Here is a 51,983-nt window from a genome sequence, read left to right as displayed (position 1 = left end):
GCAATCTCTATCGACCAAGCAATAATTCGAAATTTTGATTTTCGAAATTAACCCCCGCCGATAGAAAATATTTTCATCATTGCAACTCCACTTATCCCGAATCGAAATCAACAATCACCGACCTGGATAAATTTTATACCATTTCCATTCCCTGATTTAAATATATTTAAAATTGACTCATGACAAACAATAAATGGATCAAGACTCCCCCCCATCTTGAAGAGCAGCCGCTGAGATTCAGGAATAGACTTCAATAAGTCATCATTAAAAGCATAGTGGTAGATTTGATGCAGTTCAAACCCACCTAAATTTATTGCCTCGCCATCCTTGTCATAATCCGACCTCAACCTACTCCAGCAATCAAAACCCTCAACAAAACTCATATACCAGTAATTTTCATACCATTTCCCATCATCATGTATGTAAACTGATGGATGCATATAAAGACCCGAAATATTTAATTCAAGAAGCGCTTCCCGCATAGCACTCGGAATTAACAAATCAAGCCCATCAAATAAAACATCCGGGATTTTTTTCAGAGATGGCACGCCTCTTTTTTTATTATAATCCAACGCGCCATTAACAAAAATAAACGGCGACTCACCTAATGAAAACTGCCTTATATCATACTTCCTTTCCGACGTATTCCGATCCGGAGATAAAGAAGGAATTCTTTCATCATCTACTGATCTCATCATAAAATAATATTGCTCCTCATATTTTTTCATCTAAGTTATTTTTTCCTGGACTTTTCTTTCACACTGCCGCCCAAAATTATTCCGTTGAACTGATCAATCTCACTTCGCTTGATACCCTCTTCGAAAATACATTCTTATGAGGGCATCCACCACAGCCTTCGCGCGCTTGATTTTCTTGCCTGCCATTGAGATTTTCGCGCTGCTTGCGTCAATCCGCGCAGCCAGTGTGGTGATGCGTGCAGCTGCACGCTTGCCGCTCAGGCTGGCGTTACCACGACACCAGCACACTGTCCGCCGGCAGTACCGAGCGCCAGTGCCGGTTTTTCACTGGCCAGTTCTACCGCCAGCGCAAGATGGACCAGATCCGCTGCGATGCCGAAACTGCCTGCCGATTCCATGGGGCTCAGCCGCTGTTCCAACGGGTCGAGACCGTCCAGCACCTCCAGCATGGCGGCCACCACTGCCATGCTCGCCTGCTGGCGATGATCGCTGTCGCTGACGACATGGGCGATATCGGCGGCGTCCATGCCCGACGCCGTGATTGCGGTGGACATCACGCTGCGCAAGGCGGCGTGCGTCGCGGTGCCCTGCAGAGTGCTGACCGGCCCCAGAATTGCGGCATTTGCCCACACCTGCTCCGGCGCCCTGTCCGGGTTCCACAGCACGATGCCGCCCGCGCCTTCGGCCGGAATGTAGCCCTGCGGCGCACTGCTGGAGAACACCTGTCCCAGCGCCAGCGCAGGCGCGAGTTCTTCGGGATCCAGCAAGCTGTCGGCGCCGACGATGATGGTGCAGGCAACGCCAGGCTGGCTGGCGCCGTTCTGCAGGGCCGACAGCACGCTGAAAAGATGGGCCTCGCCGGCCCGCATCGCCTGCAAGACATAGGCAATGTCACGCCAGGCCGACTGCTGCCAGGCCCGTGCAAAGACGGCGCCCTGCGCCTCGCCGCCGGATATCGCATCGGGTGCCAGCCAGTACACGCTCACCGGGCCATCTTCGCGGCGAACCAGGCCGCCTTGCTGCGCATGCAGATCGTCAAGGATGGCGGCGAGCATGGCCATGACGCGCGGCGCACGCAGGCGCGTACCGGCGGCATGTCCCGTCGCAGCAAGATCGAGCGGATCGACGATGCCCGCATGGGCCGGGTAGCCGGACGGGTGCAGAATGGCCTTGTCGGGCTTGAAGACCTGCTTGCGCGCCTTGCTGCCTTCGGCCGTTTCGGTCACGGCGCCATAAGGCGTCAGCGCGCTCCAGGCGCCGATCCGCAAGCGCACGAGGGGCACGGGAAGCGCCGGCGCGACCTCTGGCGCCGGCACGCAGGCAGGCGCGCTTTCAGGCAAAGACGGCACGGATTTTGGAGCAGAAAAAAATTGCAGGCTGATCCAGCCCAGCAAGGCCAGCAGCAAGGGCGGCGCGCAGAGCATCAGTATCGCGCCCCCGCCTGACAGATCCAGGCGCGATGGCGCCACGCTTGCCAGCAAGACAATCCAGGCAAGGCCGACAATTGCCAGCACAAGTATCCACAAAACGATCCTGAGCGCCAGCCGGCGGCCCGAGCGCGGTACAGGTGGCAACTGCTGCAATGGAATATCGCTCATGATGCGCCTACCCTATCGTGGCCACGGGCAGGCTGGCGATCAGCGCGCAGCCGCAAGCGCTTTTATGCCCATGCAGCGCCACCTTGCGCCCGCCGATACTGAAGACGGCGCTGCCTTCGATGATGGGATTGCTGCCATGGCCCGCCAACGGGCACGCGACCATGTCGCCCAGCCTGGCGATGCCGATGCCGTGGAGGGTGTGCACAGGAGAAGCGCTTGCCACGACGCCGCCGTGGGTGGTCTTGTCGCCGAGCCGGATGATTGCGAGTGCCATGTCAGAATCCCAGCTGATTGCGGCGGAAGGAACTCCAGCCATCTTCAACCGATTTGACGTGCGCATCGATGCCGTCGCTGATCGCCTTGCCCGCCTTGCTGGCACTGCTCTGTACCTTGCGTGCGGCCTCCGTGGCCATGTCCTGGGCCTGGCTGGCGCCACGCTGCACCTTGCCCGCGGCTTCGGTGGCCATGTCCTTGGCCTGCTTGACGCCGCTTTGCACCTTGCGTCCGGCCTCGGCCGCCAGCTCCTGGGTCGCGTCCACCACCTCGCCGGCCTTTTTCTGCACGGCCGTGGCGGCGTCGCTGACTTCTTTCTTGACGACATTAATCGACGTAATGACCATCTGCTGGCCACGCTTTGCGGCAGCGATGACGACCTGCTTGCCGCTCTGATACACCTCTACCGTATAGGTGACGCCAGCACGCACGGTCTCGACGACAAATTTTTCACCCACCTTGTACGTATGCGTGGCCACCCGCTTGCCGCCTTCCCAGGTTTCCATCACCACTCCCTCGGCCCGGTGATACACCTTGATCACGCCCTTCTTGATGGCAGTGACGGTATCGTCCAGCCAGTCCAAGCCTTGCGCCAGCACATTGCGCGACGACTCGGCCATGCCGCGCGGACGGAAATAGCTGAATGGTTCGATGCCCCCCATGAAGCCGGCCTTGGAATCATGCACCGCGGATTTGATGAAATTGAGTACGGGATCGGACGCCGTCGCTTGCCAGGCATCGAGCCGCCACTTTTCCGGGCGTACGACCATGCTGTACTTCATGCCGATGACCTGCAGCGTTGCTGCCGATACCGTGGGCAGAATATGCGACTCGACAAAATCTTTTGCTTTGGCGTAATCCAGTAACAGTTCAGCTTCCCGCGCAATGCCGGGATGACCTTTTTTGCTGTCGCCCTTCCTGCCTTCCGCTTCGATCAAGTCAGGCGTCCTGATTTTTCGCTTGGTCATCGTTCCCCAGGTAGAGTACAGGGCTTTCATGTGAGCCGTGACAGCTTGTTCCACGGTGGCGGGAGCACCAATTGCTGCCATGTATTTCTTATAAGACGCTTCGATTTCAGGCTTGAGCTCAAAATGATCTTCAAATAACTTTATTCCATGCTTAGGAATATCGTCATAATCAACCAGACGAACACCGCTTTTGAAAGCTTCGCGCATCATGTCGCGCATGGGAAGACGCGCATAGTTATTCAAGATGTTTTGGTTTTTCGGTTCGTACCCTCCCCCGACATCGGAATGTGCACCCGGGTAGACAGTTTCGGTCCAACCGGACCTGAGTACGCCGTTCTTTCGGATCAGATCGACGGGAAATGAAAAGCGCAATTCATGGGCCGCCACATAATGCACGCAACGCTCGATCGCATGCGGCACCACCAGGTTCTTTTCCTTAAAGGGCGTATCGACGTTCAGCGTTGGCAAGCCAAACGAGGCGACCGTATCGAACAATCCCATGAAGTGCAAGCGTATGGGCATCCCTTTATAACGCAGTACGCCATCTTTTCCAGTAGTGCACTCTTTCATCATGTCATTGCTGAATGCCCGGGCAAGCGCTGCACCGCGCGAAAAACCGAAAATAGAGAGATTGATTATGGTAATCAATCCATGCGCCTCGATCGCTGCGGCAAGACCATTGATATTCTCCGGCTTTCCTTTTTTTGCGTAAGCCGTTAACGGAATATTCAGTTTCTTGGCATTTTGCATAAGTACCGCACGTAAACTATCATCAACGCTAGCTTGTCCGAACTCGGTTCGACGTGTTCCGCCAGCACCGAGACCGCCTCCAGCGGCGCCTGTATCCTGCAGTTTCATTAATTTACTATCTATCCAATCCGTCGCTTCATTGTTAAAGCGCGTTCCCACGCCGGAAACATAAATGGCGTAATTTGAGCCACCGATGGGAGCGATAAACTGTGCCGAGCGCCACATTCTAGCAGGGTTGGCCCAACTAGCAGTCTTAGCATCCTCATCCCTATTATTGCCAGTGCCATCAAAGAATATACTTATATTCAAGATGTCAGAACAAATTTGTTCCGCATTAGGCTTACCGACGCGCGCATCACGATTGCAGGCGCGGGCCGCAACCAGCTTGTCGACCTCGGCCATGTTATCTCCTCTCTGCAAGAAGTTGTTTACCGCGTGCACTAATGTCAGGTATAGACACCGAGAAGGTGATCTCGGCTGTGTCATCAGGGTAAAGATGCAAACCAAGATACCGGGTTCCAGGCGGTATTTGCTCCGATAGAATAACCAACTGGTTCCTCACAGTAACAACCTCTCCAATACGTGGCGTCCCCTTAGGCCCATCCAACTCCCATCGCAATGTCTGAGCCCCAAACGGAATACGAACCCCCACAATGGTCCCGGTAGTTCCAAATTTGGTTGTCACACCCAAATTAGTATTATTAAAAACAATGTTGGTATGAATCTGATTAACGTAGGAGTTCATCACTACATTCAAAACTATTTCATTCCTCATCTTTCTTTCTCCTTGACCACATACCGCCAGCGGCATTAAAAGAACTAATCCAAAAAAACCAAGCACACTTCTCCGCGTTGCACGTGAAGAATTTTTTTCATTCCAAAAACCATAACCTTTATCGTATTTCATGACGCATCCTTATTTTTACTTATTAATTACCTGTCTTAGCACTTCCGCTCTATCACTGCGTCCCATCAGCATTGAAATACGCGTCCAAGCTCAAGCATCCCATTATTCTCATTCATTTTTATTTCTCTTCAAACGATCTTCTTTTCCACGCCGAATTCTCTGCGGGAGAAATTTATCGAATGTAACTTCAGCGGTATCATCCGGATAAAGATGCAAGCCAAGATATCGAGTTCCCTCGGGTATCTGCTGCCGCGATATTGTCAATTGTTTATTGATGGTAACAACCTCGCCATTGCGTGGTGTACCTTTTGGGCCACCCAAGGTCCATTGTAATGTCTGGATTCCGAACGGAATACCGACGCCGACAATGGTTCCAGTACTACCAAATCTGTTCATCACACCCAAGTCAGTATCGTTAAAAATAATATCGGTAATGACTCTGTCCACATTGGAGTACATGACCACGTCCAATACTATATATTTCCGTACCGTCCGGCCGCACGCTACCAGCGGTATTGCCAGCCCTAGCGCAATCACCCTGATGACGTGACGCCTGCTTGGCGGCGAAGGTGCCAATTTTTAAGTTGCCGAGTTTTTTCCATCCTTGTCACGCATGTTATTTCTTTCTCGCCGCCAGAATTTTCTTGCCTCGAACTGTTCGTTCAGGTATAGACTCCGCAAAGGTGAACTCAACCGTATCATCGGGATAAACATGTATGCCGAGATAACGCGTTCCCGGCGGTATCTGCTCCGGTGAAATGACAAGTTGATTCTTTGGGGTCATACGCTCGCCATTGCGCGGTGTTCCCTCCGGCCCGCCCAAAGTCCATTTCAATGTCTGAATCCCGAATGGAATATAAACGTCAGTAATGGTCCCAGTACCACCATACCTGTTCATTACGCCCAGGCCAGTACCGTTAAAAGAAATCTCGGTAATGACCCGGTCAACGTAGGAGAACACTTCCACATGCAATGCTGTTTCTTTTTGCACTCTCTGCCCGCACGCCGCCAGCGGCAGTATCAGACCGCACGCGATCAATCCGAGCACCAGCCGACGGCCTGGCTTCCTTGCTTCTTGTTTCCAGATACTCATGGAAACTGGTCCATGGCGGCTTCAAAGCTGATTTCGCCGGCCTTGACCTGCGCCAGCAGTGACGCAATGGCCGGGTTGGTCTGGAGCTTGTCGCCGTAGATCAGGGCGGCGCAGATGTAGTTCAGAATGTCGCGCATGCCGAACAGCTTCAGTTTGCGCGCGGCTAACAGGTGTTTTTGCACGAGGCGGTAGTGCTGCGCGCGTGGAATATCCATCAGCAGCTGCGGCTGGTTCTCCTGCAGCATCGACAAAAGCTGGTCCGGCATGCCCGCTTCGACCAACATGTCGACCTGCACCTGGGCCAGCTTGAGCGGCAAGGTCACCTGATGGGGCGGCAGACCGTTGTCGTTTTCGCCTGGCAGTATCTGCTGCGGATGGCCTTCGCGGTCCCAGTACCACCATGCCTGTATGCCCTGCAGCAGGCGCTCGCGCTGGGAAACGGTCAGCGCCGGCACGCCTACGTGCAAAGTCAGATCGCTTTTCTGTCCCATCAGGGTACCCAGGATGGCCGGATCCCAGAAGGCAAAAATCATGTCGGTGCCGTCCGGCAGCAGTATCTCGGTAAACGCCGCCAGGCTTTCCCACAGCGTGTCGAAATCATCAGTACTTGCCAGCAGCGTAAGGCTGGCGGGGTGGCTGGCGGCGCCTTGCGCGATTTCCGGCCACGCTTCGGTATCGGCGGCCAGTGGCGACAACGCCACCAGATGGGGCGCGTACGCTTCCGTGTCGGATCCGAGCGCCGCTGGCAGCAGGCACTTGCTGCGCATGCTGATCTGCTCTTTTTCAAAGCGCGCCAGCAGCGTGCCGTCCTGCGCCTGGTCGACAATGGCATAACAGCTCAGTTCACGATTGTCGAGCGCACTTGCTAGGTTTGCTTCAAACGAAGCCTTATCCAGAGGTAAAAATTTCATCGTTGAGGTCCTTTGTTGACGAAGGCGGAGCGCTGTTTTGCGCGCTTTTGCAGGCATTCCTTGCAGACTCCCTGCGACCGTACTGCCCCACGCGCCGCGGCCGCCTTTTTCGTGGTTTTATTTTTTTGTCCGAAAGCCGCAAGCGGCATCATCACGCCCAGTCCTATCAAGCCCAGCACACTGCGCCGGCCTGACAGCAGTGGCTGCAATGAATTGCCGGACATATCTCGTTTGTCGTGCCTCATGATGTTCTATCCTTTATGTATTCCAGCGATGAAAATGTCATCGTTGCGATCCTTTGTTGACGAAGGCGGTACGCTGTTTTGCGCGCTTTTTCAGGCATTCCATGCAGACTTCCATGGGCAGTACCGGCAGCGCATACGGCATGGTCTTCGGGCCGGGCATCGAGAAGTCGGCGTTATGGCTGATGCGCTGGCCGCTCGTCATGTCGGTGATGCCCGCGCCGTTGATCCTGATGGCCGAGCCATCGGCGCCGAGAATGATCTCCTTCTTGGCGAAAATTTCGATGCGGTCGGTGGCTGACAGCAGGCGCAATACTTTTTGGGCGATGATGTCGATGTCGCCGCCGTGGGCCTGGATCTCGACCTTTCCTTTCGCGGCGAACAGCTTGATGCCCGCGTTGTAGGCAAACAGGCTGATCTTCTCCTTGACGCTGGCGATCAGGCTTTTACCGACAGCCAAATTGGTATCCTCGCCCGACGACATGGTGACCTGTTCGCCGCTGTGCAGGTGCGTGCTCTTCGGCGTGGCGAGGCCGATGCCGGCCGGCGACGCCGCCAGCAGCACGGGCTCGGCGAAGCGGTTGGCGCCCTGCTGGCCCGCGCCGTCGTATTGCGCCTGGGTCGCGTCGATGAATTGCTGGAACGCCTGCTGCCCCGGCAGTGCCTCGGCACTGGACTTTTCCGCCACGTCCGACAGGTTTTGCGCCAGCTCGTGCGCCTGCGTCAGCTGATCGTATGCCTCGCGCACGTCGAGCTGGGAGCCGCGCCCGCCGGGCCGGCCATAGGTGCTGATGTACAGTCCCTTTTGCGTGGTGATGGCGCCATACGCATCCGAATTGAGGGCGAAGCCGGAACCGAAAAAGCCGTCGCGCTGATTGCCCTGCTGCCCTACCAGGTAGCCCAGGTTGAGCTGCGCATGGGTATTGCTGCTGTATAGTTGCACCCGGTTCTGCTCGGTGTTGTCGTCCATTACCAGCTGGTTGAAGCCGGCGCCCTTGTATTCCTTCGATTTGTAGCCCGACACGCGTCCATCGGTATGCCATTGCGGCGCTTGTTCGCCGTTGTAGATGCGGCCCGTGATGATGGGCCGGTCCACGTCGCCGTCCAGGAAGGTGATGATCACTTCCTGGCCGACGCGCGGCACATGCACGGCGCCGTATCCCTCGCCGGCGTTCGGATAGCTGACGCGCACCCAGCACGAGGCCTTTTCGTCGCCGGGATTGAGGCGGTCCCAATGGAAGCGCACCTTCACGCGGTTCAGCGCATCGGTATGGATTTCCTCGCCGGCCGGACCGACCACGGTGGCCGTCTGCGGATGCATGGCCGGCTTGGCGTGCACGCAGGCGCTGCGGTATTCCACGCTGCGGCGCTGCACTTCGAAGCGGTTGAAGCAGTGGCCGGTGCGCTCATCGCCGGCGCCGGGCTGGGCCAGGCCGGCGCGGTTCAGGCCCGCCTCTTCCTTGAACTGCAGCAGCCGGCCTTTCAGGCTGCCCGAAAAATCCTGTTGCATGCCTGACAGCGGCAAGTTGTTTTCGATCGCCCATTCCACGCCCAGCACGATGAATTGGCGCTCCTCGGCCGCCTCTTCGGCGTGGGCCGGATGGTCGAGCAAGGTAAACCAGCAGCCCACCGGCAGCCGGCGCACGCCCGAGGTGCCAAAAAACCGCTTGATGCGCGATTCCCACTCCTGCACCCGGATGCGCGATTGTTCCGCGCCGTGCTCGGTGTCGGCGCTGCTGTAGGCGCCCGTATATTCATAGACCTCGAGCTGCGACGGAATACTGCCGTGCCCTGGCAAGATCTGCACGGCGTTCTGCTGACTGCTGCGGGGCGCCTTGTAGTCGTAGGTGCGGGTCGCCAGCAGGCTGTTCGACAGCGTGCGGGCGCCGCCCCACTGGACGATCTTGTCCAGTTCCTCGGTGGCATCGGCACGGTGAAAGGCGATCTGCCCGGGCTGCAGCGGCTTGAGCGATTGCACCGAATCGGTGATGATCCACTGATGGCCGCTGCCATCGGCCGCCTGTTCGACATAGCCGTACCAGCCTTCGCTTTCCAGCATGCGCATGACAAATTGCCAGTCCGTCTCGTACTGCGTGCAATACGAGCGCTGGCGCACCGCCTGGTTCAGGTCGAACCTGAACTTGCCCTGGCATTGCGGATGGCCGCCCAGCACGTCGGCGATGATGTCGTCGGCGCCCTTGTTCTGCCAGATGCGCGCATCCTTGCGGAACTTGAGGAAATGCAGGCAGCTGGCAAAAGCGATCTGGTAGGCCGACAGCTGCCCGTCGCTGCCCAGCTTCCTGGCCGTGTGTACGTAACCGTGGACGGGCTGGTAGCTGGCGTCCGGCTGCAGTACCCACAAGGTCACTTCCTGGGCGATCAACTGCTTGAGTTCCAGCGCGCCGTCGAGCGACAGCAGATCGACGATATAGTCGTATCCCTGGCTCACGCGGTCGACCGCATGGACGCGCTGCGCCAGCAGGACGTCGGCGCCAAGCGGCGTGTCGAGCTTGAGCAGCCTGGCGTGCTGGCCCACTCCCGCGAACATGTTTTCCAGTTCCTGTTGCAACTCAGCCATGAAATACGGCTCCTTCTACTTGATGGTGTACTTGAACTGCCCCTGCTTGCTGGCGCTGACCTTGATTTTCGTGATCGCGGCGCCTTCGGCCATTTTGGCCAGCACCGACTCGGCGATCTCGGGCAGCACGGTGCCGTTGAGGATATTGTCGACATTGCGCGCGCCCGAATCGACTTCGGTGCAGCGCGCCAGCACGGCCTCGACCAGCGCTTCGTCGTGGCTGAATTCGGCCTTGTGATTGACCGCGATGCGCCGGGCGATCTTGCCCAGTTTCAGGCCAATGATATTGACCAGCACATCGTCCGAGATCGGATAGAACGGGATCACTTTCAAGCGCCCCAGGAAGGCCGGCTTGAAGTTCTTGACCAGTTGCGGGCGGAGCTTTTCCTCCAGCTGTTCCGGCGTCGGCAGGTCTGGCGCCGCCACGTTCAGGCAGGCCTGCATCAGGATGCTCGAACCGACGTTCGAGGTCAGGATGATGATGGTATTTTTAAAGTCGATCTCGCGCCCTTCGGCATCCTCCATCACGCCCTTGTCGAAGACCTGGAAGAACAGTTCGAGCACGTCCGGGTGGGCTTTTTCCACTTCGTCGAGCAGCACCACGCTGTACGGGTTGCGCCGCACGGCTTCGGTCAGCACCCCGCCTTCGCCATAGCCGACGTAGCCGGGCGGCGAGCCTTTCAGGCCCGACACGCTGTGCGCTTCCTGGTATTCGCTCATGTTGATGGTAATGAGCTTGCGTTCGCCGCCATACAGCACGTCGGCCAGCGCCAGCGCCGTTTCCGTCTTGCCCACGCCGGACGGGCCGACGAACAGGAACACGCCCTTCGGCTTGTTCGGGTCATCGAGGTTGGCGCGCGAGGTGCGCACGCGCTGCGCCACCGCCTCGATCGCATGCGACTGGCCCAGCACGCGCTCTTCCAGCATGTCCTTCAGCTTCAACACCGTGCGGATTTCATCCTTGACCATTTTGCCCAGCGGGATGCCGGTCCAGCCGGCGACGATTTCCGCCACCACGTGGCCGTCGACCTGCACCGGCACCATCGGCGTTTCGCCCTGCAGCGCGCGCAAGTCCTTGAGCAAGGCCTGCAGGTCGCCCGCCTGGCTGGCATCCGGTTTCGTGCCGGACTGGCCGGCGCCGGCGCGTTCCAGCTCCTGGCGCGCCGCCTTGATTTTCTCCGTCAGCGCCTTTTCGCTTTCCCAGCGCGCGGCCAGGGCCGCATGCTCGCCGGCGGCGCCGCTGCGCTGCGCGCGCAAGTCTGTCAGGCGCGCCGGGTGCTTCCCTCCGCTCTTTTCCTCGCGCTCGAGCGTCGCGACTTCGGCGTCGATGCGGTCCAGCCTTTTAACCAGGTTTTCCAGCAAGGCCGGCGTGGCGTTCTGGCCCAGCGCCACCTTGGCGCAGGCGGTATCGAGCACGCTGATGGCCTTGTCGGGCAGCTGGCGGCCCGAGATGTACCGGTGCGACAGGCGCACCGCTTCGGTGATGGCTTCATCGTAGACGCGCACATTGAAATGCTTTTCCATCAGCGGCGCCATGCCGCGCAACATGGCACAGGCCAGTTCTTCGCTGGGTTCTTCGATCTTGACGACCTGGAAGCGGCGCGCCAGCGCGGCGTCCTTTTCAAAATATTTCTTGTATTCGCCCCAGGTGGTGGCGGCAATCGTGCGCAGCTCGCCGCGCGCCAAGGCCGGCTTGAGCAGGTTGGCCGCGTCGTTCTGGCCGGCCGTGCCGCCGGCGCCGATCATGGTGTGCGCTTCGTCAATGAACAGGATGATGGCGTGCGGGCTTTTCTTGACTTCGTCGATGACGTTCTTCAGGCGGTTCTCGAACTCGCCCTTGACGCTGGCGCCGGCCTGCAGCAGGCCCATGTCCAGCGTATGGATCTCGACGCCCTTCAGCACGTCGGGCACGTCGTTCAGCGCGATGCGCAGAGCCAGCCCTTCCACCACGGCAGTCTTGCCCACGCCCGCCTCGCCCGTCAGGATGGGATTGTTCTGGCGGCGGCGCATCAGGATATCGATCGCCTGGCGGATCTCGGCGTCGCGCCCGATCACCGGATCGACCTTGCCGTCGCGCGCGCGCGCCGTCAGGTTGGTGGTGAACTGGTCCAGCGCCGGGGTTTTCGATGCGGCCGCGCGTCCTTCGAGTTCGCCGACGGGGTCTCCTCCTCCCTCGCCGCCCTCCCCCGCCTCGCCATCGGCCGCCGGGGCGCCGGCCGCCTCCTGCGAGCCTTGCGTGATCTTGTCGAGATTGTGTTTCAGGTCGTCGAGCTTGAATTTGTTGAACAGTTTCGAACCGCGGTACGCCAGCTGGGCCAGTTCAGGGTCGGTCAGCAGCGCCTGCAGCAGATGGGCGCTGCGGATGCTGGCCTGGCGGCCGGCCTGCACGTCGAGCGAGGCGATCAGCCAGGCGTTCTCAAACAGCTTCGGCAGCCTGGGTGAAAACACGGGGGTGCGCGCATTGCCGGTCTGCAGCCGCGCCACTTCGGCCTGCAGATCCGCTTCGAGCATGCTGACGCTGATGCCGCTGTGGCGGGCGATCAGCGCGAAGTCGCTGGCCGGCTGCTCCAGCAGGGCCAGGAACAGATGTTCCAGGTCGACCTCGTATTGCCCGAGGCCGACGCAGATGCCGGCGGCGCGGGTGGCGGCGGTGCGGCTGGTGTCATTGAGCTTGCTGATCAGCGTCTTGAGGTTGATGCTCATGGGGCGAAGGTCCTTGTATGGAAACGGATAAAAAAAGAAGATGGTTCATGCCAGCGCATGCAGTTCGTAGCGCACGTCGCCGCGGTCCTGCGCGGCACCGGCGGTGATCAGGAAACTGTCCCAGCCCAGCCGCCCGACACTGCGTGGCTGCTCCAGCGTGACGCCATGCACGTCGTCGGCGCGCAGCACCAGCTGCACTTCGTATTCGAGGCACAGGCCGGTAAACATGGTGAGCATTTTTTCCAGCGCGCGCGCCGCCGCCCCGCCCGGCAGGAAGGCGTCGAAATGGGCACGCGCCAAGGGACCGACAACCAGCCGCATGCGCAGATCGCGCTGCCAGACGCGCGCGCCGACCAGCGCGGTCGAACCGAGCATGGCGTTTATGCCGCCCAGGCTGCTTTGCTGGTCGCGCGGCACGTCGTACCAGCAGCCGACGAACTGGATCACCTTGATCGGCTGGCCGAAATACGCGGACAATACCTGGCCCATCGCCACCGCCGATGGCGGCCGGTGCCGCATGGCGGCGACAAAAAATCCCACCGACTCGTCGAGCACGCCGTCGCCATCGTCGTACAGGCGCCGGCGCAGCGACTCATGGCCCAGGCCCGCCAGCGACAGCAGCAGCGGCAGGAACTTGTCCTTGCCATCGAGCTGATACTTGAGCTCCAGGCGGTACTTGCGCCACGCTTCGTAGAACAGCGCCAGCGCGCGGTTGGAAAAGGTGTCGAGAAAGGCGCGCGGCCCCGCATCTTTCTCGTACAGCTGGTGCGCGGCGATGCGTTCCGTGTAATGGGCCGGCAGCGCCCCGGCCACGCCAAGAAAACCCATGAAGGCCGGCGTGATGCGGATGTATTTCAGCTCGGCGCGCCGCACGGCCTCGCCCAGTGCGCGCATGTCAACCGCCAGGGCGCCCAGCTCGCGCGGTTCGGCCTGCACCGCTTCAAGCTGGCTGGGCGCGAAACTGAGCGACACCGAATTTTGAAAGCGCAGGAAGTTGGCCACCGCGCCCTCGCGCGCCATGCCGTTGCGCACCAGCCAGAGTTCGAGCATGCGCACCGCCTGGAAGTACTGGAAGCGGTAAGGCTCGGCGAACAGGCGCTCGATTACACTAGGCTCAAATCGCCGCTGCGTGGTTTGCATCGCAACAACTCCTCTCCCGATTTTTTCGACAGCACCACCAGTTGCGTGAAACTGTTGGCATGCACGTACAGGCCGAGAAAACACTCGACGATATGGGCAAACGCATGAATGCCGCTGCCGACAAACGCTTCTTCGTCCAGCGTCAGGCGCACCTCGATTCCACGCACCAGGCAGGCGAAGGGATTGCCGGGCAGCCAGGCATTGGCCGCCTTGTGGTCGATCGCCGCGATACCGCTGATCTGCCGCTGCGAGGTCGCCGAACGGGGCAAGTCATACAGGGTCAACATCTCCTGGAACGCTTCCAGGCCGCTGCCCGACAGCGACAGATGGTTCAGCGACAGGTGCGAGATCAGCCGCCAGTGCGCGCCGCGGCCCCGCTCGAAGCGGTGCGACTCGGTCGGCTTGCGCAGGAAGTGGATGCTGCGCACGCTGGATCCGCCTTCCAGGAACAGGTCGCCGCCGCGCAGGCCGTAGGTGAGTTGCGCCGGCAGGTCGCGGTTGGTGCAGCTCAGCTCCAGGCTCAGGGTATCCGTTTCAATCGCGGCCGGATCGAAATCGATATCGACGATGGAAATCTCGGTCTCGTAGCCGGGACTTTTTTCACTGATGGTGTCATCGCGCCGCATCACCCAGTAATGGCCATCCCTGGCCGGTGTCTGGCCATGGCGCAGCGAATAGAAAGGACGAAATTCGGTGACCGACTCCCCTTGCGGCGTCTGGCGCACCAGCTTGACCGACTCGATTGCGTGCACCTCGAAGGCGTAGGCGCGGCGCGCATCGGCCAGCACCGGATAGCTGGCGGCCGTATGCGTCAGCCGGATCGGCTCGCCGCGCAGGCGGAACAGGTTGACCACCGGCGTGCAGCCCAGCAGCAGGTTGTTGGTCGACATGGTGCCCAGCATGCGCGCCGTATTCGAATCGGTGCGCAGGCCGGCCAAGGCCAGGTGCAGCGTGATGCGCCGGCAGCCGGACGGCAGCGGCGCGCACAGCGCGGCCAGGTCAATGTCGAAGAAATTGAATTTTTCCGGAAAACAGAAGTATTCGGTCAGCAGCCGGTAGGCCGGATGGGATCGGGCCGAAAACGGGATCAGCGCATCGTCCTCGGCATAACCGGCGATGCTGACAGGCACCTGCGCCAGCGCGCTCCAGCGGCCGCTGTCATCGGCTTCCACATAGGCCTTGACCGTGCGCATGAACAGCGCGTCGCGCAGCGCCGCGCAAAACGAGGGTTCGCCATCGATGAACACGCGCAGCTTCGCCACGCCCAGCTGCGCCAGCGAGATCTGCTCGGCGGTCGCTTCGATGACGATGCTGACGCTGGAAGTGGCGTTGGGCGGCAGTTGCATTTGCTCGGGCGCGTCGATGATGGCGGAAAATGCCGCATGCGTCAGCGCCAGCGGCGCCACGGTGACGGGATAGGCGGTGCGGAAAGTGCACGCGACGCCCTTGACGGGACGCGTCGCCAGTTCGGTGCCGCGCGCGATCTCGGTGGCGGCCGTCAGCTGCGCCGCCGCACCGCTGTAGTCGAGGCGCGCGATCGAGCACGAAGGAAACGGCCGCAGGTAGTGCGGATACAGCACCTCGAACAACGCCTCGGTAAATTCGGGGTAATCGTCATCGAGGCGTTTCGAGATGCGCGAATTGAGCAGCGCGAAGGACTGGATCATGCGCTCGATATGCGGGTCTTCGCAGACTTCGCCGCCGATCAGCAGGCGCCCGGCGATCTTCGGGTAGCGCTCGGAAAACTCGCGCGAATAGCGGCGCAGGAAACCCAGCTCGCGTTCGTAATACGGTAACAATTCTTCCAAGTTCAGGCTCCTTGCGCAGCACGGCGCGCCTTGCTGATCGTGTAATGCAGGCTCGATGGCTGCAGGATGGCGTCGAAGTTGACGGGTTCCTGCGCCGAGTGCACCACCAGTAACGCGGTGATGGCGAAATTGAGGCGGTTGATCGAGCCTTCCTGGATTTCCAGCGAAGCGCGCACGCTGCGCAGGCGCGGCTCATGCCGCGCGATGGCTTTTTCCAGGCACTGGCAGATATATGCGCGGTCGTCGGAACTCGACAAGCTCAGGCCGGCGAAGTCATTGAGGCCGTAGGTGACGATCGAGCGGCCGCATTCGGGAAATTTTTTCAGCAGCGCTTCCGGTATCACGGTGCGCGTGTTGAGCAGCGCCTCCAGGTCGCGCGCCACGGTGTCTTTCAAGTCTTCCAGCGACAGGCGCGAGACGGTGCTGCTGGAAGCGCCCTGGACAGGTGTGTCCATCAGGCGGTCGAACAATCCCGGCGTAAAACCCTTCATCGGTATCCTGTGCTTGGCAATAGTATGAAAAAAAGGGCGGCCTGCGGCGGCCCTTTGATGTAGGAAAATCAATCGCGCAGGCACAAGCCGGAGTCAGCGCCGGCAGCTGGCCGGAACGGCTTCATCCGGCAAGGGCCGTTGTCGATCAAATCGTCTTGTTGGCCGACAGATCCCAACCGCCGGAGGTATTGCCGCCGGAGCCACCGCCCACTTTTTGCTGCGTGTATTTCCACTTGACCTTGGAATACTTGATCGACAGGTTTTCGCCGAGGATGTCGCCAGGTGCGACGGACGGCGCCACGCTGCTGATCAGCACGTTTTCCAGCTCGATCTCGAAGTACTTGATGCGCTCGCCCTGGCCGTCAGCGCGCAGGAATTCGAACTTGGCTTTCGGGATCGTTTTACCGGACGAGCAATTTTGCAGCAGCAGCGGCGTGGCGAGGTCGGCCAGCTTGGCCACCACGATATCCTTGTGCTCGGTACGCTCGGCGGTATGGCCGCCGCCCGTCGAGGCAGTAGCGGACTTCGGTTGCAGCACTTCCCATTGGACCGACTTGCATTCGATCCAATCTTTATGGGAGGTGTCGGTGGATTCGCCTTTGATACCATCAATTTGCAAGTAAACGTCGATTGCCATGTCATTCCTTTCGGTTGTTTAGGAAAAAAATCAGGATTTGGTCGATTGCGGCAGCTCCGCGACCAAACGGAGTGAAACGGACAGCTCATCGAGCTGGAAATGGGGACGCAAGAAGGAAATGGCGCGATAGACGCCCGGACGACCAGGCACCTCCGACACCTGCACCGATGCTTCACGCAGAGGAAACTGGGCCTTCTGTTCCTGGCTGGCGTTATCGTCGAGCAACACGTATTGCATCAGCCAGCGGTTGAGGAAATCTTCGACGTTGGACGCGGCGGCAAAGCTGCCGATCTTGTCGCGCATCATGGCCTTCATGTAATGGGCGATGCGCGAGACGGCAAAGATGTATTGCAGCTGCGACGACAGCACCGCATTCGCATTGGCGGAATCGGTGTTGTATTTCTTGGCCTTCTGCGCCGACTGGGCGCCGAAGAACGCCGCGTAATCCGTGTTCTTGCAATGCACCAGCGAGATGAAACCCAGGTCGCTCAGCTCCTTTTCGCGCCGGTCGGTAATGGCGATCTCGGTCGGGCATTTCAGCGCCACTTCGCCTTCGTCGGTCTTGAAGGTATGGGTCGGCAAGTCCTCGACCAGGCCGCCGCCCTCCACGCCGCGGATCGCCGCGCACCAGCCGTAGTCGTCGAAGGCCGCCGTCAGCTTGGCGCCGAAGGCGTAGGCTGCATTGCACCACAGATATTTCTGGTGGTTGGTGCCATCGACATCCTCGACGAAATTGAAGCCGTCGACGGTGGCGCCATCGGCCGGATTGAACGGCAGCCGACCAAGGTAGCGCGGCAGCGTGAGGCCGACGTAGCGCGCATCTTCCGATTCGCGGAACGACTTCCACTTCGCGTACTCGACCGTATCGAACACCTTCGCCAGGTCGCGCGGCTTGCCGAGGTCGGCATAACTTTCGAGACCGAACAGCTCGGGCGATGCGGCCGAAATGAAGGGCGCGTGGGCAGCAGCGGCCACATGCGACATCTGTTCGAGGAAATACATGTCTTCGGGCTGGCGCGTGAATTCGAAGTCGCCCAGCAGCGCGCCGAACGGAGCACCGCCGAAGGTGCCGAACTCTTCTTCATACACTTTCTTGAACATGGTCGACTGGTCGAACTCCAGCGCGCCCTGGAAATCGCGCACCAGCTCGCGCTTGGTGGCGTTGAGCAGCTTGATCTTCAGATTGGTGCCGGTGGGCGTGTTGTCAACCAGGTGATGCAGGCCCGTCCAGCTGCTTTCCAGCTTCTGGAATTCGGGGGCATGCAGGATAACGCTGAGCTGGCGCGAAATGAGTCGGTCCAGCTCGGCAACGCGCGCATCGATGGTGGCGGCCAGGTTATCCGACACCACGACGGTGCCGTCCATCACCTGGCTGACCAGTTCTGAAATCAGATCCTTGGCGCGTGCATGCTCGACGCTGGATTTGGCAACCTTGCTTTGCTCGACGATCTGGTCGAGCAAACCGATATCGGTGGTCGCGGCGGCGCCGGACGCGGGGGTCAGTTGAGCGGACATGGGATCAGCCTTTCTTGGCGGTGGATTGCTGTTCCAGCTGGGCCAGCTTTTCAGTGCTGTTGAGCACGTCGTTGAGGATATCTTCCAGTTTGTCGTTGCCGGCCAGCTTGTTGCGCAGGTCCGCCAGCTTGGTGCGCGCTTCGAGCAGCCGTCGCAGCGGTGCCACCTGTTCGACCACCGCCTCGGGACGGAAGTCGTTGAGCGACTTGAAGCGCAGGTCGACCCGCAACTGGCCGCCTTCATCACTGAGCTCGTTGGAAACGCCGAACGCGGCGCGCGGCTCGACCCCCTTGAGCACCTCATCGAAATTGTCGCGGTCGATACCGATGAACTTGCGGTCCTTCAGCCGTTTTTGCTCGACTTCGGAATTGCCGCCGAAGTCGCCCACGACACCCATTACAAAGGGCAGTTCCTTGTTTTCAATCGCATCGCCGATTTCCACGTCATACGTCATCTGCACGCGTGGCGGACGGACCTTTTGCAGGCGTTTTTGAACACTTTCTTTTTTTGACATGACATCATCCCTTTACGAATAATCGACGGCATCGGCGATGCCCCTGATAATTTCTTTACTGCCTCAGTTTTACTTCAACCCATCGAAAGGATTGGCGCTGCTTTCGGCAGCCTTGGCCTGCCCTTTGCGCGACGGACGCGGCGGTTTGTCGCGCGCCTGCGCCGCGGCCGGCGCCGGCACCAGCACGGTTTCGCCCAGGCTTTCACGCAACAGCTTGGCCAGATCCTGCGATTCGGTGCGCAGCGGGCCGGACAGATTGTTCTGACGGCTCAGGTCAGCCAATGCACGCGTCGACAGGCGCAGTCCGCTGATCGCAATGACGCTGTTGGCCAGCTTGTCGGCAGGGTCGCGCACCAGCACTTCCTGGGCATTGATGATGGCGTCGCCGTACTGGCCCGCCTCATAACGGGTCTGGGCCATGCGAACCCATGGATTCTTATCGGCTGGAAATTCGACAGCAGCTTGTTTCCACAAACCCATAGCCGCTTCGTTGTTGCCCGAACTGGCAGCCTGGGTCGCCTTTGCCATCAGCTCGTCGAGCGAGGGCGGCGGCGGCGGCGTCTTGACCGCGGGTGCGGTGCTGCAGGCACTGAGCGTCAATGCGCAAGCAACCGCGGCAAAAAAATGGAATGTGGATTGGCGAGACATGATCTGATTTCCCTCAAAAAAGATGACGCGTTCATTAAAAAAAAATGTTGCAATTTATAGTTGCTAAATTCTTATTTTTGCGAGACTAACACGGATTTAATATTGACTCCGTTCAATAGAAAATACGCGAAAACTCACATTCCGATCGGTCACTAAGGCAGCAGCCATGCGGAAAACGTACCGTACGCACCTTTCTTTCAGATAATGTTAATGTTGTTGCAGTTGCGAAAAAAGCACATGATTTTATTGCAAAGATTAGATGATTGGACGCACCGGCAACATGGCGACCGCGCTGCACGACAGCCCGCGAGCGTCAGCGTTCTCCGCGCTTTGACTTCCTCGGAAAAAGGCAATCGATGAGCATTACAAGTAAATTGTTATGGGGTGAAGGCCTGTTTCTGCGCCCCCAGCATTTCCAGCAGCAAGACCAGTACCATGAACATCGCCTGCACGAAAGCATCAAGGCGCTGCATCCCTATGCCTGGGGGGTCAACCACGTGCAGATCGACCGCGATGCGCTGAGCAATAACACCCTGCGGCTGCTGGAACTGTCGCTGGTGTTCCAGGACGGCGAAATCTACAACGCTCCCGGCGCCGACGAGTTGCCCGAAGCCGTGGACCTGGGCAAGCTGCTGCAGTCGCAGCAAACCGTCACGTTTTATGCCGCCCTGCCCGCCTTCAAGCATTTCGGCGGCAACTTTGCCGCGTCCGACCAGCCCAACAGCGCGGCGCGCTACGGCCAGGCCAACCTGGAAACGCCGGACCTGTACACCCATGCCGCGCAGGCCGAACTGGCCTACCTGCAAAAATCGCTGCGCCTGGTGGCCGAATCGGAACCACGCGATTCGTATGTGAATTTTCCCTTGCTGCGCCTGCGGCGCCTGTCGACCGGCGGCTTTGAGCCCGACCCGTCATTCGTGCCGCCGAGCCTGTCGATCCGCGGCGCGCCGCTGCTGTTCCTGCAACTGCGCCGCCTGATCGATGCGCTGCAGGCGAAGGTCAACGCCCTGTACGGCCACCACCGCGAACCGAGCAAGAATGTGATCGAATTTCGTTCCGGCGACATGTCCTCGTTCTGGCTGCTCCACACGGCCAGTTCGGCGTTTGCCTCGCTCAGCCACTATTTCCACCATCCGGCGCTGCACCCGGAGCGTTTGTACGAAGCGCTGCTGGCGCTGGCCGGTGCGCTGATGACATTCTCGAAAACCCATGCGCTGGCCGACCTGCCGGCCTATCAGCACGCCGATCCGGGACCATCGTTCGCGCGCCTGCACGCGATCATCCGCGAACTGCTCGACACGGTGATCTCTTCAAAATATTTCGCCATTGCATTGAGCGAAGTCAAGCCGTCCTACCATCACGGCAAGCTCGACTCGGGCAAAATCGACGACAAGACGGCGTTTTACCTGGGCGTCTCGGCCGACATGCCAGGCGTGGAACTGGTGGACGTGGTGCCGCTGCGCTTCAAGATCGGCGCGCCCGACGACGTGGAAAAATTCGTGCTGTCGGCCCTGCCCGGCGTGCGCCTGCAGCACACGCCGCAGGTGCCGGCCGCCGTGCCGGTACGGCCCGATACCTACTACTTCACCGTCGAAGCGAAGGGCCAGATGTACGAGCGCATGCTGCAGGCCCAGTCGATCTCGATCTACGTTCCGTCCGGCATGCGGGATCTGAAACTTGAACTTGTCGCCATCACTTCCTGAAGATAAACGATGAATGCAAACGCCCCTTCCCTGATGTCCGGCGGCTCCGCCGCTTACGCATCGAGCGTACCGGCCGGCCCGGGTAGCGAACACACGCTGACGGATCTGATGTACGACGGCTTCTACGCGCTGTTCATGCTGAAAAATGGCAGCGGCCCGCAAGACAATGCCGACTTCATCAGAAAGATGACGCAGTTTCTCGACGAGTTTGGGCACGCGGCAAGAAAACATGGTGCCTCGGCCGATGATATCGATGCCGCCAAGTATGCATTTTGCGCGGCTGTCGACGAAATCATCCTGCGCTCGCCGTATCCCATCCGCGACGATTGGGCGCGCCGCCCGCTGCAGTTGGTGCTGTTCGGCGACCAGTTGGCCGGCGAGAACTTCTTCATACGGCTCGAAGCGCTGCGCGCGCGCGGCAGCGCCCACCTGCAGGCGCTGGAAGTGTTCCACATGTGCTTGCTGCTCGGCTTTCAGGGGAGGTACATCCTGGAAGGCTCGGAAAAACTGGCCTACCTGACGGCACGCGTGGGTGACGAAATCGCCCAGATGAAAGGCAGGAAGGCCGGCTTTGCGCCGCATGCGGAACGCCCCGACCAGATTGCGCACAAGTTGCGCAACGATGTGCCGCTGTGGGTACTGTGCTCGGTATTCGCGCTGATCTGCGCACTGGGTTACCTGGGCCTGCGCACCATGCTGGCCAAAAATACCGAAAAGCAGATGAACGCCTACAGCGATATCGTCAAGCTGGCGCCACGCACGGCCAACCTGACCATCACGTTGCCGTAATGAGCGGCCTGGCGACGACAGAAACTGCCCAGGGCATGTTCGGCACCGGCCTGTCCCAGCATGCGCGGCTGATCACATTGGCCACGGCGCAGGCATCGAACTTGCCCGAATCGCTGATGGCCGAGCAGGTGACGGGCCGCGAGGCGGTCAATGAGCTGTTCCGCTTCGAAGTTGATGCCTTGAGCACGGCAGCTGGCCTGGACCTGGCCAGCTTTCTCGGCGAAGAAATCACGCTCAAGCTGCTGCAGCCCGATGGCAGCTGGCGTGCCTGGCACGGCTTGTGCACGGACTGCGCCTTTGCCGGCGCCGACGGCGGCGTGGCGCGCTACCGGCTGCGCCTGGAACCTGCCCTGGCCTTGCTGGGCTTGCGCCGCGACAGCTATATTTTCCAGGACAAGAACGCGCGCGACCTCATTACGGAACTGCTCGGCGACTATCCGCAGGTCCGCTTCGAATTCGATGTCAGCCAGGAACTGGCGCCGCGTCCGGTCTGGACGCAATACCGCGAAAGCGACCTGGCCTTCCTGGCCCGCGTGCTCGCCTTCGAAGGCCTGAGCTGGCGCTTCGAGCACGAGCAGGATGGCGCGGCGCGGCAGGACGCGCAGCAGGCCAAGCACAAGCTGGTAATTTTCGACAGCAAGGCCGTCGCGCCAGCGACGCCGGGCGTGTCCGGCCTGCGCTTTCACGGTGTGCGCGCCAGCGATACCGATGACGCCATCGACAGCTTCAGCGCGCGGCGCCAGGTGCGGCCCAATGCGGTCGGCATCAGCAGCTGGGACCCGCAGCAGCTGGCGGCGCCGGCCGCCGAACACAGCTCGAGCCTGCAGGCGGGCGAACTGCCGCCCCTGCCGCTGTACGACGGCGCCGGCGAACGGCGCCATGCCGACAGCACGGCGGCCGATCCGCGCGGCCTGCGCATGCTGCAGGCGCTGGAACTGGAGAACAAGCAATTCACGGGCGCCGGCGCGGTGCGGCGCATGGCGGCCGGCCACGCCTTCGATCTGCTGCAGCACGAACAGTATGCCGATGGCGCCAACCAGTTCACCGTATTGTGGGTCGAGCACCAGGCACGCAACAACCTGGGGCCGGCCGGCGGCGCGCTGACGGCGGTGCTGTCGAAACTGTCGACAATAGCCAGCCTGGGCGACGTTGCCAGCCTGCTCGATGGGCAGCTTGAGGCCGGCACCTACCGCAACACCTTCGGCTGCGTGCGCACCAGCGTGGCCATCGTGCCGCGCGCCACCGCCGCGCGCCAGGCCAGCAGCGCGCTGGGGCCGCAAACGGCACTGGTGGTCGGCCTGCCCGACAGCGTGGCCACCACCGGACGCGACCATCAGGTACGCATCCAGTTCGCCTGGCAACGGGGCAGCGCCGCCAATCCGGGCGGCATGACGCACAACACGGATCAACAGGGCAACGCGCCCGGCAACGAAGCGTCAGGCACCTGGGTGCGCGTGGCCGAAGCGCTGGCCGGCCCGAACTGGGGCTCGCAGTTTACGCCGCGCATCGGCACCGAAGTCCTGGTCGATTTCATCGAAGGCGACATGGACCGCCCGCTGGTGGTGGCCCAGCTCTACACAGGCAGCGACACGCCGCCTTACGCGGCCGGCGTCGATTCGGACGTCAACCATGCCGGCGTCATTTCCGGCATCCACAGCCACAATTTCGATGGCGGCGGCCATAACCAGTGGGTAATCGACGACACACCGGGCCAGTTGCGTACCCGCCTGGCGACGAGCAGCGCCGCCACGCAGCTGAACCTCGGTTACCTGATACAGCAAGGCGTGGGCACGGCCCAGCGCGGCAGCTACCGCGGCAGCGGCTTCGAACTGCGTACCGACGCCTGGGCCGTGCTGCGCGGCGGCGAAGGCGTACTCATTTCCACCACCGCCCGCGCACAGGCGGGGGCGGGCGTAGCTTCTACCCAGCTCGACACTGCGGAAGCGCTGGGCCAGCTGAAAGGCGCAGCCGAACTGAACAAGTCGTTGGCCGAAGCCGCGCAACAGCAAACCGCCCTGTTCAGCCAGGAAGCGAAACAGGCCCAGCTGGACCTGATCAAGCAGATCGATCCCCAGCAGGATGGTCGATACCGGGCCAGCGTGGGCGGGCAGGAAGCGCTGAAGGCCAGCGCAGGCGAGCGCAAGCTGGCTACCGACCAGCCGGTGGAAAAATTCGGCCAGCCCCTGGTTCTGATGGAGGCGCCGGCCAGCATCAACTGGGCCACGCCCGGCTCGACCGTATTGTTTGCCGCGCAGCAGCTGCAATGGACCACGCAATCGGACCTGCACATGACGGCCGGCCACACCTGGTCGTCCGTGTCGGCCAGCGCCAGCGCCCTGTTCACCCACACCGGCGGCATCCAGGCGATCGCCGCCAACGGCCCGGTATCGCTGCAGGCGCATACGGGGCAACTGGAAATCCTGGCCGACAAGGCCATTACCGTGATCTCGGTCAACGACGTCATCGACATCAAGGCCAACCAGAAGATCACGCTGCAGGCCGGGCAATCGTCGATCACCTTAGAGGGCGGCAATATCACGTTTAAGTGTCCTGGCAACTTCACGGTCAAGGGCGGCCAGCATGTCTTCAACGGCGGCGCCAGCGCGGCCGGCATGCTGCCGGCACTGCCCGATACGCGCATCAAGCTGTTCGACGAAGGCTTTGTGCTGCGCGACCGCGACACGGGGGAACCGATGCCGCGCCAGCCCTACCGCATCAAGCGCGAAGATGGCAGCTATGAGAGTGGCATGACCGACGAAAAGGGCTTGACGCATGTGATTGCAGCGGCCGCCGCCGAGGCGCTGGTGATCGAGCTGCTGAAAACGATGGGCGGTCAGGGTTCGGCATCGGCACCCGCCCCCTCTTCAGCGCCGGCGCCGGTACCAGGTTCGCCAGGACAGCCGGCGGCCAAGGCAAACACCCCGCCGGAACCAAAATACAAGCCGGCAGGCGACTCCAGCACCACGCCGGTGGACAACAAGCGCCGCAAGGAAGTACTGGTCAAGCTGCCGGCCTGCTGGATCGAGGACTACGAAAAGGAAATCGCTGGCCCCTCGTATGGCCGCTATGCGCAGCCTTACCAGCACGACGGCACGCCACACAAATACAGGGACAAGATCTGGTTCAAGCTGTACATACCGGCAAAATCGGACGGTCCGGTGGTGGTGGAAGTGCGTTTCAAGGCCATCCCGGTACTGGACGCCGCAGGACAGGCGCTGGAAGAGAGCGACAAGGGCACCGAATCGGCGGCGCTGCGCGTCAAGCAGCGCGCCAACGTGGTGGCGCTGGCGCAGAAAAACGCGACGGCCGGCATCGAAGGCAACTGGAACAACAAGTTTCGGCTTGAAATCAATGATCCGCAATGCGGACAAAAAGTGTTGCCCGTGGTTTTCCGCGTCCTCTGGGTCGACGATCAGCAGCACTACACGCTGCAGATCCACAAGCGCTATGACCGCGAAAACGTCACCGGCGACGTCATGAACGTGTCGCTGGCAACGGCACTGACCACGTATGCGCATGAATTCGGGCATTGCGTCGGCATGCCCGACGAATATTCGTACACGGAGTTCGAAGAAACGGTACGCTATTTCAAGCCGGACGGCACACTCGACGCGCCCATCGTTTGCCACGTCAACGGCACCTCGCCGGAAGACCTGACGCAATCGATCATGTCGTATGCAGAAGGCGCACTGATATTGAAACGCCACGGCTGGAATATCGCGATTGAAGCGCAGGAATTGTTGAGCAAAAAAATCGGCAGGAAAATACGATGCGATATTGTCTGACACTGCTTATTTATGCCATGCTGATGGCACTACCATTGAAAGCCAATACCATGACGAGCACTCACGCGCCCCTCTCCATTTCCCTGCAATGCCTGGGCAACGCTGGCTGCGTCTATCAGCGCAAGCCGATCGACATACTGGTCACCATCCGTAACGATGGCAGCCGCGATATCGGCTTTCCGCTCGACTACCTGCGCAAGTCGGGCCCGATCGTCAAATTCATCGATACCGATACGGGCGCCGTCACCTATGCCCGCCGCGGCCTGGCCAATCCGGCGCTGAAAACGCAATTCACCACGATTGCGCCAGGCGCCTCGATTTCCATGGAAATCGATGTACATCCTACCGACATTGAAACGTTTCGCATCAAAAAAGTCGATATCAGCGTGGAGGTGATATTGAAGGGCAACATACGCATCGATGGCGAAGCGGAGCTGCAGGACTACCAGGGCGGCACGAAGATCCGCATCGTTGAAAAAGATGACTAAGACCATGCTGGCGCGGATGGTGCTGTAGAGCATACGCGTCGACCAGCAACTGCTGTCGCCACGGAAACGATCGCGCTGTGCGATCACTTGCTGGCCGGCAGCTACAGTTGTCCGGCCCCGCATAAAAAAAGCCCCTGAAAAATCAGGGGATTAGCTGTTGCATTGACCCGGTATTACCTTACGGTGCCGGACGGGAGATTATCCCACTCGATTGCCAACAATAAATCTAAACATTCGATTTTTCAGAGCTTTTCACGTTACTCAGTTGCCGAGACCCTCAAAAATACCCTCACTAGATATCTCCATCATTATCGATTTATCCCGAGGGTGTCGGTAGAGGCACGTCGGCCCACTCGCAGCTGTCGCCAGTTTTTTTCTGAGCGATGCAGCCTGCCGATGCATTCGAGGATACGTCAAGACAGCAGCACAGCGCTGTCACGCTGACACTAGCGCAATATCAAGCCCTCTATAGCAACAGAGACGAGGCAATGGCACGCGCTTATCTCTAAACCGCTTTTACCATGGCCCATATCGCCGTCGCTTTTCACGTCTCGAGCAGGGCAGTGAGTCGGGCCATATCAGCATTTAATAAAGCGCAACTTGCTGCAGATCGAAACGGCCAAGGCTGAGATCGTGTACTAATGGCGGATCTGACTCCGGCTCCCACGTATGGCGCATACCCCTCGCCGCAAAAGTCAGCGCACGCAGCTACCAACCGAGTTCGCTTATCATATCGATATTAGAAACCTGGACGGCGCCTGACTTCAAAGTGATGGTGGCAGTGACATCGTCCACTGCCCCCCATCCTGCATATTGCATGGAAAAGCCGGAATTTTTATCACCCTCATAAACTTTCTGCTTAAAACTAGGATGATTAACCTTATAGATGACGGAGCTTATTTCAGCCAAGGAGTCATGCGGAGCAATTGTAAACAGATAACCTCCGCTGCGTCTTTCATTAGCCAGTACGGAAAAGTGTATGGATGAACTATTTTTTCTCGCCTCCCCAATCGGCATAGGAGTATTTGCGACAAGGTGTTGCGTATTCGACGAAATGATCGTCTGCGCAGCTCGAAGCTGCTCCTGAATCTCCACATCCTTAGTAGCCGAAGCAAATTTTGCAAAAATCGTATCTGTTACCTTTCTATTCGGGGAAGTCATTTTTATGACCTCAATCACAAAAGTTCGTTCCGCTGGATTGGTTGAATAGATTTTTGGCCCATGCTCAAGCAATACTTTACCCAAAGAAAAAACCCCTTCTTTTTCGGCCCGATCGTTACCTATCCAAAATTGAACTGATCCCGTAATAAGGCTTACTATAGCCCCGGCAATGCCCAGCCCCAAACTCAGCCGGCGTACGGTAGACTTCAATTCATTTTGATTTCTGAGCTTCTCATATTCGAACCGCTCACGCTCCAACTGAACCTTGGCATCATTACCCTCCATGTCCCTCTCCCAGTCGGCATATCGTATGCAGTACTTGATATCAGGCAGGCGGACGACACGCGTTGACCATTTCCCTTACCCGCCAACTTATCATCTTAGAATACAGTCGGTAGAACGCCACATCCGAAGCTTTGAGCATGATCAAAATACCAGCATGGGAACGGGGTCAGGTTGACCCCGCCCCTAGACAAATGGCGGACCTGACCCCGGCCAGAGCCAGCAAACCAAGGCGCGCCTCTACTGCGTTTTGCTTTCCTCTTTTTTCACCAGTTTGCCATTGATAAAGGTAACGATATTGTTCGGATCCTGTTTCTCAGAAAAGTCGTAACCTGGCGCCGGATTGCTAACCGTGACACAGCCTTTCGCGCCCGTGCCATAGCAGCTATGCGCGCTATATGAGGTTTTATACACATTGATAAACTCGAATATGGAAGCGATGATATTGCCAGGATTCATGGTCGTCAGGACAGGAATCGGATCATTTTTCATGTACGTATAGCGGTACAGCTCCTTGTCCGACGACGTTTGGGTGTTCACCTTGCCGAACGAGGAATACAGATCCGTGTTCGAAATGCCTGGACCGAAGGCCTGCAGCGTCAGCTTCGGGTTGACAAAGCCGTTGCTCGCCGCGATATCCAGGCCATTCCTGGCAACGATCGCGCCGCGGCTATGCGCCAACAGCAGATTTTCCGTATCCTGGCGCCCCATCAGTACCTGCGCCAGTTCCTTGTCGCCAGCCGAATAGCCCAATACCGGCGCCAGCAATTTTTCATAGCCAGCCAGGAGCACATCTGCGAAGCCGTCTTTCGTCTGCTCGATATGCATCAGGACAATAACATCCGGTTTTTTATTCTCGGCATCGAGAAGCACGTTCTGGTAGGCCAGTTCCGCGGCACGGTCCATGCCATTGCGAATGCCATTCACGGCCAGTACCCCTTTCATGGCGATGGCCTCCTCCTTGGTGATCTCTTCCTTCACGAGCAAACCGGGTTCCTTGATGCAGGCATTGCGGTCGCCTGGACAGCTCAGCTTGTAGAACTTGCTTGGCGTATTGGCCGCAATAAAGGTTTGATCGGTGTAGTAGGTGGCCTCGCCATACATGGCGTTCTTGAAGCCTTGAACGATCTCGGCATTTTTCGCCAATTCCTGGACATTCTGTTTTTCCGCCGCCGTGTGCGCCACGCCCGTATCGCGGTTCAGCGCCGCGATGGCGGCAGCGCCATCTTTCCCCGTCAGCGCCTGCTGCTGCGCATTGTCGCGTATCGTCAGCACGCCATTGCTGATCGTGCTGCGCGTGAGTCCGTTCGAGGAAGAGGAATCGGAACTGTTATTGAGCAGGTTTTTCGCCACCAGCTTGCTGCCCTCGTACAGATTATCGGTGGCATTCGGCCCGCTGCCCGCGTTGATCAAGTCGGTGCCGCCCGGGCCTTTCCCCTTGCCGATATCCTTGCCGCCAGCCACCTTGTCATTCCCCTCCTTGTTGCCCTGTTCCCTGTCTTTCTTGGCGTCCGGATCTGCAAAGCTGAAGCCGCCACTCAGCCCCATGCTGCTGGCGTCGGCCACCGAGTGGTTCTTGATATCGCTCTGCGTGAGCGTCCCCGTATTCAGGCTGTTGGCGCCGGGCGCGGCGCTGCTGCTGATAATGGCGCCCTTCAAGTCCGTATTGCCGCCGACCGCGATCTGGAAGCCGCCCGCGCCGGCCCTGATGCCGCTTTGTTCCTGCACGCTGGCATAATCGCTGTGCATCTTGCTCTGGCTGAAACTGGCACTTACGCTGGCACCGGCGCCATAGGTTCCGCTCACGCTGACACTCTGGTTCTTGCTGTCGAACTTGGCTGTATCCTGCAAACTTTCCAGATTCAGATTGCCCTGGATATTGGCAATCACCTGGCCGGCATTCGCCACCGCACCCTTGATCGTGGTATCCCCTCCACTATTAATCACCAGCAACTGGCCTGCATTGACGTGCGTATTCAGCTGGGTACTGCCCTCGCCATCCTGCTTGCCCTGACTGGCGCTGATACTGCCGGTCAGGCCAAACGCCGGCCCGCTCTTGCTGATGTTAGCCGAGACACCCGCCGAAACACTCAGGCTGGAACTCTTGGTGTGCTGACTTTCCGTATCCTGCACTGCCAGCAGGTTGACCTGATTATCTGCGCCCAGTCGAACGATATTGCTGGCATTAAGCTCGCTGCCGAGGATATTGATGTTGCTATCCTTGCCGCCGCCAGTTGCCGTAATGTTAATATTTTTGCCGCTCAATATGCTGCCGCTATGCGTCGTGCTGGCCGTCGTCTGCGTCTGTTCGCTTTCCGAATGACCGTAAGTGAGGCTGATGCTCACGCTCGGGCCTTGCGATTTGGCGTTGTTGGCGGCCAAGGCGGCCGTGGCCGCAGCCATGGCCTGCACCCGCCCGTTGCTCGTCTTGCCCATCGCCTCGCCCATGCCTTGCACGGTTTGAATGGCGCTGACCACGCTGCCACCCACAGCCAGGGTGAAGCCATCCTGCACGATCTTGGTAACAACTTTGCCTTTCTCATTGTCTTGCCCAGGCTGAATGGTGACACTTTTCCCGATGATATCGAGGTCAGTCGCGGCGGCAATATCGCTGCCACTTATTTTGACGCCGTTGCCAGCAACCATCGTCAACGCTCCCCCCGTGGAACCAATCATGCTGCGCGAGTCACCGCTCTGCAGCGTAGCATCACGTTGCCGGTCCACGGTCGTGCTATTGGTGCCATAGGTGAAGCCAATGCCGCCACTGCTCATAAATCCGGTTTTTTTGGTATTCAAGTGATGCTGTTCATACACGGTATTGGTGGCCGCATCGATCGTGATGTTGTTACCCGCGAGCAATCGTGTCGCATCGTCACTCAAGATGCTCGAACCCGTAACTTGCAGATCATGCCCAGCCTGCACCGTCACGCTGCTGCCGCCCAGCGAAGTGCCGATTGCCGTGGTGGTATCGACCACATCATGCTTGGTCGTCGTGGTCTTGTTCCAGAAGCCCTTCTTCGACGATTTGCTGGCGATATCGCTCACTTCGTTCTGGAAACCATTGACCAGGCTGATGTCATTGCCCGCCACCAAGCCCAACGTTCCCTGCGCCTGCACGTCCGCCGCGCGCGCTGTCAGGTTATTGCCCGCCTGCAGATTGACATTGCCGGCGCCCATGATCTGGCTGCCTACTTCGCTGGTTTTGCTCTGTTTGCTGTAATTGTCAGCATTGCGTATGTCATTCTGCGTAGAGGCCACGGTAACGGTATTGAGGGTCAGGTTATTGCCGGCAATCACGCTGGTCTGGCCATTCACGCCGGCGTTGGCGATGACGCCGCCCGTCACCGTCACATCGCGCCCTGCCTGGACGACGAGGGCAGCGCCTTCGTCCGTCCCCGTCACGTACATGCCTGCCGTCGAGCCGATGGTGGTGCTGGTCGATGTATTGCCCGTCCATCGCTCGCTGGCGTTGCTGACGGTGGTGCTGACCACATTGATATCGCGGCCTGCACTGGCCAACAACTGGGATTCGGCCACAACACTGCTGCCGCGGTTATTGATGTCATTGCCGGCGATCAGCGCCACTTTGTCGCCGTGTACTTCGCCTGCCTGTTGCTCGATACGCTTGGCCGACAAGCCGCTACCGGAGGTGGCCACCACCGTCTCGACGCTCAGGTCGCGCCCGGCAGAGATTGCCGTGACGCCGCCCTGCCCGGTATTGCTGACAATACCTCCAGCGATACTAACATCCCTTCCCGCAGACAGCACCAGGCTGCTGCCACTGGCGGCATCGCCGCTGACGTACAGCCCCGCCACGCGGCCCAGGTAGCGCCCGTCTTCCAGCGTATTGGTGGAAATATGAATGTCGCGTCCTGCGCTCGCCTGCAGTGCGTTATTGGCCGAAATGGTACCGCCGATATTATTCAAGTCGTTGCGCGCCGCGATGCTGACGTTATCGGCGCCAACACGGCCACCCAGATTGCTGACATTCTCCGCATTCAGCAACACGACTTCACGGCCGGCAATGGTGCCGCCATTCACCAGGTCGCCCGACAAGCGGATATCGACCTCTTTGCCTGCCAACAGACTGCCTGCGCCGTCAAGGTCGTCTTCGCGCACGCGTACGTAGACCTGCGGCACAAGCACCTTTTGCGTGGAACCATCGGCCAAGGTCACGTCCTGCTCCACCAGCCACACGATATCACTGGTCAGCGCCGCCATCTGTGCCGGCGTCAGCGCCAGGCCAGGGCGCAAATCCCAGGTCTGGGCAAAGGCGGCGCCGGCATCCATCAGCCCGCGATACTGCTGATCATCGCTGGAATAGTCGCCAGTAAAACGCTGCCCCGTCAGTTCCGCGATCTGCTCGCGTACCAGGCGTTGCTCGTAAAAACCGTCACCGAGGCGCTTTTGCGTCACGGTTGGATCGAGCTGGACCTTACTGGTCAGGTAATCCGACCCCGTCCAATCCTTGTAATTGGCAAAACGGGGATCCGTTTCCACGAGGAAGCGCGATGCAGGTCCGGGACTCGTCCTGAACAGGCTGGCATTCGGAATTTGCGTGGAAGGCAATGTCGTACGCACGACTTGCGCGCGGCCGGAAGGGTTCGCCAAAGCCACCTGACCGATTACCGTCATGCGTCCTGCGGACGCGCCGCCGGCGCCGGCCACCTGCGCTGCCCCGCCGGTGGCGCTCGACACCGTGGCGCCACGCGCTGCGGCCATGCCGGACTGTGTGGCCTTGCCCGGCCCCGTAGCGCCTGCCGCAAGTTCCTGCTTGACGCCTGCCAGGCCGAGCGCCTGACCGGCATTGCCGGCACGCTCGCTCCCCTGCAAGCCGCTGTTGTCGCCCACGGCGGCAGGACCACCTTGCGTATTTTTAGCAAGCAAGCCCGCATCGACCTTGCCAGCACCAGCCACTGCGCCGACGGCAGCAACACCGCCATCTTGCACACTGCCATGGCCTGCTGCCTGGCCAGCGTTACCAAGGCGTCCACTACCTTGCAAGCCGCCTGCCCCACCTACCGCATCGGGTCCACCTTGCGTCCCACCTGCCAGCAAGGCGGGATCGACCGTGCCAGCCCCGGCGGCACCGCCAACGGTAGCAACAGAGCCGCCCTGTACGCCCCCATGCCCGGCCGACTGGCCAGCGTTGCCGAAACGCCCGCTACCTTGCAAGCCGCTGCCCCCGCCGACCGCGCCGGGACCACCCTGCGCGTCACGCGCCAGCAAGGCCGAATCGACCGTGCTGGCGGCGCCGCTTCCTGTGGCCGCGCCAGCGGAACCGCCCTGCACCGCGCCATGGTCAGTTGTTTTCCCCGCGTTGCCAATCCGACCACTGCGATCTTGCGTGCCTTGCGCGTCAACGGCGTCCGCGCTCCTGCTGTCGACTCCCACTGTGGCACGGCCAGTATCGATGCCTGACGTTGATGTTTGTCCGCCCGCACCCGTGGCGCCGGCGACGGCCGAACCGCTGAGCGCGCCGACATTGCCCGCCTGCCCCGCATTACCCGTCCCGCTGGCGCCGCTCAATGCCCCCGTGCCGCTGGCTGCCGTTGCACCGCTGCCTGCAGCAGCATTGACGCTGGCAATGGCGCCCGAGGTCTTGTTCACGGTCGTCAAGGCCACGTTGGCATTGGCGGCACCCGCAGCGCTGGTGCCGCCGTTGACACCGCTCAAGCCTGTCGATGATGGCGAGATATAGGTCGCTTTTTCATATATCTGCTTGACGATGTCCGACGAACTCTTCTCGACTGGGTCGTAGCGGTATGATCCCTTGAACATACTCATGGCACCGCCGGTAGCCGATATTGGACCGTACAGAATATTTGACACCGAGCCGGATTCACGAAAGTATGTCTGCAGCTTCACCTCTGGAGCAAGCAGTGTCGTTCCCTCGACTTTCAGCACGCCACCAGCGATAACGTGACTCTGGTCATTAAGGGCACTGCTGGCGTGAATCGTGATATTTCCGCCGGCCAGCAGTTTTCCGGGATCTGTCTCAACGACTGTATCCTTGCGCGAGGTGCGGGTAAGCTCATATCTTTTGTAATCCCTTACATTGTTCACACCATTGACGACCAGATGGTAGTATTCCCCCATTTTATTTTCGTAGACTCCCTCAGCACCCAGCCGATACCGCTTACCTTCTTCTCCAGGGGTCATGCTCTCAAATTCCACGACGGATTCAGGTCCGCTATCAAGCGTCTCGATCCTGAAATGCGTATTTAAATTTCGGAACTGACTCGCCCCCATATCCAGATTCCCCAACGCCTCGATCGTCGCACTGGCATTCGTCACCGATACCGCCCAGCCCGTGGCGATGCGGTTGCCGTCCAGGTAACCGCCGATGGCCATGTCGCCGCCGCTGAAGATCAGGCCGTGTTCGCGGTTATTGAGTGTCGTGACGCCGATATCGAGGCGGGTGCGCGCCGCGATGGTGGCCGCCACGCCGCCTTCCACGTCATTGTTGACGGTGCCTCCGCCGATGCTCAGATAGTCGCCATAGATGCGGCCCGTGCCCATGTTGTTCAGCGTGCCGACGTTCAGTTGCGTGTAGATGCCATCGATCACGCCCCGGTTGTTCAGCACCCCGCCGACATTGACGCGCGTCGTGCCCGCATTGATGTCGCCGGTAGCAGCGTTGTCGAAATTGGCGGCACCCAGGGTCAGTTTGCTGAGCGCCTGGATCTTGCCCGCATTCGCCAGCTGCCCGCCGATGGCGATATCGGCGTTACCGTTGGCCATGATCTCGGCGCCCGCGTTCAGCGTAAAGTTGCCGGCCAGGTCCAGCGCCAGATCTTTCTGTGACAGCACCTTGCCGTCACCGCTCAGGCTGCCCGCGCGGATGTCGGTGCGCACGCCGCCGATGATGGTGCCACCCGAGTTGGTGACGGCCAATCCACGGCCGGGGCCGGTGTCCTGCAGCGCCAGCGCGCCACCGGCGCTGAGCATGCCCAAGGTATTGTTGACGCTGCCCGCACTGTTGATCGCCAGGTTGCCATCCGCGCGCACCGCGCCCTGCACATTGCTGACATTGGCACTGTTCAGGGTCACCTGCACGCCTTCGATGCCCTGGTTCGCGCCCAGGGTGCTGGCATTGTCGATTGCGCCACCCGTCAGCGTGACGGCCGCGCCGGAACGGATCAAGCCTTGCTGATTGTTGACGCTGCCGCCACCGGCGTTCAAACCGATATTGCCCAGCACCTGGATTTGTCCGCCCTGGTTCTGCAAGCCGCTCAGGGTCAAATCCAGCGCCGACTTGCCGACGACCTGGCCGCCGCGATTGTCCAGCTGGCCCACGCTGCCCGTGATGTTGCCGGCAGCGCCCAGGTAGCCGCCTGCATTGTTCCAGCTGCCCGTTTGCAGGGTCAATCCGGCACCGCTGCTGATGCCGCCGGCGCTGCCGGGATGGCGCACCGCATACGCGCCCGCATTGGTGTTGAGCAAGGCGTTGCCGTGCGTATCGATGGTCATGGCGCCGCCCGACTGCAGCAGGCCGCCATCGTTGTCCAGAATACCCGTCTGCAAGTTGACGCTTCCCGTGCCCGCCAAAGTGCCCTGGTTGTTGTTGAAGACCTGGCCATGCGTGTCGAGCGTGACGTTCGCGCCCGCAATGGTGCCCTGCCCGTTCCACAGGCCGCCATTGCGCAGCATAATGTCGCCACCCGCTTGCAGGGTGCCGCCATTGTTGACGGTGGCGCCCGTGGACGTTACCGTCAACAGGCCTTGCACCGAGGCCAGCTTGCCGCCAGCGCTGTTGTCGACGCTGGCCGCGTTTACGTTCAAATTGCCCGTGGCGGCCAGCAAGCCGCCCGCATTGTTCAAGGCCTGCGCTACATTCGCCGTCAGCTGCCCGCCCGCCGTGGCGCTGCCACCCAGGTTCAGCAGGCTACCTGCGCCCAGCACCACATTCCCGCCGCCAGCGATGGCGCCGCCAAGGCTGTTGTCGAGTACATTGTTCGCCGTCACCGTCAGGTTGGATGTACCCGCCGCCTGCAGCTTGCCGCCCTGGTTGTTCAAGTTCGATGCGACGATATTGGTGTTGCCGTTGCTGGCGATGGTGCCGCCGCGGTTATCCAGGCCACCACTCAATTGAATGCTGGTATCACCTTTACCGAGCTGCGTCAGGTTACCGCCTCCATTGTCCAGGGTCGCGGCCGTTATGCTGATTTGCTGCGCGATGGTGCTGGCGTTGCGGTGGTCGATGGCGCCGGCCGTGACGACCAGCGCGCCATTTCCCGTGACCTGGCCGCGCTGGTCGTTGAACTGCGTGGCTTGCAGGCTCAGGGTGCCGCTGCCCGCGTGTTCGATCTTGCCATCCGTATTCGTCAGCGTGCCCGCCTTCAAGCCCAGGTTGGCGCTGTTGACGGCGATGCGGCCGCCCGTGTTGTCCAGCACGCCTGCTGGCGCCGTCAGCTCGATGGCGGTATTGCCGACACCGGTCTGCACGATGCTGCCGTGCTGGTTATTGAGGTTGCCCACGCCAACGGCCAGTTGGCCGGCACTGATATCGCCGCGCTGGTTGTTCCAGGTCTGGCTATTCGCCCCGGCCTTGATCGTCAAGGCACCGGGCGTGGTGACCACGGCGCCGCTGGTGCTGACGTCGCCTGCGCTGGCCGTCAGGCTGATATTGTCGGCGCTGCTGCGGCTGCCGCCAAGGTCGACGCTGCCGCCGCTCAGGACGGCATTGCCTGCCGCCAACACTTGCCCATGCGCACCCAATGCCTGCTGTGCCGTAATTTGCAAGTTGCCGCTCGTTTGCAAACTGCCATCGGCTTTCACGCCCGCGCCGATCAGGCTGGCCGCACCGCTGTTGATGCTGTTGGCACTGATGGTGTTGTTGCCCTGGGCCAGGATAACGCCGGCATTCTCCAGCGCCCCCGTCACGGTGAGCACCTGTTCTGCACCGGCAAACAGGCTGCCGCTGTTGCGCACGCTACCCGCCGTGGTCGTCAGATTACCGCTGGCAACGATGCTGCCCTGCTCATTGAGCAGCTCGTCCATGGTCAATTGCGCATTGCCGCCCGCCGCCTGCAATTGTCCCAGCGTATTGTCCACCTTGCCGCCGGCCAGCGTCAGGTCGCGCCCGGCAATGATCACGCCGCTGGCATTGTCCAGCTTGCCCGTCGCTGCCACATTGACATCTTGCGCAGACGCAATACGACCATGATCGTTGAGCAACTCACCCGTTTCCACGCGCACATTGCCATTCGCTTCGATTTTGCCGCCGCTATTGTCCAGGCGCGTGCTGGCCAGCACTGTTGCCGCACTCGTGCCCAGCTGCGTGATCTGCCCCTGGCGATTGTCGAGGATGCCAGCAGAGACGTTCACCTGCTGCGCCAGCAGGCTGGCGTTACGGTGATCGATGTAATTGGCCGCCACCTGCAGCGCGCCATTGCCCGTCAGCTGGCCCCGCTGGCCATACAGATTCGTGGCGCGGATGTCCAGCACACCCTTGCCTGCATGTTCGATCTTGCCATCCGTATTCGTCAGGTCGCCCGCCTGCAGGCGCAGATTGGCGCTGTTGACGGCGATGCGCCCGCCCGTATTGTCCAGCTTGCCCGTCTCGATGACGGTGTCGCCCGTGCCCGTCTGGATCACGGTGCCCTTGGTGTTGTCCAGATTGCCTACGCGCAAGGCTAGTTGCCCCGCGCTCAGGCTGCCGCCCTGGTTGACCAGTGCCTGCCCGTTGGCGGCATTGGCCGTAATGGCCAGCAAGCCATTGGTCGACACGACCGCCCTGCTGGTCGTCACATTGCCCGTCAATGCCGTCAAGCCGATATTCGCCGCGCTGGTCTGGCTGCCGCCCACGTCAACAGACGCACCCGTCAGTTGCAACTGGCCGGCCGCCATGTTCTGGCCGCCAGCCTGCAAGGCGCCGCTCGTTTTCACCGTCAGATCGCCAGCCGAGGCAAAGCTGCCATCGGCGCGCATGCCCGCTGCCAGCAAGCCGTTGCCGTCCAGACTACCCGCCGTGATCGTCGTATTGCCCAGGGCGGCCAGCGAGCCTGTATTGCTGAGCAAGCCGCCGATATCCAGGCTCTGGTTGCGTCCCGCATACAGCACGCCAGCGTTGAGCACGTCGCCGCTGACCTTGGCCGTGATATCCGCGCCCGCGCTCAGCGTTCCCTGCGCATTGCGCAAGCTGGCCGCGTCCAGGCTCAAGACGCCGGTCCCCGCCTGCAGCAAGCCACGCGTATTGTCGATGGCGCCACCCAGGTGCAAATCGGTCGCCGCCGCGATCACGCCATCGGCATTGACGAGTACGCCAGTGCTGACGATGTCGGCGGACGTGGCCGAGGTGATCTTGCCCTTGCTGTTGTCCAGATTGCCGGTCTGCACCGACAAGGTGCCGTTGCCGGAGATTTCCCCACTCGTATTGTCGAGCTGGCCGGTGACGGCTACCGTCATGCCGCCCGCGCCCGTCTGCAGCAAATGGCCGCCCCGGTTGCTCAGGCTGTCAGCCTGAACGCTCAGGGACCGGCCCGTGGTGGTGGCGTTGGCGTGGTCGAACAGACCGGCTTTCAGATCGACGGCGCCGTTGCCGATGATGCTGCCGCCGGCCCCCTGCAAGGTGGCTGCCGTGATGGCCAAGGTGCCGACACCCGCATGCTCGATCTTGCCGCCCGCATTCGTCAAGCTGGCCGCGCCCAGAGTCAGATTGGCGCTATTGACGGCGATGCGCCCGGCGCTATTGTCCAGCTTGCCCGTCTGGATAACGGTATCGCCCGTGCCCGTCTGGATCACGGTACCCTTGGCGTTGTCGAGATTGCCCACGTGCAGGTCGAGTTGGCCGGCACTGAGTTGCCCTTCCGTATTGCGCAAGGTGTCTTGCGCATGGATCGTCAAGGCGCCAGGCGTGCTGACCACGGCTTGATGCGTGCTGACATCGCCCTGAGTTGCCGTCAGGCCGATATTGGCGGCGCTGGTCTGGCTGCCAGACAAGTCCACGCTGGCGCCTGTCAGGTTGGCATTGCCTGCTGCCAGATTCTGGCCATGCGCGGCCAGCGTTTGCGCAGTGTTGACCGTCAAGTCGCCCGACATGCCCAGCTTGCCATCGGCCTGCATGCCCGCAGCGATCAGGCTGCTTGCGCTGCTGTCAAGGCTGTTTGCCGTGATGCTGTTGTTGCCTTGCGCCGCGATGACGCCAGTGTTCACAATGGCGCCGCTGGCGTTCAAGGTCTGATTGCCAGCAGCGTACAGGCTGCCCGCGTTGTTCAAGCTGGTCAGTGTCGCGTTCAGATTGGCGCCGGCAAACACGTTGCCTGCGGTGTTATTCAAGTTCGCTACGTTCAAGGTCGCGTTGCCGGCCACGGCCTGCAACTGGCCCTTGGTATTGTCGATGTCAGCACCGTTCAATGCCAGGTTGCGCCCGGCGGCCACGGTGCCTTCCGTATTGTCCAGGCTACCGACGTTCAACCCGGCATCCTGTGCCGCCACGATGCGGCCCTTGTTGTTCAGCAACGTATCCGCTTTCACCAGCGCATCGCCATTGCCTTCGATCTTGCCGCCCGTATTGTCCAGCGAGCCGGCGGCATTGACGCTCATCAAACCGCTACCCGTTTGCGCCAGGCTGCCGGCGCGATTGTCCAGCGTGCCGGTGTTGATGGTCAGCTGATTGGCGATGGTGGTCGCATTGCGGTGATCCAGGGTCGCGGCGGTGATGTCGAGCTTGCCATTGCCCGTGATCTTGCCAAACTGGTTGTTGAACTGGCCCGCGTGGATGGCCAGCAGGCCCGCGCCTGCGTGTTCCAGCTTGCCATTGATATTCGTCAACACCGTCGCGTTCAAGGCCAAGTTATTGCTGTTGACGGCGATACGGCCGGCCGTGTTGTCCAGCTTGCCTGTGGTGATGATCGTATCGCCCGCGCCCGTCTGCACGATGTCGCCGCTGGCGTTGTCCAGATTCACCACGTTCAATTGCAACTGACCGCCCACCAGTTGGCCCTGGCTGTTCACCAGCGACTGGGCGTTGTTTGCGTTGGCCGTGATGGCCAGCACGTTACTGGCGGAAATCACCGCCTTGTTCGTCAGTACGTCGCCGCTGCGCGCGGTGATGGCAAGGTTGCTTGCCCCCGTCTGGCTGCCAGACAGGTCCACACTCACGCCAGTGAGCACGGCATTGCCCGCAGCCAGGTTCTGGCCGCTCGCTTGCAGCACGCCATCCGCGCTGATGGTCAGATCGCCTGCAGTACCCAGGCTGCCATCGGCTTTCACGCCAGCGCCCAGCAAGCCGCTGCTGGTCACCTTGCCAGCGGAAATTATCGTGTTGTTGACGGAGGCAATCGACCCCGTGTTGTTCAGCAAGCCGCCGACCGTCAATTGCTGATTGCGGCCCGCATACAGCAGGCCGACATTGTTCAGGTCACCACTGATTTTGGCCGTCAGGTCCGTGCCGGCGCTGAGCGTACCCTGCTGGTTCAGCAAGGTAACGGCATCCAGACGTAATTTGTCTGCTTGCAACACGCCGCGCGTGTTGTCGATATTCACGCCGCCAACGTGCAAGTCGGCGGCCGCAGCCATCACGCCATCGGTGTTGTTCAATACACCTTTGCTGGCGATGTCGGCTGATGCAGCGGACGTGATGCGGCCCTTGCTGTTGTCCAACACGCCTGCTTGCACGGACAAGATGCCTGTTCCCGCATGCTCGATCTTGCCATCGCGGTTCGTCAGCGTGGCCGCATCGATATGCAAGTCCGTGCTGTTGACGGCGATGCGGCCAGCCGTATTGTCCAGCTTACCGGTAACGATGCTGGTATCGCCCGTGCCCGTTTGCAACACCGTCCCCTTGGCATTGTCCAGGTTTGCCACGTGCAGGTCGAGCTGGCCCGCCTGCAAGGTACCGTCCGTGTTGTGCAGGGTGGAACTGGTCGTGACGTTCAGCGTGCCAGGCGTCGTCACGACAGCCTTGTTCGTGCTGACATCGCCCTGGGTTGCCGTCAGGCCGATATTCGCGGCGCTGGTCTGGCTGCCGCCGATGTCGATGCTGGCGCCTGTCAGGGTCGCCTTGCCCGCCGCCAGATTCTGGCCGTGTGCAGCCAGCGTTTGCGCGGTGTTGATGGTCAAGTCGCCAGCCGTGCCCAGCTTGCCATCGGCCTGGATGCCGGCGCCGATCAAGCTGCTTGCGCTGCTGTCGAGGGTCTTCGCCGTGATGCTGTTGTTGCCTTGCGCCGCGATGACGCCCGTGTTCACGATGGCGCCGCTGGCGTTCAAGGTCTGATTGCCAGCAGCGTACAGGCTGCCCGTGTTGTTCAGACTAGCCAGTGTCGCGTTCAGGTTGGCGCCGGCAAACACGCTGCCGGTGGCATTGTTCAATTTACCGACTGTCAAAGCAGCATTGCCGGCTACGGCCTGCAACTGGCCCTTGGTATTGTCGATGTCGCCACCATTCAATGCCAGGTTGCGGCCGGCGGCCACCGTGCCTTCCGTGTTGTCCAGGCTGCCGACGTTCAACCCGGCATCCTGTGCCGCCACGAGGCGGCCCTTGTTGTTCAGCAACGTATCCGCTTTGACCAGCGCATCGCCATTGCCCTCGATCTTGCCGCCCGTGTTGTCCAGCGAGCCGGCGGCATTGACGCTCATCAAACCGCTACCCGTTTGCGCCAGGCTGCCGGTGCGATTGTCCAGCGTGCCGGTGTTGATGGTCAGCTGATTGGCGATGGTGGTCGCATTGCGGTGATCCAGGGTCGCGGCGGTGATGTCGAGCTTGCCATTACCCGTGATCTTGCCGAACTGGTTGTTGAACTGGCCCGCGTGGATGGCCAGCACGCCGCTGCCTGCATGCTCCAGCTTGCCATTGATATTCATCAACACCGTCGCGTTCAAGGCCAAGTTATTGCTGTTGACGGCGATGCGGCCTGCCGTGTTGTCCAGCTTGCCAGTGGTGATGACGGTGTCGCCCGTGCCCGTCTGCACGATGTCGCCGCTGGCGTTGTCCAGATTCGCCACGTTCAATTGCAACTGACCGCCCACCAACTGGCCCTGGCTGTTCACCAGCGACTGGGCGTTATGCGCATTGGCCGTGATGGCCAGCACGTTGCTGGCGGAAATCACCGCCTTGTTCGTCAGTACGTCGCCGCTACGCGCGGTGATGCCGATATTGCCAGCGCCCGTCTGGCTGCCAGACAGGTCCACGTTGGCCCCCGTCAGCACGGCACTGCCCGCAGCCAGGTTCTGCCCGCTCGCTTGCAGCACGCCATCGCTATTGATGGTCAGATCGCCCGCCGTGCCCAGGCTGCCATCGGCTTTCACGCCGGCACCAAGCAAACCGCTGCTGGTCACCTTGCCAGCGGAAATTATCGTATTGTTGACGGAGGCAATCGACCCCGTGTTGTTCAACACGCCGCCGACCGTCAATTGCTGGTTGCGGCCAGCATACAGCAGGCCGGAATTGTTCAGGTCACCACTGATTTTGGCCGTCAGGTCCGTGCCGGCGCTGACCGTGCCCTGCTGGTTCAGCAAGGCCGCCGCATCCAGACGTAAATTGTCTGCTTGCAACACGCCGCGCGTGTTGTCGATATTCACGCCGCCGACGTGCAAGTCGGCGGCCGCAGCCATCACGCCATCAGTATTGTTCAGCGTGCCCTTGCTGGCGATGTCCGCCGAGGCAGCTGACGTGATACGGCCCTTGCTGTTGTCCAGTACGCCCGCTTGCAGATTCAACGTACCCGTACCCGCGTGCTCGATCTTGCCGTCCTTGTTCGTGACGCTGACGGCATCCATGTTCAAGTTTGTACTGTTGACGGCGATGCGCCCAGCTGTATTGTCCAGATTGCCGGTAACGATGCTGGTATCGCCCGTGCCCGTCTGCAGCACCGTGCCCTTGGCATTGTCCAGATTGCCCACGTGCAGATCGAGCTGGCCCGCCTGTAAGGTGCCGTCCGTGTTGTGCAGGGTGGAACTGGTCGTGACGTTCAGCGTGCCAGGCGTCGTCACGACAGCCTTGTTCGTGCTGACATCGCCCTTGGTTGCCGTCAGGCCGATATTCGCGGCGCTGGTCTGGCTGCCGCCGAGATCAACCGAGGTGCCGCTCAGATTCGCATTTCCTGCGGCCAGTATCTGGCCGTGTGCAGCAAGATCCTGAGTGGTGCTGATTGTCAGATTGCCCGACGTGCCCAGCTTGCCATCGGCCTGGATGCCGGCGCCGATCAAGCTGCTTGCGCTGCTGTCGAGGGTCTTCGCCGTGATGCTGTTGTTGCCTTGCGCCGCGATGACGCCCGTGTTCACGATGGCGCCGCTGGCGTTCAAGGTCTGATTGCCAGCAGCGTACAGGCTGCCCGTGTTGTTCAGACTAGCCAGTGTCGCGTTCAGGTTGGCGCCGGCAAACACGCTGCCGGTGGCATTGTTCAATTTACCGACTGTCAAAGCAGCATTGCCGGCTACGGCTTGCAACTGGCCCTTGGTATTGTCGATGTCGCCACCATTCAATGCCAGGTTGCGGCCGGCGGCCACCGTGCCTTCCGTGTTGTCCAGGCTGCCGACGTTCAACCCGGCATCCTGTGCCGCCACGAGGCGGCCCTTGTTGTTCAGCAACGTATCCGCTTTGACCAGCGCATCGCCATTGCCCTCGATCTTGCCGCCCGTGTTGTCCAGCGAGCCGGCGGCATTGACGCTCATCAAACCGCTACCCGTTTGCGCCAGGCTGCCGGTGCGATTGTCCAGCGTGCCGGTGTTGATGGTCAGCTGATTGGCGATGGTGGTCGCATTGCGGTGATCCAGGGTCGCGGCGGTGATGTCGAGCTTGCCATTGCCCGTGATCTTGCCAAACTGGTTGTTGAACTGGCCCGCGTGGATGGCCAGCACGCCGCTGCCTGCATGCTCCAGCTTGCCATTGACATTCGTCAACACCGTCGCGTTCAAAGCCAGGTTCGCGCTGTTGACGGCGATACGGCCGGCCGTGTTGTCCAGCTTGCCCGTGGTGATGATCGTATCGCCCGTGCCCGCCTGCACGATGTCGCCGCTGGCGTTGTTCAGATTGGCGACGTTCAATTGCAACTGACCGCCCACAAGTTGGCCCTGGCTGTTCACCAGCGACTGGGCGTTGTTTGCATTGGCGGTAATCGCCAGCAACTTGCTGGCAGAAATGACTGCCTTGTTGGTGATGACATCGCCAGCAAGGGCCGTGATGGCGATGTGCGCCGCACCCGTCTGGCTACCCGACAGGTCCACATTGTCCCCCGTCAACACCGCGCTGGCCGCCGCCATGTTCTGGCCGCTCGCTTGCAGCACGCCATCTGCGTTAATGATCAGGTCACCCGCCGTGCCCAAACTACCATCGGCTTTCACGCCAGCACCCAGTAAGCCGCTGCTGGTCACCTTGCCAGCGGAAATTATCGTGTTGTTGACGGAGGCAATCGACCCCGTGTTGTTCAGCAAGCCGCCGACCGTCAATTGCTGATTGCGGCCCGCATACAGCAGGCCGGCATTGTTCAGGTCACCACTGATTTTGGCCGTCAGGTCCGTGCCGGCGCTGAGCGTACCCTGCTGGTTCAGCAAGGTAACGGCATCCAGACGTAAATTGTCTGCCTGCAACACGCCGCGCGTGTTGTCGATATTCACGCCGCCGACGTGCAAGTCGGCGGCCGCAGCCATCACGCCATCAGTATTGTTCAGCGTGCCCTTGCTGGCGATGTCCGCCGAGGCAGCTGACGTGATACGGCCCTTGCTGTTGTCCAGTACGCCCGCTTGCAGATTCAACGTACCCGTACCCGCGTGCTCGATCTTGCCGTCTTTGTTTGCCAAGGTGGCTGTATCTAAGGTCAAATTGGCGCTATTGACGGCAATGCGGCCGGCTGTATTATCAAGATTACCTGTCTGAATGACAGTATTGCCTGCACCTGTCTGCAAGACAGTGCCTTTGGCGTTGTCCAGGTTTGCCACGTGCAGGTCGAGCTGGCCTGCCTGCACTGTGCCGTCCGTGTTGTGCAGGGTGGAACTGGTCGTGACGTTCAGCGTGCCAGGCGTCGTCACCACAGCTTGATGCGTGCTGATCTCGCCCTGTGTCGCCGTCAGGCCGATGTTGGCGGCGCTGGTCTGGCTGCCGCCGATATCGATGCTGGTGCCGGTCAGATTGGCGCTGCCTGCCGCCAGGTTCTGGCCATGCGCGGCCAGCGTTTGTGTAGTGCTGATCGTCAGGTCGCCAGCCGTGCCCAGCTTGCCATCGGCCTGCATGCCGGCGCCGATCAAGCTGCTTGCGCTGCTGTCGAGGGTCTTTGCCGTGATGCTGTTGTTGCCCTGCGCCGCGATGACGCCCGTGTTCACAATGGCGCCGCTGGCGTTCAAGGTCTGATTGCCTGCCGCATACAGGCTGCCCGCGTTGTTCAAGGTATCGAGCGTCGTGGTCAGATTACCGCCGGCAAACACGCTGCCTGCCGCATTATTCACGTTCGCAGCGTTCAAGGTGGCGTTGCCGGCCACGGCTTGCAACTGGCCCTTGGTATTGTCAATGTCGCCACCATTCAATGCCAGGTTGCGGCCTGCCGCGATCATGCCCTCGGTATTGTCCAGGCTGCCTATCTGCAGTTCGGCATCCTGCGCCGCCACGATGCGGCCGGTTTTGTTCAGTAATACCTGAGCTTTGAGCAGCGCATCGCCATTGCCTTCGATCTTGCCGCCCGTATTGTCCAGCGAGCCGGCGGCATTGACGCTCATCAAACCGCTACCCGTTTGCGCCAGGCTGCCGGCGCGATTGTCCAGCGTGCCGGTGTTGATGGTCAGCTGATTGGCGATGGTGGTCGCATTGCGGTGATCCAGGGTCGCGGCGGTGATGTCGAGCTTGCCATTGCCCGTGATCTTGCCGAACTGGTTGTTGAACTGACCCGCGTGGATGGCCAGCACGCCTGCACCCGCGTGTTCCAGCTTGCCATTGACAATCGTCAACACCGTCGCGTTCAAAGCCAGGTTCGCGCTGTTGACGGCGATGCGGCCGGCTGTGTTGTCCAGCTTGCCCGTGGTGATGATGGTATCGCCGATGCCCGTCTGCACGATCTCGCCGTTGGCGTTGTTCAGGTTGGCCACGTTCAGTTGCAACTGACCGCCCACCAGCTGGCCCTGGCTATTCACCAGCGACTGGGCGTTGTTTGCATTGGCCGTGATGGCCAGCACGTTGCTGGCGGAAATCACCGCCTTGTTCGTCAGTACGTCGCCGCTACGCGCGGTGATATCGATGTTTGCCGCACCCGTCTGGCTGCCTGACAGATCAATGGAATCGGCCGTCAGCAAGGCGCTACCCGCCGCCAGGTTCTGCCCGCTCGCTTGCAGCACGCCATCGCTATTGATGGTCAGATCGCCCGCCATACCCAGGCTGCCGTCCGCTGTCACCCCGGCACCCAGCAAGCCGCTGCTGGTCACTTTACTAGCGGAAATATTGGTGTTGCCAACGGAGGCGATGGAACCGCTGTTGTTCAGCAATCCCCCCACCGTCAGTTGCTGGTTGCGGCCCGCATACAGCAAGCCGGTATTGCTCAAGTCTGCGCTGATCCGCGCCGTCAGATCCGAACCGGCGCTCACCGTCCCCTGCTGGTTCAGCAAGGCCGTCGCATCCAGACGCAAAGTGTCCGCCTGCAAGACGCCACGCGTGTTGTCCAGTGCGATACCGCCGACCTTCAAATCAGTGGTCGCAGCCATCACGCCGTCCGTATTCTTCAGCGCGCCCTTGCTGACGATGTCCGCCGAGGCAGCCGAGGTGATGCGGCCCTTGCTGTTGTCCAGCACGCCCGCCTGCACCTGCAGACCACCATTGCCGGCGATGCTGCCGCGCGTATTGTCCAGGGTCTGCGCCACGTCCACGCGCATCTGTCCTGGCCCCGTCTGCTGCAGGGTGCCGTCGCGGTTGTCCAGATTGTCGGCCTGCACTGTTACCTGCTGCCCGGACGTGACGGCATGACGGTGATCAATTGTTTCCGCCTGGATATCAACCAGGCCATTGCCCGTCACCTTGCCGCGCTCGTCATCGAAACGCACCGCGTCGATGCTCAGGCTGCCCGTGCCCGCGTGTTCGATGCTGCCGTCGCGGTTAGTCACCTTATCCGCAAGCACCGTCAAGTTGGCGCTGTTGACGGCGATGCGCCCGCCCGTGTTGTCCAGGGTGCTGCCTTGCAATGCCGTGTCGCCACTGCCCGTCTGGATGATGGTGCCGCTGCGGTTGTCGAGCGATCCCGTCTGGATATCCAACTGGCCGGCGCTCAAGGTGCCACGCACGTTGGACAAAGCCTGGCCGCTGGCTGCTGCCGCCACGGACAGCAGGCCCGTGGTCGTCACCAGCGCTTTGTCGGTGACGACGTTGCCGGCGCTGGCGTTCAGCGCGATAGCCGCGCCGCCCGTCTGGCTGCCGCTCAGGTCGATGCTGGCAGCGTGCAGGTTGGTCTTGCCGGCGGCCAGGTTTTGGCCATGCGCACTGATCGCTTGCGCAGCCGTCAGCTGCAGCTGGCCGCTGCCGGCCAGGCTGCCGTCGGCGCGGATGCCGGCGCCCAGCAGACTGCCGGCCGTGCTGTCGATGCGGCTGGCATCAATGCGGTTGTCGCCCTGGGCGGCGATGACGCCGCTGTTGCTGACGGCGCCACTCACCTGCAGCGCCTGGCTGCCGGCCGCATACAGGTTGCCGCTGTTGAGCACTTCGCTGGCCCGGGTGGCAAGGTTGCCACCGGTAAACACGCTGCCGGCCGTATTGTTCAGTTTTGCGACCATCAAAGCTGCATCGCCCGCTACCGCCTGGATCTGTCCGCGCGTATTGTCGATGTCGCCACTGTCCAGGCGCAGTGTACGGCCCGCCGCCAGGGTCGCTTCGGTGTTGTCCAGCGCGCCTGTCGACAGCGCCAGATCGCCGCTGGCGACGATGCGCCCCTTCTGGTTGTGCACATTGCTTGCCTGCACAGTCAACGCGCCATTGCTCTCCAGCGCGCCGCCGCGGTTGTCCAGTCCGCCGCGTACCTGCACGCCGGTCGTGCCCTGGCCGCTTTGCGCCAGGCTGCCGCCCCGGTTGTCCAGGGTCCCGGCGTCGATGTTGAGCTGCCCCGCCACCGTGCGGGCATCGCGATGGTCGATGTGTTCGCCGCTCAGCGCCATGGCGCCATTGCTGACGATACTGCCGCGCTGCAAGTTGATCTGCGCCGCGCCGATCTCCAGCGCGCCCGTGCCCGCATGCTGGATGGTTCCGTCCTGGTTGCTCAGGCTGCCTGCCTGCAGGCGCAAGGCCTGGCTATTCGTGGCGATGACGCCGCGCGTATTGTCGAAGCTTCCAGGCAATTGAATCGCCAGGTCGCCGGCGCCCAGTTGCATAATCTGGCCGCCCACGTTCGACAGGTCATGCGCCCGCACGCCCAGTTGTTGGCCAGTCAGCTGCGCCGCATCGCTGCGCACGGTCTGTGCCGCGTCCAGCTGCAACCGTTCGCGGGCACTGACCTGCGCGCGGCTGGCGTCGAGGTCGCCGGCGCTGGCGCCCAGGCTGACGTTGCCGCCCGACACTTGCGCCCCAGTAATGTCCAGCTGGCGCGCCGCCAGGCTGCTGTCTCCGCCTGCCACGGCCGTGCCATGCACGGCAATGGTATCGCCAGCAGAAACGTTCAGCTTGCCGCTGGCGGCCAAGGTATTATCCAGATTCAAGCCAGCCGCCAGCACCGAGCCAGCAGTGGCATCGATGCGCGCTGCCGCGCCCGTGGCTTGCACGCTGGCATTGCCCTGGGCCGCGATCACGCCGCTGTTGGCGATATTGCCCTGGGCCTGCACCTGGCTGTCGCCGCCTGCATACACGGTGCCGCTGTTGGCCACGTCACCCGCGACGGCAATACTCGTCTGGCTGCCGGCGCCGGCAGACTGGATGTTGCCGCTATTGCTCAACCAGCCATTCGATTGCAGCACCAGGTTGCCGGCCGTGGCCACCAAAACGCCCGCGTTGCGCACGCCCAGGCCCGCTTCCGTACCGATCAGGGTGATCTTGCCCGCATACATGCCGCCCAGCTGCGCCACGTCCAGTGCGTAGGCTGGGACGGAGCCCGCAGCGGCGACGCCAGCGCCCACGCCATGCGCCGCATCGATCTGGTTAGTTCCCGTCACCACTTTCAATTCCTGCGCCCAGATGCCGCCATTGATCTGCGCGGCGCGCGCCAGGATCGCCGTGTAGTCGCTCAGCGAGGTATCCAGTCCCCTTCCATTGATGCTGACCACCCCGCGCTGCACCATGTAGCCATCCAGGTTACCGCCGTTGAGGATAGGCGTGCCCGTCGTCAGTGTGACCCGGCTGGCGTTAATAAAACCGCCGCCGTCGACGGCCACGCCGGCCGGATTGGCGATGACGACCTCGGCCCGCTGGCCCGCCACCTCGACATAGCCGCGCAACTGGCTCGGGTTGGCCGAATTGACTTCGTTGAGGATCACGCGCGCGCTGCCGCCCGCCAGCCACGGATTGCCCTGCACCCAGCCACCCGTCTGCGTCTGCACATTGCCGCGGCTGTTGTTCAGGATGGCGCCATTCGCCGTCACGTCGAACTGGCTGTAGGTATTGCGCGATACGCCGGCGGCGCTCGGCGTCTGGATATTGACCTGCGTCACACCATTGGCGCTCTGCACCACGGTCGGACGCTGGCGGCCCGGCGCGTTTGGGTCGGCCACAATCTGCCCCATGGCCGGTCCCGCCACAAAGCTCACCATGCCCAGCGCGCCAAATATCGCCAAGGCCAGCGGCCGCAACTTGCCATTGATCCCGCCACCGCCATCGCCCTCAAATACGCCGCTGTCCAGGCCCCCCTCCCCCTTGGCAGCCTTGCCTTGCGAGGAAGCATTTTCAGCGACGACCATCAATTGGCCACGGCGTTTATTGAAGATGATGCGGTACAGGTTCTTGTTCATGAAATGTCCTAATGACAATTAAATGATGCGATCAAGGGGGAGAACGCTGGCTGGTTGCGGCGTCTCAGTCTCAGTAACTGGCGTTCAGGCTGAAGCCGGCCGTATGGCTGGCCGTGCGAAACAGCCCCGGCTTGTGCACGGGCCAGCCGACGAAGGCGTCGTACTGCACCCCCAGCCACTGGCCGCGCAAGCCGACGAAGCCGCCCGTCAGGCGGCGCGCGATCAGCCATTCGGCGGACGGTCCCGATACTTCGCCATGGTCCAGGCCCGCATACGCTTCCTGGCCGCTGTTACCCAGCGGCACGCCGACTTCGTTGCGCAGCAGCCAGCCCCGTTCGGCCGAGAGGCTGCTTTCGCCGTCATAGCCGCGCACCGTGTAACGTCCGCCGATGGCGAAGCGATCCTGCGGCACCAGTGGCGTGCGGTTATGCTGCATGCGCCAGCTGCCCGCGTAGCGCAGCGGCTGGCCAGCCAGCGTGAACGGCGCCGACACGGCCGCGTCGGCCAAGATGAGCTTGAAACGCGACGTGCCTTCGCCAAACGCTTCCTCGGGCGCGGCCATCGCATCCATCGCGCCCGTGCCGCGCCGGTATTGCAGATTCAGGTCCAGGGTTGCCTGGCCCATGAATTCACGGTGGCCGATACCGATTTCCCAGCCGGCCATGCGGCGGCGCTGCACTTCCACTTCCGTGTCGTCGATGAAATTTTGCGCGGCGCGCTGCCAGCCGCGCAGGGACAGCGTCGTCTTGCGCGAGGCGTCGCGGTACACCAGGCGCGACAACTTGACTTCGCGATTCTGGCTGGCGCCGCTGTAGTTGTAGTCCTGGCTGATGCCAGCCACGGACTGGTGGTAACGGCTGTCGCTGACCGTGAAGGCCAGCAGCCAGTAGGCGTAGGGAATCGAATAATGCGCCACCATGCCGCCCGTGCCGCGCGGACCATTGCGGTTGCCGTCGACGTTCTGGTTCAGGCTCAGGTAAAACAGGTCGTTCAGGGTCAGCCAGTGGTCATACGACAGGGTCACGCTGCCCTGCAGCTTGCCGGTCGAGCGCGAGCCGCCATCGTCGAGGCCCAGCGCCAGGCGGAATGGCAAGCCCTGCTTCCACTGGATCTGCAGGTCGCTCTCGCCCGGCTTCGCATTGCCGCCCTCGGCCGGCAAGATCTGGATATCGGCCTCAGCCGTCGGCACGCGCTTGAAGTTTTCCAGCGCCTGCTCCGTATCGCGCACATTGAGCAAGTCGCCCGGGCGCGCCGGCACGGCATTCCACCAGGTGGCGCGGGGATTGGTACCCGGTGCAAAGCCGATCTGGCGGATGCGCCCCGGTATCACGCTCAAGGCCAGCGTCCCCTTGCTCAAATCCTGCGGTTCGGCCAGCACGCGCGTCGTGACATAGCCGCGCGCGATAATGGCGTTCTGCAGCCGCCCCATCAGCACATTGATGGCCTGCGTGCCCAGGCAGCGCCCCAGCGGCGAGTCCGGCGCTCCCAGGTCGTCACGCGCGGCGGCGGCCAGCGCCCACTGGAACTGGGCGGCGTCCTCGCCCCGCAATTGCAGATGATCGATGGTAAAGCACGGCGATTCGCCTGCGGGCAGGCGGTTGGCGGAGGCGGCCGCGGGCGCCTCGAGCAGGCGCACGTCGGGCGTGCGTTCCTGCTGCTGGCGCAGGAGGCGCTCGCGTTCTTGCTGGCGTATCAATTCTTGGCTGGCATCGTCGCGCTGGCCGAGGCCAGGCGTAGTGGGAAGGGGCGGCGCGATTTCGGGACGGGTCTGCGCGGACACGGCGGCACACAAGGTGCTGCTAAACAAAAATACACCGCACCATGGCGTCAAGCGCAGGTGCATAGTTGCCTCAAATAATTATTTACGTAAGGAAATTATAAAATAACTATTTCTATATGGCAACTATATTTATTTCTTGAGAACTTTTCCTCTTTACTAACTGCCTTTTAACTATCGAATTACCACTAGTAAACAAGCTTACCGCGTCATGGCAAGAAATCAGATAATCGCATCACAACAGGTGCCATAAAAAAAGCCCTGTAAAAACAGGGCTTTCGCTTACTCAGTCATTTCGACATGCAAAATTTCCAAAGGGAAATTTATTCCCACTCGATGGTCGCCGGCGGCTTGCCCGAGATATCGTAGACGACGCGGTTGATGCCGCGCACTTCGTTGATGATGCGGTTCGACACCTTGCCCAGCAGACTGTGCGGCAGGTGTGCCCAGTGGGCCGTCATGAAGTCTTGCGTCTGCACGGCGCGCAGGGCCACCACGTATTCGTAGGTGCGGCCGTCGCCCATCACGCCCACCGATTTGACGGGCAGGAACACGGCGAAAGCCTGGCTCGTCGCTTCGTACCAGTTGGTTGGCACGCTGTCCTGATCGAAACCAGGCACCACCACCGGCTCGTATGGCGTGTTGCGCAGTTCTTCGATGAAGATCGCATCGGCGCGGCGCAGC

26 protein-coding genes (1 of these 26 only partly in view) are annotated in these 51,983 nt (G+C 61.0%); 4 read left to right on the top strand and 22 right to left on the bottom strand.

Going from position 1 to position 51,983, the window contains the following annotated elements:
* Positions 1-107: 107 nt before the first annotated feature.
* The 18 genes from AC07X6_RS22350 to AC07X6_RS22265 form a co-directional block, all read right to left on the bottom strand.
* Positions 108-728, bottom strand: coding sequence for a hypothetical protein (locus tag AC07X6_RS22350; RefSeq protein WP_494792429.1), 621 nt, complete (start codon positions 726-728; stop codon positions 108-110).
* A 227-nt stretch (positions 729-955) separates the two neighbouring features.
* Positions 956-2,296 (bottom strand): hypothetical protein, encoded by a 1,341-nt coding sequence (locus AC07X6_RS22345; RefSeq protein ID WP_494792428.1) that lies wholly within the window; start codon positions 2,294-2,296, stop codon positions 956-958.
* 7 nt (positions 2,297-2,303) lie between these two features.
* Entirely contained in the window at positions 2,304-2,570 is a 267-nt protein-coding gene (locus AC07X6_RS22340; RefSeq protein ID WP_230542376.1) for a PAAR domain-containing protein, read from the bottom strand.
* A 1-nt stretch (position 2,571) separates the two neighbouring features.
* Positions 2,572-4,689 carry a phospholipase effector Tle1 domain-containing protein gene (locus AC07X6_RS22335; protein WP_494792427.1) on the bottom strand — a complete coding sequence of 706 codons (2,118 nt, stop codon included), beginning with the start codon at positions 4,687-4,689 and terminating at the stop codon, positions 2,572-2,574.
* A gap of 1 nt (position 4,690) precedes the next feature.
* Complete coding sequence (locus tag AC07X6_RS22330) at positions 4,691-5,194, bottom strand: hypothetical protein (protein ID WP_494792426.1); 504 nt, start codon at positions 5,192-5,194, stop codon at positions 4,691-4,693.
* Between the two features lie 108 nt (positions 5,195-5,302).
* Positions 5,303-5,653, bottom strand: coding sequence for a hypothetical protein (locus AC07X6_RS22325; RefSeq protein WP_494792425.1), 351 nt, complete (start codon positions 5,651-5,653; stop codon positions 5,303-5,305).
* A 157-nt stretch (positions 5,654-5,810) separates the two neighbouring features.
* The gene (locus AC07X6_RS22320) at positions 5,811-6,287 is read right to left on the bottom strand and encodes a hypothetical protein (RefSeq protein WP_494792424.1); all 477 of its coding nucleotides are present in this window, start codon (positions 6,285-6,287) and stop codon (positions 5,811-5,813) included.
* The gene (locus AC07X6_RS22315) at positions 6,284-7,255 is read right to left on the bottom strand and encodes a DUF4123 domain-containing protein (protein ID WP_230542372.1); all 972 of its coding nucleotides are present in this window, start codon (positions 7,253-7,255) and stop codon (positions 6,284-6,286) included. Before AC07X6_RS22315 ends, AC07X6_RS22320 begins: the two co-directional genes overlap by 4 nt.
* Positions 7,195-7,443 carry a hypothetical protein gene (locus AC07X6_RS22310; RefSeq protein WP_494792423.1) on the bottom strand — a complete coding sequence of 83 codons (249 nt, stop codon included), beginning with the start codon at positions 7,441-7,443 and terminating at the stop codon, positions 7,195-7,197. Before AC07X6_RS22310 ends, AC07X6_RS22315 begins: the two co-directional genes overlap by 61 nt.
* A 37-nt stretch (positions 7,444-7,480) precedes the next feature.
* A complete protein-coding gene (locus AC07X6_RS22305; protein ID WP_494792422.1) occupies positions 7,481-10,018 on the bottom strand; it encodes a type VI secretion system Vgr family protein in 2,538 nt (845 codons plus the stop codon).
* Between the two features lie 15 nt (positions 10,019-10,033).
* Positions 10,034-12,721 carry a type VI secretion system ATPase TssH gene (tssH, locus tag AC07X6_RS22300; RefSeq protein WP_494792421.1) on the bottom strand — a complete coding sequence of 896 codons (2,688 nt, stop codon included), beginning with the start codon at positions 12,719-12,721 and terminating at the stop codon, positions 10,034-10,036.
* 45 nt (positions 12,722-12,766) lie between these two features.
* Entirely contained in the window at positions 12,767-13,861 is a 1,095-nt protein-coding gene (tssG, locus tag AC07X6_RS22295) for a type VI secretion system baseplate subunit TssG (RefSeq protein ID WP_494792420.1), read from the bottom strand.
* Positions 13,825-15,669 carry a type VI secretion system baseplate subunit TssF gene (gene tssF / locus AC07X6_RS22290; RefSeq protein ID WP_494792419.1) on the bottom strand — a complete coding sequence of 615 codons (1,845 nt, stop codon included), beginning with the start codon at positions 15,667-15,669 and terminating at the stop codon, positions 13,825-13,827. Before tssF ends, tssG begins: the two co-directional genes overlap by 37 nt.
* A 2-nt stretch (positions 15,670-15,671) precedes the next feature.
* Complete coding sequence (gene tssE / locus AC07X6_RS22285; protein ID WP_034777804.1) at positions 15,672-16,160, bottom strand: type VI secretion system baseplate subunit TssE; 489 nt, start codon at positions 16,158-16,160, stop codon at positions 15,672-15,674.
* 145 nt (positions 16,161-16,305) lie between these two features.
* Complete coding sequence (locus AC07X6_RS22280; protein ID WP_230506832.1) at positions 16,306-16,797, bottom strand: Hcp family type VI secretion system effector; 492 nt, start codon at positions 16,795-16,797, stop codon at positions 16,306-16,308.
* 30 nt (positions 16,798-16,827) lie between these two features.
* Positions 16,828-18,312, bottom strand: a complete 1,485-nt coding sequence (gene tssC / locus AC07X6_RS22275; RefSeq protein ID WP_230542365.1) for a type VI secretion system contractile sheath large subunit — start codon at positions 18,310-18,312, stop codon at positions 16,828-16,830.
* Positions 18,313-18,316: 4 nt separating this feature from the next.
* Positions 18,317-18,826 (bottom strand): type VI secretion system contractile sheath small subunit, encoded by a 510-nt coding sequence (tssB, locus tag AC07X6_RS22270; protein WP_230506834.1) that lies wholly within the window; start codon positions 18,824-18,826, stop codon positions 18,317-18,319.
* 69 nt (positions 18,827-18,895) lie between these two features.
* The gene (locus AC07X6_RS22265; protein ID WP_474290860.1) at positions 18,896-19,474 is read right to left on the bottom strand and encodes a tetratricopeptide repeat protein; all 579 of its coding nucleotides are present in this window, start codon (positions 19,472-19,474) and stop codon (positions 18,896-18,898) included.
* 356 nt (positions 19,475-19,830) lie between these two features.
* Between AC07X6_RS22265 and tssK the strand changes: the two genes are divergently transcribed.
* From tssK to AC07X6_RS22245, 4 genes are read left to right on the top strand one after another with little or no spacing between them, the layout of a single operon-like run.
* On the top strand, positions 19,831-21,177 hold the full coding sequence (gene tssK, locus AC07X6_RS22260; protein ID WP_230542363.1) for a type VI secretion system baseplate subunit TssK: 1,347 nt from the start codon (positions 19,831-19,833) through the stop codon (positions 21,175-21,177).
* Positions 21,178-21,186: 9 nt separating this feature from the next.
* Positions 21,187-21,966, top strand: a complete 780-nt coding sequence (gene icmH / locus AC07X6_RS22255) for a type IVB secretion system protein IcmH/DotU (RefSeq protein WP_230542362.1) — start codon at positions 21,187-21,189, stop codon at positions 21,964-21,966.
* Between the two features lie 35 nt (positions 21,967-22,001).
* Entirely contained in the window at positions 22,002-25,751 is a 3,750-nt protein-coding gene (locus AC07X6_RS22250; RefSeq protein ID WP_494792418.1) for a type VI secretion system Vgr family protein, read from the top strand.
* A 50-nt stretch (positions 25,752-25,801) separates the two neighbouring features.
* Positions 25,802-26,239 (top strand): hypothetical protein, encoded by a 438-nt coding sequence (locus AC07X6_RS22245; RefSeq protein ID WP_494792417.1) that lies wholly within the window; start codon positions 25,802-25,804, stop codon positions 26,237-26,239.
* A gap of 708 nt (positions 26,240-26,947) precedes the next feature.
* Here the strand turns inward: AC07X6_RS22245 and AC07X6_RS22240 are convergent.
* From AC07X6_RS22240 to guaA, 4 genes are all read right to left on the bottom strand, one after another.
* The gene (locus tag AC07X6_RS22240) at positions 26,948-27,685 is read right to left on the bottom strand and encodes a pYEATS domain-containing protein (RefSeq protein ID WP_494792416.1); all 738 of its coding nucleotides are present in this window, start codon (positions 27,683-27,685) and stop codon (positions 26,948-26,950) included.
* A 237-nt stretch (positions 27,686-27,922) separates the two neighbouring features.
* On the bottom strand, positions 27,923-49,522 hold the full coding sequence (locus tag AC07X6_RS22235; RefSeq protein WP_494792415.1) for a two-partner secretion domain-containing protein: 21,600 nt from the start codon (positions 49,520-49,522) through the stop codon (positions 27,923-27,925).
* 70 nt (positions 49,523-49,592) lie between these two features.
* Complete coding sequence (locus AC07X6_RS22230) at positions 49,593-51,365, bottom strand: ShlB/FhaC/HecB family hemolysin secretion/activation protein (RefSeq protein ID WP_494792414.1); 1,773 nt, start codon at positions 51,363-51,365, stop codon at positions 49,593-49,595.
* Positions 51,366-51,622: 257 nt separating this feature from the next.
* On the bottom strand, positions 51,623-51,983 hold the 3' portion of the coding sequence (guaA, locus tag AC07X6_RS22225; RefSeq protein ID WP_070288027.1) for a glutamine-hydrolyzing GMP synthase. Its footprint extends 1,250 nt past the window's final position; the window shows 361 of its 1,611 coding nt (coding positions 1,251-1,611); the start codon falls outside the window, past its right edge; the stop codon is at positions 51,623-51,625.

Source organism: Janthinobacterium sp. GW460-12-1-14-LB5 (assembly GCF_059423585.1).
This window is presented reverse-complemented; position numbering and strand designations above follow the sequence as displayed.

Excerpts from the sequence above, each read along its gene's own strand:
- tssK (WP_230542363.1), top strand. The coding sequence starts at position 19,831 with ATGAGCATTACAAGTAAATTGTTATGGGGTGAAGGCCTGTTTCTGCGC.
- AC07X6_RS22280 (WP_230506832.1), bottom strand. The coding sequence starts at position 16,797 with ATGGCAATCGACGTTTACTTGCAAATTGATGGTATCAAAGGCGAATCC.
- AC07X6_RS22230 (WP_494792414.1), bottom strand. The coding sequence starts at position 51,365 with ATGCACCTGCGCTTGACGCCATGGTGCGGTGTATTTTTGTTTAGCAGC.
- AC07X6_RS22245 (WP_494792417.1), top strand. The coding sequence starts at position 25,802 with ATGACGAGCACTCACGCGCCCCTCTCCATTTCCCTGCAATGCCTGGGC.
- AC07X6_RS22250 (WP_494792418.1), top strand. The coding sequence starts at position 22,002 with ATGTTCGGCACCGGCCTGTCCCAGCATGCGCGGCTGATCACATTGGCC.
- AC07X6_RS22305 (WP_494792422.1), bottom strand. The coding sequence starts at position 10,018 with ATGGCTGAGTTGCAACAGGAACTGGAAAACATGTTCGCGGGAGTGGGC.
- AC07X6_RS22265 (WP_474290860.1), bottom strand. The coding sequence starts at position 19,474 with ATGTCTCGCCAATCCACATTCCATTTTTTTGCCGCGGTTGCTTGCGCA.
- AC07X6_RS22325 (WP_494792425.1), bottom strand. The coding sequence starts at position 5,653 with ATGTACTCCAATGTGGACAGAGTCATTACCGATATTATTTTTAACGAT.
- tssH (WP_494792421.1), bottom strand. The coding sequence starts at position 12,721 with ATGAGCATCAACCTCAAGACGCTGATCAGCAAGCTCAATGACACCAGC.
- AC07X6_RS22320 (WP_494792424.1), bottom strand. The coding sequence starts at position 6,287 with ATGAGTATCTGGAAACAAGAAGCAAGGAAGCCAGGCCGTCGGCTGGTG.
- AC07X6_RS22340 (WP_230542376.1), bottom strand. The coding sequence starts at position 2,570 with ATGGCACTCGCAATCATCCGGCTCGGCGACAAGACCACCCACGGCGGC.
- tssE (WP_034777804.1), bottom strand. The coding sequence starts at position 16,160 with ATGAAGGGTTTTACGCCGGGATTGTTCGACCGCCTGATGGACACACCT.
- AC07X6_RS22240 (WP_494792416.1), bottom strand. The coding sequence starts at position 27,685 with ATGGAGGGTAATGATGCCAAGGTTCAGTTGGAGCGTGAGCGGTTCGAA.
- tssB (WP_230506834.1), bottom strand. The coding sequence starts at position 18,826 with ATGTCAAAAAAAGAAAGTGTTCAAAAACGCCTGCAAAAGGTCCGTCCG.
- AC07X6_RS22330 (WP_494792426.1), bottom strand. The coding sequence starts at position 5,194 with ATGAAATACGATAAAGGTTATGGTTTTTGGAATGAAAAAAATTCTTCA.
- AC07X6_RS22350 (WP_494792429.1), bottom strand. The coding sequence starts at position 728 with ATGAAAAAATATGAGGAGCAATATTATTTTATGATGAGATCAGTAGAT.
- icmH (WP_230542362.1), top strand. The coding sequence starts at position 21,187 with ATGAATGCAAACGCCCCTTCCCTGATGTCCGGCGGCTCCGCCGCTTAC.
- AC07X6_RS22315 (WP_230542372.1), bottom strand. The coding sequence starts at position 7,255 with ATGCCTGCAAAAGCGCGCAAAACAGCGCTCCGCCTTCGTCAACAAAGG.
- AC07X6_RS22335 (WP_494792427.1), bottom strand. The coding sequence starts at position 4,689 with ATGGCCGAGGTCGACAAGCTGGTTGCGGCCCGCGCCTGCAATCGTGAT.
- AC07X6_RS22310 (WP_494792423.1), bottom strand. The coding sequence starts at position 7,443 with ATGAGGCACGACAAACGAGATATGTCCGGCAATTCATTGCAGCCACTG.
- AC07X6_RS22235 (WP_494792415.1), bottom strand. The coding sequence starts at position 49,522 with ATGAACAAGAACCTGTACCGCATCATCTTCAATAAACGCCGTGGCCAA.
- AC07X6_RS22345 (WP_494792428.1), bottom strand. The coding sequence starts at position 2,296 with ATGAGCGATATTCCATTGCAGCAGTTGCCACCTGTACCGCGCTCGGGC.
- tssC (WP_230542365.1), bottom strand. The coding sequence starts at position 18,312 with ATGTCCGCTCAACTGACCCCCGCGTCCGGCGCCGCCGCGACCACCGAT.
- tssG (WP_494792420.1), bottom strand. The coding sequence starts at position 13,861 with ATGCAAACCACGCAGCGGCGATTTGAGCCTAGTGTAATCGAGCGCCTG.